Source organism: Micromonospora sp. WMMD1155, from assembly GCF_029581275.1.
Lineage (GTDB): Bacteria > Actinomycetota > Actinomycetes > Mycobacteriales > Micromonosporaceae > Micromonospora.
The window spans coordinates 3,816,920-3,873,380 of the sequence record NZ_CP120742.1 but is presented as its reverse complement, the minus strand read 5'-3'; the positions used below and the strand labels follow the sequence as shown (position 1 = coordinate 3,873,380).

General features: G+C 71.8%; 52 protein-coding genes, 1 tRNA gene and 1 pseudogene (2 of these 54 cut by a window edge). 23 read left to right on the top strand and 31 right to left on the bottom strand.

All coding sequences use genetic code 11. The features are described from left to right. From thrC to argS, 4 genes are all read right to left on the bottom strand, one after another. Window positions 1-294, bottom strand: the start of a protein-coding gene (thrC, locus tag O7617_RS17780) for a threonine synthase (protein WP_282256902.1). The gene continues 756 nt to the left of window position 1, outside the view; only the first 294 of its 1,050 coding nucleotides appear in the window; the start codon lies at window positions 292-294; the stop codon falls past the left edge of the window. A gap of 137 nt (window positions 295-431) precedes the next feature. Beyond that, complete coding sequence (locus tag O7617_RS17775) at window positions 432-1,742, bottom strand: homoserine dehydrogenase (RefSeq protein ID WP_282264774.1); 1,311 nt, start codon at window positions 1,740-1,742, stop codon at window positions 432-434. Between the two features lie 8 nt (window positions 1,743-1,750). After that, complete coding sequence (gene lysA / locus O7617_RS17770) at window positions 1,751-3,136, bottom strand: diaminopimelate decarboxylase (protein WP_282256901.1); 1,386 nt, start codon at window positions 3,134-3,136, stop codon at window positions 1,751-1,753. A gap of 60 nt (window positions 3,137-3,196) precedes the next feature. After that, complete coding sequence (argS, locus tag O7617_RS17765) at window positions 3,197-4,864, bottom strand: arginine--tRNA ligase (protein ID WP_282256900.1); 1,668 nt, start codon at window positions 4,862-4,864, stop codon at window positions 3,197-3,199. 97 nt (window positions 4,865-4,961) lie between these two features. Between argS and O7617_RS17760 the strand changes: the two genes are divergently transcribed. The 5 genes from O7617_RS17760 to O7617_RS17740 all read left to right on the top strand — a co-directional run bounded on the left by O7617_RS17760 (window position 4,962) and on the right by O7617_RS17740 (window position 8,514). Next, window positions 4,962-5,771, top strand: a complete 810-nt coding sequence (locus tag O7617_RS17760; protein ID WP_282256899.1) for a DUF3105 domain-containing protein — start codon at window positions 4,962-4,964, stop codon at window positions 5,769-5,771. 8 nt (window positions 5,772-5,779) lie between these two features. Continuing rightward, window positions 5,780-6,451, top strand: coding sequence for a DUF305 domain-containing protein (locus O7617_RS17755; RefSeq protein WP_282256898.1), 672 nt, complete (start codon window positions 5,780-5,782; stop codon window positions 6,449-6,451). A gap of 561 nt (window positions 6,452-7,012) precedes the next feature. Then, window positions 7,013-7,705 (top strand): winged helix-turn-helix domain-containing protein, encoded by a 693-nt coding sequence (locus O7617_RS17750; protein ID WP_282256897.1) that lies wholly within the window; start codon window positions 7,013-7,015, stop codon window positions 7,703-7,705. A 115-nt stretch (window positions 7,706-7,820) separates the two neighbouring features. After that, window positions 7,821-7,892: transfer RNA gene (locus O7617_RS17745), tRNA-Arg, on the top strand. 169 nt (window positions 7,893-8,061) lie between these two features. After that, a complete protein-coding gene (locus O7617_RS17740) occupies window positions 8,062-8,514 on the top strand; it encodes a hypothetical protein (protein WP_282256896.1) in 453 nt (150 codons plus the stop codon). 54 nt (window positions 8,515-8,568) lie between these two features. Here the strand turns inward: O7617_RS17740 and O7617_RS17735 are convergent, their stop codons facing one another. The 5 genes from O7617_RS17735 to O7617_RS17715 form a co-directional block, all read right to left on the bottom strand. Beyond that, entirely contained in the window at window positions 8,569-10,950 is a 2,382-nt protein-coding gene (locus O7617_RS17735; RefSeq protein WP_282256895.1) for an excinuclease ABC subunit UvrA, read from the bottom strand. Between the two features lie 29 nt (window positions 10,951-10,979). Next, window positions 10,980-11,390, bottom strand: coding sequence for a VOC family protein (locus O7617_RS17730; protein WP_282256894.1), 411 nt, complete (start codon window positions 11,388-11,390; stop codon window positions 10,980-10,982). A gap of 5 nt (window positions 11,391-11,395) precedes the next feature. Next, window positions 11,396-11,845, bottom strand: coding sequence for a helix-turn-helix transcriptional regulator (locus O7617_RS17725; protein ID WP_282256893.1), 450 nt, complete (start codon window positions 11,843-11,845; stop codon window positions 11,396-11,398). 138 nt (window positions 11,846-11,983) lie between these two features. Next, window positions 11,984-12,943 carry an ATP-dependent DNA ligase gene (locus O7617_RS17720; protein ID WP_282256892.1) on the bottom strand — a complete coding sequence of 320 codons (960 nt, stop codon included), beginning with the start codon at window positions 12,941-12,943 and terminating at the stop codon, window positions 11,984-11,986. Further along, window positions 12,940-14,484, bottom strand: a complete 1,545-nt coding sequence (locus tag O7617_RS17715) for an MFS transporter (protein ID WP_282256891.1) — start codon at window positions 14,482-14,484, stop codon at window positions 12,940-12,942. Before O7617_RS17715 ends, O7617_RS17720 begins: the two co-directional genes overlap by 4 nt. 123 nt (window positions 14,485-14,607) lie before the next feature. Between O7617_RS17715 and O7617_RS17710 the strand changes: the two genes are divergently transcribed. The 3 genes from O7617_RS17710 to O7617_RS17700 all read left to right on the top strand — a co-directional run bounded on the left by O7617_RS17710 (window position 14,608) and on the right by O7617_RS17700 (window position 17,908). Further along, complete coding sequence (locus O7617_RS17710; RefSeq protein WP_282264773.1) at window positions 14,608-14,994, top strand: helix-turn-helix domain-containing protein; 387 nt, start codon at window positions 14,608-14,610, stop codon at window positions 14,992-14,994. A 101-nt stretch (window positions 14,995-15,095) separates the two neighbouring features. Continuing rightward, entirely contained in the window at window positions 15,096-15,683 is a 588-nt protein-coding gene (locus O7617_RS17705) for a TetR/AcrR family transcriptional regulator (RefSeq protein WP_282256890.1), read from the top strand. Continuing rightward, entirely contained in the window at window positions 15,683-17,908 is a 2,226-nt protein-coding gene (locus tag O7617_RS17700) for an MMPL family transporter (protein WP_282256889.1), read from the top strand. Before O7617_RS17705 ends, O7617_RS17700 begins: the two co-directional genes overlap by 1 nt. A gap of 90 nt (window positions 17,909-17,998) precedes the next feature. Here O7617_RS17700 and O7617_RS17695 read toward each other — a convergent pair whose 3' ends face one another. Continuing rightward, entirely contained in the window at window positions 17,999-19,255 is a 1,257-nt protein-coding gene (locus O7617_RS17695; protein ID WP_282256888.1) for an erythromycin esterase family protein, read from the bottom strand. Between the two features lie 435 nt (window positions 19,256-19,690). After that, window positions 19,691-20,596 (bottom strand): Gfo/Idh/MocA family oxidoreductase, encoded by a 906-nt coding sequence (locus tag O7617_RS17690; protein WP_282256887.1) that lies wholly within the window; start codon window positions 20,594-20,596, stop codon window positions 19,691-19,693. Between the two features lie 194 nt (window positions 20,597-20,790). Between O7617_RS17690 and O7617_RS17685 the strand changes: the two genes are divergently transcribed. The 3 genes and pseudogenes from O7617_RS17685 (at window position 20,791) to O7617_RS17675 (ending at window position 22,064) form a co-directional block, all read left to right on the top strand. Continuing rightward, window positions 20,791-21,153 carry a cupin domain-containing protein gene (locus O7617_RS17685; RefSeq protein ID WP_282256886.1) on the top strand — a complete coding sequence of 121 codons (363 nt, stop codon included), beginning with the start codon at window positions 20,791-20,793 and terminating at the stop codon, window positions 21,151-21,153. Between the two features lie 74 nt (window positions 21,154-21,227). Further along, window positions 21,228-21,655, top strand: a pseudogene (locus O7617_RS17680) (hypothetical protein). Further along, window positions 21,648-22,064 carry a hypothetical protein gene (locus O7617_RS17675; RefSeq protein WP_282256884.1) on the top strand — a complete coding sequence of 139 codons (417 nt, stop codon included), beginning with the start codon at window positions 21,648-21,650 and terminating at the stop codon, window positions 22,062-22,064. The pseudogene O7617_RS17680 and the gene O7617_RS17675 overlap by 8 nt, the downstream one beginning before the upstream one ends. A gap of 79 nt (window positions 22,065-22,143) precedes the next feature. Here the strand turns inward: O7617_RS17675 and fabG are convergent, their stop codons facing one another. Together fabG and O7617_RS17665 are read right to left on the bottom strand one after the other, a co-directional pair. Next, window positions 22,144-22,902, bottom strand: a complete 759-nt coding sequence (gene fabG, locus O7617_RS17670) for a 3-oxoacyl-ACP reductase FabG (RefSeq protein ID WP_282256883.1) — start codon at window positions 22,900-22,902, stop codon at window positions 22,144-22,146. A gap of 42 nt (window positions 22,903-22,944) precedes the next feature. Further along, complete coding sequence (locus O7617_RS17665) at window positions 22,945-24,597, bottom strand: alpha-amylase family protein (protein ID WP_282256882.1); 1,653 nt, start codon at window positions 24,595-24,597, stop codon at window positions 22,945-22,947. 57 nt (window positions 24,598-24,654) lie between these two features. On the opposite strand from O7617_RS17665, the gene O7617_RS17660 reads away from it, so the two are divergent. The 3 genes from O7617_RS17660 to O7617_RS17650 all read left to right on the top strand — a co-directional run bounded on the left by O7617_RS17660 (window position 24,655) and on the right by O7617_RS17650 (window position 27,315). Continuing rightward, complete coding sequence (locus O7617_RS17660; RefSeq protein WP_282256881.1) at window positions 24,655-25,269, top strand: DUF1349 domain-containing protein; 615 nt, start codon at window positions 24,655-24,657, stop codon at window positions 25,267-25,269. A gap of 58 nt (window positions 25,270-25,327) precedes the next feature. Then, window positions 25,328-25,999 carry a DedA family protein gene (locus tag O7617_RS17655; protein ID WP_282256880.1) on the top strand — a complete coding sequence of 224 codons (672 nt, stop codon included), beginning with the start codon at window positions 25,328-25,330 and terminating at the stop codon, window positions 25,997-25,999. 74 nt (window positions 26,000-26,073) lie between these two features. Next, complete coding sequence (locus O7617_RS17650) at window positions 26,074-27,315, top strand: IS701 family transposase (RefSeq protein ID WP_282256879.1); 1,242 nt, start codon at window positions 26,074-26,076, stop codon at window positions 27,313-27,315. A 330-nt stretch (window positions 27,316-27,645) separates the two neighbouring features. On the opposite strand, the gene O7617_RS17645 is transcribed toward O7617_RS17650, so the two are convergent. The 4 genes from O7617_RS17645 to O7617_RS17630 all read right to left on the bottom strand — a co-directional run bounded on the left by O7617_RS17645 (window position 27,646) and on the right by O7617_RS17630 (window position 31,806). Next, window positions 27,646-29,031, bottom strand: a complete 1,386-nt coding sequence (locus O7617_RS17645) for a cellulose binding domain-containing protein (protein ID WP_282256878.1) — start codon at window positions 29,029-29,031, stop codon at window positions 27,646-27,648. 142 nt (window positions 29,032-29,173) lie between these two features. Continuing rightward, entirely contained in the window at window positions 29,174-30,583 is a 1,410-nt protein-coding gene (locus O7617_RS17640) for a carbohydrate-binding protein (RefSeq protein ID WP_282256877.1), read from the bottom strand. Between the two features lie 72 nt (window positions 30,584-30,655). Next, window positions 30,656-31,411 (bottom strand): membrane protein insertase YidC, encoded by a 756-nt coding sequence (gene yidC / locus O7617_RS17635; RefSeq protein ID WP_282256876.1) that lies wholly within the window; start codon window positions 31,409-31,411, stop codon window positions 30,656-30,658. A 101-nt stretch (window positions 31,412-31,512) separates the two neighbouring features. Further along, complete coding sequence (locus tag O7617_RS17630) at window positions 31,513-31,806, bottom strand: DUF6412 domain-containing protein (RefSeq protein WP_282256875.1); 294 nt, start codon at window positions 31,804-31,806, stop codon at window positions 31,513-31,515. A gap of 158 nt (window positions 31,807-31,964) precedes the next feature. Here O7617_RS17630 and O7617_RS17625 point away from each other — a divergent pair, with 158 nt between their 5' ends. From O7617_RS17625 to O7617_RS17615, 3 genes are all read left to right on the top strand, one after another. After that, window positions 31,965-33,101 (top strand): glutamate--cysteine ligase, encoded by a 1,137-nt coding sequence (locus tag O7617_RS17625; RefSeq protein ID WP_282256874.1) that lies wholly within the window; start codon window positions 31,965-31,967, stop codon window positions 33,099-33,101. 23 nt (window positions 33,102-33,124) lie between these two features. Further along, the gene (locus tag O7617_RS17620) at window positions 33,125-34,504 is read left to right on the top strand and encodes an FAD-dependent oxidoreductase (RefSeq protein WP_282256873.1); all 1,380 of its coding nucleotides are present in this window, start codon (window positions 33,125-33,127) and stop codon (window positions 34,502-34,504) included. A 72-nt stretch (window positions 34,505-34,576) separates the two neighbouring features. After that, the gene (locus O7617_RS17615) at window positions 34,577-35,545 is read left to right on the top strand and encodes a LacI family DNA-binding transcriptional regulator (protein WP_282264772.1); all 969 of its coding nucleotides are present in this window, start codon (window positions 34,577-34,579) and stop codon (window positions 35,543-35,545) included. A 167-nt stretch (window positions 35,546-35,712) separates the two neighbouring features. Here O7617_RS17615 and O7617_RS17610 read toward each other — a convergent pair whose 3' ends face one another. From O7617_RS17610 to O7617_RS17585, 6 genes are all read right to left on the bottom strand, one after another. Next, window positions 35,713-36,666, bottom strand: coding sequence for a carbohydrate kinase (locus tag O7617_RS17610; protein WP_282256872.1), 954 nt, complete (start codon window positions 36,664-36,666; stop codon window positions 35,713-35,715). Further along, the gene (locus O7617_RS17605; RefSeq protein WP_348774137.1) at window positions 36,663-37,928 is read right to left on the bottom strand and encodes an AGE family epimerase/isomerase; all 1,266 of its coding nucleotides are present in this window, start codon (window positions 37,926-37,928) and stop codon (window positions 36,663-36,665) included. The genes O7617_RS17610 and O7617_RS17605 overlap by 4 nt, the downstream gene beginning before the upstream one ends. 316 nt (window positions 37,929-38,244) lie before the next feature. Beyond that, window positions 38,245-39,126, bottom strand: coding sequence for a fructosamine kinase family protein (locus O7617_RS17600; RefSeq protein WP_282256871.1), 882 nt, complete (start codon window positions 39,124-39,126; stop codon window positions 38,245-38,247). 132 nt (window positions 39,127-39,258) lie between these two features. Next, complete coding sequence (locus tag O7617_RS17595; protein ID WP_282256870.1) at window positions 39,259-40,068, bottom strand: DNA-formamidopyrimidine glycosylase family protein; 810 nt, start codon at window positions 40,066-40,068, stop codon at window positions 39,259-39,261. Between the two features lie 46 nt (window positions 40,069-40,114). Further along, the gene (locus O7617_RS17590) at window positions 40,115-40,315 is read right to left on the bottom strand and encodes a DUF397 domain-containing protein (protein WP_282256869.1); all 201 of its coding nucleotides are present in this window, start codon (window positions 40,313-40,315) and stop codon (window positions 40,115-40,117) included. After that, a complete protein-coding gene (locus O7617_RS17585; RefSeq protein ID WP_282256868.1) occupies window positions 40,308-41,195 on the bottom strand; it encodes a helix-turn-helix transcriptional regulator in 888 nt (295 codons plus the stop codon). The genes O7617_RS17590 and O7617_RS17585 overlap by 8 nt, the downstream gene beginning before the upstream one ends. A 234-nt stretch (window positions 41,196-41,429) precedes the next feature. On the opposite strand from O7617_RS17585, the gene O7617_RS17580 reads away from it, so the two are divergent. The 5 genes from O7617_RS17580 to rocD all read left to right on the top strand — a co-directional run bounded on the left by O7617_RS17580 (window position 41,430) and on the right by rocD (window position 45,460). After that, window positions 41,430-41,600 (top strand): hypothetical protein, encoded by a 171-nt coding sequence (locus tag O7617_RS17580; RefSeq protein WP_282256867.1) that lies wholly within the window; start codon window positions 41,430-41,432, stop codon window positions 41,598-41,600. After that, window positions 41,597-41,896, top strand: coding sequence for a hypothetical protein (locus tag O7617_RS17575; RefSeq protein WP_282256866.1), 300 nt, complete (start codon window positions 41,597-41,599; stop codon window positions 41,894-41,896). The genes O7617_RS17580 and O7617_RS17575 overlap by 4 nt, the downstream gene beginning before the upstream one ends. 69 nt (window positions 41,897-41,965) lie before the next feature. After that, window positions 41,966-42,868, top strand: a complete 903-nt coding sequence (locus O7617_RS17570; RefSeq protein ID WP_282256865.1) for a DMT family transporter — start codon at window positions 41,966-41,968, stop codon at window positions 42,866-42,868. A 565-nt stretch (window positions 42,869-43,433) separates the two neighbouring features. Next, window positions 43,434-44,249: a dimethylargininase gene (gene ddaH, locus O7617_RS17565; RefSeq protein WP_282264771.1), complete on the top strand. Its 816-nt coding sequence runs from the start codon at window positions 43,434-43,436 to the stop codon at window positions 44,247-44,249. Beyond that, window positions 44,246-45,460 carry an ornithine--oxo-acid transaminase gene (gene rocD / locus O7617_RS17560; RefSeq protein ID WP_282256864.1) on the top strand — a complete coding sequence of 405 codons (1,215 nt, stop codon included), beginning with the start codon at window positions 44,246-44,248 and terminating at the stop codon, window positions 45,458-45,460. Before ddaH ends, rocD begins: the two co-directional genes overlap by 4 nt. A gap of 209 nt (window positions 45,461-45,669) precedes the next feature. Here rocD and O7617_RS17555 read toward each other — a convergent pair whose 3' ends face one another. From O7617_RS17555 to O7617_RS17525, 7 genes are all read right to left on the bottom strand, one after another. Further along, window positions 45,670-46,824: an FHA domain-containing protein gene (locus O7617_RS17555; protein WP_282256863.1), complete on the bottom strand. Its 1,155-nt coding sequence runs from the start codon at window positions 46,822-46,824 to the stop codon at window positions 45,670-45,672. After that, window positions 46,821-47,114: a 4a-hydroxytetrahydrobiopterin dehydratase gene (locus O7617_RS17550; protein WP_282256862.1), complete on the bottom strand. Its 294-nt coding sequence runs from the start codon at window positions 47,112-47,114 to the stop codon at window positions 46,821-46,823. The genes O7617_RS17555 and O7617_RS17550 overlap by 4 nt, the downstream gene beginning before the upstream one ends. 104 nt (window positions 47,115-47,218) lie before the next feature. Further along, complete coding sequence (locus O7617_RS17545) at window positions 47,219-48,271, bottom strand: acyl-CoA desaturase (RefSeq protein WP_282256861.1); 1,053 nt, start codon at window positions 48,269-48,271, stop codon at window positions 47,219-47,221. A 136-nt stretch (window positions 48,272-48,407) separates the two neighbouring features. Next, complete coding sequence (locus tag O7617_RS17540; RefSeq protein WP_282256860.1) at window positions 48,408-52,016, bottom strand: hypothetical protein; 3,609 nt, start codon at window positions 52,014-52,016, stop codon at window positions 48,408-48,410. Between the two features lie 48 nt (window positions 52,017-52,064). Further along, the gene (gene cutA, locus O7617_RS17535) at window positions 52,065-52,385 is read right to left on the bottom strand and encodes a divalent-cation tolerance protein CutA (RefSeq protein WP_282256859.1); all 321 of its coding nucleotides are present in this window, start codon (window positions 52,383-52,385) and stop codon (window positions 52,065-52,067) included. Between the two features lie 108 nt (window positions 52,386-52,493). Beyond that, window positions 52,494-53,498: a 1-acyl-sn-glycerol-3-phosphate acyltransferase gene (locus O7617_RS17530; RefSeq protein WP_282256858.1), complete on the bottom strand. Its 1,005-nt coding sequence runs from the start codon at window positions 53,496-53,498 to the stop codon at window positions 52,494-52,496. Then, window positions 53,498-54,331: a patatin-like phospholipase family protein gene (locus O7617_RS17525; protein WP_282256857.1), complete on the bottom strand. Its 834-nt coding sequence runs from the start codon at window positions 54,329-54,331 to the stop codon at window positions 53,498-53,500. Before O7617_RS17525 ends, O7617_RS17530 begins: the two co-directional genes overlap by 1 nt. A 165-nt stretch (window positions 54,332-54,496) precedes the next feature. Between O7617_RS17525 and O7617_RS17520 the strand changes: the two genes are divergently transcribed. Further along, on the top strand, window positions 54,497-55,918 hold the full coding sequence (locus O7617_RS17520) for a serine/threonine-protein kinase (protein WP_282256856.1): 1,422 nt from the start codon (window positions 54,497-54,499) through the stop codon (window positions 55,916-55,918). Between the two features lie 22 nt (window positions 55,919-55,940). Here the strand turns inward: O7617_RS17520 and O7617_RS17515 are convergent, their stop codons facing one another. Next, window positions 55,941-56,461, bottom strand: the 3' portion of a protein-coding gene (locus tag O7617_RS17515; protein WP_282264770.1) for a glycosyltransferase family 4 protein. Its footprint extends 535 nt past the window's final position; 521 of the gene's 1,056 nt are visible here — the last part of the coding sequence; its start codon lies beyond the right edge, outside the window — the gene reads right to left on this strand; its stop codon occupies window positions 55,941-55,943.

Below are 56,461 nucleotides of genomic sequence, written 5' to 3'. Positions count from 1 at the left end.
CCCGGCCCGCGCCGCGTACGCGGCGGCGGAGGCGCTGGTGTTGCCGGTGGAGGCGCAGATGATCGCCTTGTTTCCGGCCTCGACCGCCTTGGACACCGCGACGGTCATGCCGCGGTCCTTGAACGAGCCGGTCGGGTTGGCGCCCTCCACCTTCAGGTGCACGTCGCAGCCGATCCGGGCGGACAGCACCGGCGCGGGCAACAGCGGGGTGTTCCCCTCGTGCAGCGTGACGACCGGCGTGGCCGCGGTGACCGGCAGCCGATCCCGGTACGCCTCGATCAGACCCCGCCACATGTCGTTCTCCTCGCCTCTGCCACCGCGCCGACCTCGTCGGGGCCACCTTGGACCAGCCTTGCGCAGCTGTCGATGGCACACCCCGGCTTACCCACCTGGCGGGACGCCCGAGCCCATCCCGTCGACGGTCCAACGACTCAGGCGCCGCCCTCGACCCTCAGCACGCTCGTCACCGACCGGACGATGTCCAGGCCGCGCAGCTCGCCCACCGTCGCGGCGAGCGCGGCGTCCGGTGCCACGTGGGTGACGATGACCAGCTCGGCGTCGCCGTCGCGGCTCGCCGGCCCCCCCGCCGAACCCTGCCGCACGGTCGCGATCGACACGTCGTGCCGGGCGAACACGCCCGCCACCGAGGCCAGCACACCGGGGCGGTCGGCCACGTCGAGGCTGACGTGGTAGCGGGTCAGCGCCTCACCCATCGGCCGCACCGACAGGTCCGCGTACGCGCTCTCGCTGGCCGCGCGCACCCCGGCGAGGCGGTTGCGGGACACCGCGACCACGTCACCGAGCACCGCGCTGGCGGTCGGTGCGCCCCCGGCGCCCCGGCCGTAGAACATCAGTTGCCCGGCGGCGTCCGCCTCCACGAAGACCGCGTTGAACGCGTCACCGACGCTGGCCAGCGGGTGGCTGCGCGGAATCATCGCCGGGTGCACCCGCACGCTGACGGTCTCCCGGCCGGAGGTGTCGACGCCCCGGGCCGCGATGCAGAGCAGCTTGATCGTGCAGCCCATCGCCTGGGCGCTGGCCATGTCCGCGGCGGTCACCTCGGTGATGCCCTCCCGGTGCACGTCCGCCGCGCCGACCCGGGTGTGGAACGCCAGCGAGGCGAGGATGGCCGCCTTCGCCGCCGCGTCGAAGCCCTCGACGTCGGCGGTCGGGTCGGCCTCCGCGTACCCCAGTGCGGTCGCCTCCTCCAGCGCCTCGGCGAAGCCGGCGCCGGTCGCGTCCATCGCGGAGAGGATGAAGTTGGTGGTGCCGTTGACGATGCCGGTGACCCGGTTGATCCGGTCACCGTGCAGCGACTCGCGCAGCGGGCGCAGCAGCGGGATGGCCCCGGCCACCGACGCCTCGTAGTAGAGGTCGCCGCCGCCCTCGGCCGCCGCCTCGTGCAGGGCCACGCCGTCCTCGGCGAGCAGCGCCTTGTTGGCGGTGACCACGCTCTTGCCGGCGCGCAGCGCCTCGACCAGCCAGCCTCGGGCCGGCTCGATGCCGCCGACCACCTCGACCACCACGTCCACGTCGTCGCGCTTGATCAGGCCGAGCGCGTCGGTGGTGAACAGGCTCTCGTCGACCGGCAGGTCACCCCGGTCCCGACCGAGCCGTCGTACGGCGATGCCGGCGATCTCCAGCGGAGCGCCGATCCGGGCGGCCAGGTCGGCCGACTGCTCGTGCAGCAGGCGGACCACCTCCTGGCCGACCGTGCCGCAGCCGAGCAGCGCCAAGCGCACAGGTGACGTCATCCAACATCCAATGCGAGCAGGTCCTCTTCGGTTTCCCGCCGGACGATCAGGCGCGCCTGGCCGTCGCGTACCGCGATCACCGGTGGCCGCGGCACATGGTTGTAGTTGCTGGCCATGCTGCGGCAGTACGCACCGGTGCCGGGCACCGCGACAAGATCTCCGGGCTGCACGTCGGCGGGCAGGAATTCATCCTTCACCACGATGTCCCCGGACTCACAGTGCTTTCCCACCACGCGGGCGAGCAACGGCTGCGCGCCCGAGGCCCGCGAGGCCAGCGTCGCCGAGTAGGACGCGTCGTAGAGGGCCGTCCGGATGTTGTCGCTCATCCCGCCGTCGACGCTGACGTACGTCCTGATGCCGTCGAGGGTCTTGACCGTGCCGACCTCGTAGAGGGTGAACACGGCCGGCCCGACGATGGCCCGGCCCGGCTCGATCGACAGGTGCGGCACGGCCAGGTTCTCCGCCGCGCACTCCGAATCGACGATCTTGCGTAGTCGCTTGGCCAGGTCCTGCGGGGTGGCCGGGTCGTCCTGGGTGGTGTACGCGATGCCGAAGCCGCCGCCCAGGTCCAGCTCGGGCAGCTCCACCCCGCGTGCGTCGCGGATCTGCGCCTGCAGGGCGAGCACCCGGCGGGCCGAGACCTCGAAGCCGCTGGCGTCGAAGATCTGCGAGCCGATGTGCGAGTGCAGACCGCGCAGCTCCAACACGCCCTCATCGAGGATCTTGAACGCGGCGTTGGCGGCGGCACCGCCCGCGAGGGAGAAGCCGAACTTCTGGTCCTCGTGGGCGGTGGCGATGAACTCGTGGGTGTGCGCCTCGACGCCCACGGTGACCCGGACCAGCACCCGGGGCCGCACCCCGCGCTCGCGAGCCAACGCGGTGAGCCGGTCGATCTCGGTGAACGAGTCGACGATGATCCGGCCCACCCCGGCGTCCAACGCCCGGCCCAGCTCGGCGACCGACTTGTTGTTGCCGTGGAAGCCGATCCGCTCCGGTGGCATCCCGGCCGACAGCGCGGTGGCCAGCTCACCTCCGGTGCAGACGTCCAGGTGCAGGCCCTCCTCGGCGATCATCCGGACCACCGCCCGGCAGAGGAACGCCTTGCCCGCGTAGAACACGTCCTCGGTCGGGAAGGCCGCCCGGAAGTCGCGGCAGCGCGACCGCAGGTCGGCCTCGTCGAGGACGTACACCGGGGTGCCGAACTCGGCCGCGATGTCGCGGACGCTCAGGCCCGCGACGGCGAGCGCGCCGTCCGCGCCGCGCGTCACGCTGCGCGGCCACAGCGTCGGCAGCAGGGCGTTCACGTCCTCCGGGGTACGCAGCCAGGCCGGCCCCCGGTTGTTGATGTCCGCGTGCAGCGCACCGGCCTCGTGAGCGCGCATTACTTGTCTCCGCTTCGCGACTGCGGGGCTCGCAAGCTCACTCCTCGCGCTCGCACGCGATCACATCCTCTCGGGGGCGGAGACGCCGAGCAGGTGCAGCCCGTTGGCGATCACCGTGCGGGTGGCGTTGTTCAGCCAGAGCCGGGCCCGGTGCAGGTCGGTGACCTCCTCGTCGCCAAGCGGCAGCACCCGACAGTTGTCGTAGAAGCGGTGGTAGGAGGCGGCCACGCTCTCCTCCAGGTAGCGGGCCACCCGGTGCGGCTCCCGCAGCTCGGCGGCCGTGGCCACCACCGCGGGGAACTCGGCGAGCGCCTTGAGCAGCTCGTTCTCCTTCTCGTGGTCGAGCAGCTCGGGACGGAACGCGTCGGCGTCACCCGGGACCAGCCCCACCTCGGCGGCGTTGCGGGCCACGCCCGCCGTCCGGGCGGCGACGTACTGCACGTAGTAGACCGGGTTGTCGCGGGTCGCCCGGGTCCACAGCTCGATGTCGATGTCGATCGGGGAGTCGCTGGAGTAGCGGGCCAGCGCGTACCGGGCGGCGTCCACGCCGATCGCCTCGACGAAGTCCTCCAGGCTCACCACGGTGCCGAACCGCTTGCTCATCCGCATCGGGGCGCCGTCGCGCAGCAGGCTGACCAGCTGCCCGATGAGGATCTCCAGGTTGCGCTCCGGGTCGTCGCCGAAGCACGCGGCCATGGCCTTCATCCGGCCGATGTAGCCGTGGTGGTCGGCGCCCAGCATGATCACGACCCGCTCGAAGCCGCGCTCCCGCTTGTCCAGGTAGTAGGCGCAGTCCGCGGCGAAGTACGTCCACTCGCCGTTGGACTTGCGCAGCACCCGGTCCTTGTCGTCACCGAAGTCGGTGGTGCGCAGCCAGGTCGCACCCTCGGACTCGTAGAGGTGCCCCTGCGCGCGCAACCGGTTCAATGCCAGGTCGAGTTCGCCCCGGTCGTGCAGGTCCTTCTCGTTGAAGTAGGTGTCGAACTCCACCCCGAAGTCGCGCAGCGAGGAGCGGATCTCGTCGAACATCAGCGCGACACCCTCGACCCGGAAGACCTCCTGGGCGGCGTCGTCGTCCAGCGAGCGCACCTCCGGCCGCCGGGCCTGCACCTCGGTGGCGATCTCGGCGATGTACGCCCCGCCGTAGCCGTCCTCCGGCGCGGCCTCACCCTTCGCGGCGGCCAGCAGCGACCGGGCGAACCGGTCGATCTGCGAACCGGCGTCGTTGAAGTAGTACTCCGTGCCGACGTCGGCGCCGGTGGCCCGCAGCAGCCGGCTCAACGCGTCGCCGACGGCCGCCCAGCGCACCCCGCCGATGTGCACCGGGCCGGTCGGGTTGGCCGAGACGAACTCCAGGTTGATCCTCTCGCCGGCGAGCCGGTCGCTGCGCCCGTACTCGGCGCCGGCCTCGACGATCACCCGGGCGAGCTGACCGGCGGCAGCGGCGTCGAGCCGGATGTTGAGGAAGCCCGGCCCGGCGATTTCCACCGATTTGACACCCGCTGCCCGGCCCAGCTCGTCGGCCAGAGCGGTGGCCAGCTCCCGCGGCGGGACACCCACCTTCTTGCTCAACTGCAGCGCGAGCGTCGAGGCGTAGTCGCCGTGCTCAGGGTTGCGCGGTCGCTCCACCACAGTGCGCTCCGGCAACGCGGCGCGGTCGAGCCCGCGCTGGTCGAAGACGGCGTGTGCGGCGGCAAGGACGACCGAGGCTAGTTCTGCAGGAGTCACCCAACCATGTTATCGGGGGTAGACTCGGGCACTCGGCGGCTCCCCTGCGCGTCATCCGGCCCGCCACTCCCCTGACCGACCGACTTGACGAGGCACGATGAGCATCAGCACCCCGGGTGGCCCGGAGCGCCGCCCGACCGTGGTCAGCACCGGCAAGAAGCCGGCAGCGGGCCGGCCTGCGTCCGGCGCCAAGGCCGGTTCCGGCAAGCCGACGGGCAAGCCGGCAGGCTCCCCCCGAGCCGGCGGCAAGGGCCCGCGCAAGCCGGTCACTCCGGTCAAGGTGACCCAGGGCCGCGCCTGGGGCCCGATCGCGCTCTTCGTCGCGGTCGGCGTGCTGGCGGCCGGCATCATCGGGTACGGCGCCTGGGCGTCCTTCCAGGGCTCCAAGCCGTGGGACAAGCGGGCCAACGCCATCGACGGCATCGCCAACATCCGCAAGTCCGACCCCGACAGCCTCAAGTACGAGTCGCACAAGTCGGGCCCGCTGACCTGGAAGTACTCGCCGCCGGTGGGTGGGGTGCACAACGCCGCCTGGCAGAACTGCATGGGCGACGTCTACGACGCCCCGATCGCCAACGAGCACGCGGTGCACAGCCTGGAGCACGGCGCCGTCTGGATCACGTACCGGCCGGACCTGCCCCAGGACCAGGTCGACAAGCTCGCCGGCAAGGTGCGCGGCGTCGAGAAGACCTTCATGAGCCCGTACGAGGGCCTGGACAAGCCGATCTCGCTGCAGGCGTGGGGCTACCAGCTCAAGGTCGACAACGCCGACGACTCGCGGATCGACGAGTTCATCAAGGACCTGCGGGTCAACGCCTCGGTCGAGGGCCCGACGGCGCTCTGCAACACCGGCATCACCGCCACCGGCACCACGCCGCGTGAGCTCCAGCAGCAGCCCACCCAGTAAGGACCCCGATGACCGCCCCCACCACCACCGACAGCGAGTACGACGACACCCCGACCGTCCCGGATGAGGGCGGTCGGGCCCCGGCGGCGCGCTACGGCGTGTCGGCGCTCGCCATCATGGTGGTGGTGGGGCTGCTCCTCGGGTATGCGGGCGGCCTGCTCACCCCCCGGCTCACCCGACCCGGTGACTCGTCAGTCGAGGCGGGCTTCGCCCGGGACATGACGACCCACCACGCGCAGGCCGTGGAGATGAGCCTCATCGCGTACCGGTCGGCCACCCTCCCCGAGGTGCGGCAGATCGCCGTCGACATCGCCACCGGGCAGCAGGGCGAGATCGGTGCCATGCAGACCTGGCTCCGCGAGTGGGGCCTGAGCCCGACCGGCTCGCAGCCGCCGATGTCGTGGATGTCCGACGGCGCCACCCTCAAGGACGGTCTGATGCCGGGCATGGCCACCCCGGCGCAGATGACCTCCCTGCGGGACGCCCAGGGCATCGAGGTCGACAGACAGTTCCTGACCCTGATGTACGACCACCACCTGGGCGGCATCCACATGATCGACGCTGCGCTCGACGTGACGGACAACGACGAGGTGCTGCGGGTGGCGAAGACGATGAAGGCCACCCAGCAGACCGAGTTGAACAACCTCCGGCAACTCCAGGCGCAGGCAGCCAAGGGCTGATCCGACCGGCCGAGGCAGCACCGGTCTGCGTCAGCCCGAGGCCGATCTCGTCGAGGTCCGCAAGATCCACAAGATCTGCACAACGTCGCCGATGTGGCGGTGTTCCGGACATCCGGACACCGCCACATCGGCGATCCGCATCCTGGCCCCGGCCGACCCGGTGATCGACTCGGCTTCCAGGGAAACCGGGGCATCAACGCGACAGGACGCCCCGACTTTCAGGAACCCGAGTCGATCAGGTCCGACCCAACGCTCCGCGCCCACCCTGACACCAGAGCACCGGGCACCGGGCACCGGGCACCGGGCACCGGGCACCGGGCACCGACCGATGATCGACTCGCGTTTCAGGAAACCGGCCTATCACCGCGACGAGACGCCCCCGGTTCCCGGGAAAGCGAGTCGACCAAGGCGCACACCGCGCCGCCACTTGCCCCTTACGCGCCCCCTTGCACTCCTTATGCACCTTATGGGGCTTTTGGGCGGTCCAGGCGATTACGTTGCTTAGAGAGTTTTCTCCACACATATCGTGACCAGTTGCGATTCGGGCTCGTTGCCCAAGACGTGGGGGTTGCACTCAGAGACGCACGGCGTTCGGTGACCAGTTGGTGCCGACGCCACACCATCGGTGGTGACGGGGCGGTGGCAGCCGTCCGTCGCGGACAGCGGCAGGGCGAGCCGGGAATGCTCAGCCGCGAACAGGAACTCGAACTGATCGACGCGCTGCGGGGCGTCCACCCGGACGAGTTCGGGCTGGACGAGGAGCTGTGGACGAGGCAGAGCCTCACCACGCTCATCCAGCGGCGCTTCGACCTGCCGCTGGAGCCCGGCGCCGTCGGGGCGTACCTGCGGGCCTGGGGGTTGGGTCCGCGCGAGCCACGCGAGCGCGCCTGCGGGCTCTGCGTCAGTGCGGTGGAGCGCTGGGTCCGCAGCGAGTACCCGGCGATCACCCGGGCCGCCCAGGAGCACCTCGCGGAGGTCTACTGGATCGGCCGGGTCCGGCTGCGTGGCACGATGCCGGCCGCGGACGTGATCTCGGCGGTCTCGTCCCGTGGCCGGGTGCGCTTCATGATCACCACGCCGACGGTGGACCCGCCGCTCCCCCGCGACTTCGTGCTGCGGCTCAGCGGCGAGGAGCAGCGCACCGTGCACCTGATCGTGGACGGTTCCTGGCCGCGCAACGAGTGGCCGCGCCGGCTCCCACGTCGGATCGTCCTGCACCCGCTGCCCAGCTGCGGCCGGGCGGTAGCGGCCTGACCGCCGGGCGGTAGCGGCCTGACCGCCGGGGCGGGCCGGTCGTCGACACGATCGGCTCACCCGATACCGATTCGGCGTACGGAGGGGAGGTTTGCTAGTCTTCTCCAGTCGCTGAGCCCCCGTAGCTCAGGGGATAGAGCACCGCCCTCCGGAGGCGGGGGCGCAGGTTCGAATCCTGCCGGGGGCACACTTGCTAAGAAAGCTCCACCAGCACCAAAGGCCTTTGACCAGGGGAAACCCCGGTCAGGGGCCTTACTCGTATGTCCGGCCGCGTCCGGCCATGGCGGCCGCCCTCGTGAAGGGGCGTTGGTTCCCGGGTTCTTGCATCCGCGACCCGGCATGATCAAGATGTCGTCATGCTGTTTCTCGGCTTGACCCTCGCCGCACTGGCCGGAGCCGTCGCGGCGACGATCCTCGCCGTCCGTGGGCTCAGAGGGGTTTTCCGGAGGCAGTCGGGGCGACTGTGGGCCGCAGCGCTCCTCGTCGGCGCGGGGGCCGTCGCCGTGTACGCCTGGGGCCTGCTCAACCTCGGCTACGCGGTGATGCGCGCGGAGGACGGCGGAACCGGCGCCTCCCCGATCGAACCCTGCCGGGAGGTCGGGCCGCAGGTGGCGAGAATGGTCGACGGGTACGGCGTCAGCCTCTTTCCGATGCACTTCGAGTGCCACCTCACCGGCGGCGGGTCGTACGTCACCTCGTCGGTGCCCGGGTACGTCACTCCGGCCACTGTCGCCCTCGGGCTGATTGCCGTCATCTGCGCAGCCCTCGCGACCAGGACGGCAGAGAAGACCCGACCGCCTGTCGCCTGAACCGGAGACCGTCAGCCGCAAAGCCGGAGAGGCAGACGGGCCCGCACCGGATCGTCAGTCGCCGACGTACGCCGCCAGGTGTTCGCCGGTGAGGGTGGAGCGGTTGGCGACGAGGTCGGCGGGGGTGCCCTCGAAGACGATCTGGCCACCGTCGTGGCCGGCGCCGGGACCGAGGTCGATGATCCAGTCGGCGTGCGCCATGACCGCCTGGTGATGCTCGATGACGATCACCGACTTCCCCGAGTCGACCAGGCGGTCGAGGAGGCCCAGCAGTTGCTCCACGTCGGCCAGGTGCAGGCCGGTGGTCGGCTCGTCGAGGACGTAGACGCCGCCTTTCTCGGCCATGTGGGTGGCCAGCTTGAGGCGTTGCCGCTCGCCGCCGGACAGGGTGGTGAGCGGTTGGCCCAGGCTGAGGTAGCCGAGCCCGACGTCGGCGAGCCGGTCGAGGATGGCGTGCGCGGCCGGCGTACGGGCGTCACCGGCGCCGAAGAACTTCTCCGCCTCCGTCACCGACATCGCGAGCACCTCGCTGATGTCGCGACCGCCGAGGCGGTACTCCAGCACCGACGCCTGGAACCGCTTGCCCTCGCAGTCCTCGCAGGGTGCGGCGACGCCGGCCATCATCCCCAGGTCCGTGTAGATCACGCCGGCGCCGTTGCAGCTCGGGCAGGCGCCCTCGGAGTTGGCGCTGAACAGCGCCGGCTTCACACCGTTGGCCTTCGCGAACGCCTTGCGGATCGGGTCCAGCAGCCCGGTGTACGTGGCCGGGTTGCTCCGCCGCGAGCCACGGATCGCGCCCTGGTCGATCGACACCACACCCGCACCGGGAGGGATGGACCCGTGCACCAGGGAACTCTTGCCGGAGCCGGCGACCCCGGTCACCACGACGAGCACTCCGAGGGGTACGTCGACGTCGACGTCCCGGAGGTTGTTGGCGGTCGCGCCACGGATCTCCAGCTTGCCGGTGGGTGTGCGGACCTTCTCCTTGAGGGCTGCCCGGTCGTCGAGGTGGCGGCCGGTGATGGTGCCGCTGGCGCGTAGGCCCTCCAGGCTGCCCTCGTAGCAGACGGTGCCGCCGTCGGTGCCGGCGCCGGGCCCGAGGTCGACGACGTGGTCGGCGATGGCGATGGCCTCCGGCTTGTGCTCCACGACGAGCACGGTGTTGCCCTTGTCGCGCAGTTGGAGCAGCAGCTCGTTCATCCGCTGGATGTCGTGCGGGTGCAGCCCGATCGTCGGCTCGTCGAAGACGTAGGTGACATCGGTGAGCGACGAGCCGAGGTGACGGATCATCTTGGTGCGCTGCGCCTCACCGCCGGAGAGGGTGCCCGACGGCCGGTCCAGCGAGAGGTAGCCCAGCCCGATCTCCTCGAACGAGTCGAGAAGGTGTTGCAGCCCGGCCAGCAGCGGGGCCACCGACGGCTCGTCGATGCCGCGCACCCAGGCGGCGAGGTCGCTGATCTGCATCGCGCAGGCGTCGGCGATGTTCTTACCCTTGATCTTCGACGACCGGGCCTCCTGGCTGAGCCGGGTGCCGGCGCACTCGGGGCAGGTCGTGAACGTCACCGCCCGCTCGACGAAGGCGCGGATGTGCGGTTGCAACGCGTCGATGTCCTTGGAGAGGAAGGACTTCTGGATCGACGGGATGAGGCCCGCGTACGTCAGGTTGATGCCGTCGATCTTGATCTTGGTGGGCTCCCGGTGGAGCAGGTCGTGCTGCTCCCGCTTGGTGAACTTGCCGATCGGCTTGTCCGGGTCGAAGTAACCGCAGCCCCGGAAGATCCGGCCGTACCAGCCCTCCATGCTGTAACCGGGGATCGTGATCGCACCCTCGTTGAGCGAGAGCTTGTCGTCGTAGAGCGCGGTCAGGTCGATGTCGGTGACCGCGCCCATGCCCTCACACCGGGGGCACATGCCACCGAGTCGGGTGAAGGTCGCCTTCTCGGTCTTCGTCTTGCCGGCACCCCGCTCGACGGTGATCGCGCCGGTGGCCTTCACCGAGGGGACGTTGAAGGAGTACGCGTTGGGCGAGCCGATGTGCGGCTGCCCGAGCCGGCTGAACAGGATGCGCAGCATCGCGTTGGCGTCGGTGGCGGTGCCCACGGTGGACCGGGAGTTGGCGCCCATCCGCTCCTGGTCCACGATGATCGCCGTCGTCAGACCGTCCAGCAGGTCGACCTCGGGGCGTGCCAGCGTCGGCATGAAGCCCTGCACGAACGCGCTGTACGTCTCGTTGATCATCCGCTGCGACTCGGCGGCGATGGTGCCGAACACCAGCGAGCTCTTGCCGGAGCCGGAGACACCGGTGAACACCGTCAGCCGCCGCTTCGGGATCTCGACGCTGACGTCCCTGAGGTTGTTGACGCGTGCGCCCTGCACGCGGATCAGGTCGTGACTGTCGGCGACGTGTGGCGTGGACGGCTGGATGGCCGTGCTCATCGTGTCTCCATCTGTCGGGCGCGGATGACTCAGCGCACTTCCTGGATGCGGACCATGTTGCCCGCCGGGTCGCGGAAGGCACAGTCCCGCACGCCGTACGGCTGCTCGGTCGGCTCCTGAACCACCTCGGCGTCGCTGGCCTCCAGCTTGGCGAAGGTGGCGTCGAGGTCGGTGGTGGCGAGGTTGACGCCGAAGTAGCTGCCCTTGGCCATCAACTCGAGGATGGTCTGCCGCTCGTCGTCGGTGATGCCCGGGTTGGCGGCCGGCGGGTGCAGGACGATGGACGTGCTGGGCTGGCCGGCCGGCCCGACCGTGATCCAGCGCATCCCCTCGTACCCGACGTCGAGGCGGACCTCGAAGCCGAGGACGTCCCGGTAGAAGGCCAGCGAGGCCTCCGGGTCGGTGTGCGGAAGGAAGCTCGAGTGAATGGTGATGTCCATGCCGGTCACGCTAACTGCGGCTCGGCGGGCCGCGCTTCTCGATTCCTGACCGGTCTGGTCACCTGCTTCGCCACGCACGACGGCATCCCCGCCGTCGCCTGTGCCGCCTGCCGCCGGTAGACGCTCGGCGGCACACCGACCAGCTCGGTGAAGCGGGTGCTGAAGGTGCCCAGCGACGAACAACCGACGGCGAAACAGACATCGGTGACACTCTGGTCGCCACGACGCAGCAGGGCCATCGCCCGCTCGATCCGGCGAGTCATGAGGTAGCTGTAGGGGGATTCGCCATAGGCCAGCCGGAACTCGCGGCTGAGGTGCCCGGCCGACATGTGCGCACCGCGGGCGAGCGCCTCGACGTCCAGCGGAGACGCGTACTCCCTGTCGATCCGGTCGCGGACCCGACGCAGCACCGCGAGGTCGGCGAGGCGCTGGGTCGCGTCAGTCCTGCTGCTCACCTGGCAGATCGTGCCACAACCCACCGACAATCGGCCGCCAGCCGGCCGCGAGCGCGGCCGCCGAGCCTGGTCAGCCGGCCGCGAGCGCGGCCAGGGAGGCCGATTCAGCCCGGCCGCGAGCGCGGCGGTCGAGCCTGATCAGCCGGCCTCGCGCCGGGCGCGGGCGCGGCGCTTCCCCTCGTGCATGGCCTGCACCCGGGCCACCGGGATGGTCCGGCCCTCGGCGATCAGGTCGGCGGGGAGTGACTGCGGGGCCGGCATCAGCGCCGCCCACGGGTCGCCGTCGGCGAGCAGCCTCGGCGCGGTCCGGATGGTGAAGTCGGCGGGGGTCACCTCGGTCAGGTCGGCCCAGTCGACCGGGAACGAGACCGGCATCCCGGGGCGCAGCCGAGGGCTGTACGCGGCGGCGACCGTCGCACCGCCCGCGCGGGTGGCGTCCACGAACACCCGACCGCCCCGGTCCTCCTTGATGTACGCCGTGGTCGCCAGCGTCGGGTCGAGCCGCTCGGCGCGGACGGCGAGTGCCCGGGTGGCGGCGGCCAACTCCTCGGCCGTCGGCTCCTCGGTCACCGGGACGAAGACGTGCACGCCCTTGGCGCCGCTGGTCTTGACCGCACCGGCCAGACCGGCGTCGGCGAGCGCCTGACGGACCAGCAGGGCCGCGCCGACCGCCGCGCGGAACCCGTCGCCCTCGGGTGGGTCCAGGTCGAGCACCAGATGGGTCGGGCGGTGCAGGTCAGCCGTGGTCGCCAGCGTCGGGTGGTACTCCACCGCCCGCTGGTTGGCGAACCAGAGCAGGGTGCGCCGGTCGTCGCAGAGGGCGTACGAGATCTCGCGCTGCGACGCCTCCGCCCAGACCGACGTCCGACGCACCCACTCCGGGGTGTAGCGGGGCAGGTTCTTCTGCATGAACGGCGGCTGGCCGGGGCGGACCCGGATCACCGACAGCGGCCGGCCGGCCAGGTGCGGGAGGATGCGGTCGTGGACCGCGTCGAGGTAGTCGATCAGTTCACGCTTCGTCGCGTCGTCGCGGTCGGACAGCGGCTGGTCCAGATTGGTCAGGGCCACGCCGTCCCGGGTCTCGTCAGCCTTGCTCACCCGACCACCCTCCCGGCCCCGGTGCCGCCGGTCAACCGGACCTGCCGATCGTCGTCGGTGCTCGTCGTGGCCGGGCCCGACGGTTCGGCGTCCGGCCACGACCCGCCCGGGCCCGACGGTTCGGCGTCCGGCGACGACCCGGCCGAGCGTCGGGGCAGTGTCGTCACCGCCACCAGCAGTGCGGTGACCACCAGCCCGGCGGCCACGGCGAACGCGGTCCGGTAGCCGCCGGCGAGCGCGGCGGTCTCGGCCCAGCCGGCGGCCCGTAGGCCGTCGCTGCGACTGGCGGCCAGGGTGGCCAGCACGGCCAGGCCGACAGCTCCGCCGACCTGCTGGGTGGTGTTGGCGAGGCCGGAGGCGAGCCCGGCGTCCGCGTCGGTCGCGCCGGCCATGGCCAGTGTGGTGACCGCCGGCAGGGTCAGACCGCCGGCCAAACCGAAGATCAACATCGCCGGGAGTACGTCCACCGCGTAGACGCCGTCGTCGGGGAGCCGCGCGAGCAGCAGGAAACCGACAGTCGCCAGGCCGAGCCCGGCGAGGAGCACGCTCCGGGCACCCCAGCGGGCGATCAGCCGACCGGCCAACCCGAGCGAGACCACGGCGATCGTCACCGGGGTGGGTAGGAAGGCCCAGCCGGTGGCCGACGCGCCCAGCCCGAGCACCACCTGCAGCTCCACGGCGAGCAGGAACTGGAAGCCGAAGTACGCGCAGACCATGAGGAACTGCACCGCGTTCGCCGCCACCAGTCCCGGGACGCGCAGCACCCGGGGCGGCAACAGCGGGGTGGCCGCCGTCCGCTGACGTACCGCGAACCCACCGAGCAGCAGCGCCGCGAGCACCGCCGTGGCGAGGGTGCGGGTGCTGGTCCAGCCGTGCTCGGCGGTGCCGACGATGCCCAGCACGGCGGCCATCAGACCGGCGGTGGCGAGCAGCGCGCCGGGCACGTCCAACCCGGCTCGCAGACCGATCCCCCGTTCGGCGGGGAGCCGGCGGACGGCGGCGAGCAGGATGACCGCACCGATCGGCAGGTTGACCAGGAAGATCGACCGCCAGCCGGCCACGTCGGTGAGTACCCCTCCGGCGACAGTGCCCACCGACGCGCCGGCGGCCCCGGTGAAGCTGAACACGGCGATGGCACGGGCCCGTCCGGCCGGTTCGGGATAGAGCCGCACGATCATGCCGAGGCTGACCGCCATCGCCAGGGCTCCGCCCACGCCCTGCCCGAAACGTGCGCCGACCAGCACCGCCGGTCCGGTGGCGACCGCGCACGCGAGCGAGGACGCCGTGAACAGCGCGACGCCGGCCAGGAACACCGCCCGTCGGCCGAGCAGGTCACCGAGGCGCCCGGCGAGCAGCAGCAGCCCGCCGAACGCGACCAGGTAGGCGTTGACCACCCAGGCCAGACCGGCGGCGGTGAAACCCAGATCCCGTTGTACGGCGGGCAGCGCCACCGCGACGACCGTGCCATCCAGAATGATCATCAGGCTGCCGGCGCAGAGAACCAGCAGGGCAGGCCAGCGGGATGGGACGACACTCTGCACGACACTCCTCCTAGGTGCACGGTTTGTTACCGAGGTCATCGTCTGTGACCATGAGCCGGAGCGGAAGGAGGCACTGTTGTGTCCCAGAGGAACAGCGATGTGTCCGCGCAGGTCGCAGGCGAGGTGGCCTGCACGGCCGACAACGTGCCGTTCAGCCCGGGCCAGGCACGGGCGTGCACCGTCCGCGAGGTGCTCGACCGGGTCGGAGGGAAATGGAGCATCAGCATCCTGGTGTCCGCCTCCCACGGCCCGGTCCGCTTCAGCGAGTTGGAGCGGCACGTCGAGGGGATCAGTCGCCGGATGCTCACGCTGACCCTGCGCAACCTGGAACGGGACGGCCTGCTGCGCCGCACGGTCTATCCGACCGTCCCGCCCAAGGTCGAGTACACGGCGACTCCGATGGCGTTGGAGCTCTACGAGTCACTGGTGGCGCTGACCAACTGGGCCGAGCGGCATCGCCGGGCCATCGCCGAGGCGCGGACCAGGTACGACGCCGAGCACGCCGAGTGAGACGCACCCGGGGTGTGGCGAACGCCACCACTTCGTTCTGACCGATCGGTCAGGGTCTGACCGATCGGTCAGGCATGCTGGTCTGCGGAGGTGGACCGGTGATGGCCAGAGCGGTGTCCGAGACGCACGGCGAGATCCTCGCCGCGGCGGCGCGGCGGTTCGCGGTGAGCGGCTACCGGGGCACCTCGCTGCAGGACATCGCCCGTGAGGTGGGCTGCTCCAAGGCCACCGTCCTCTACCACTTCGCCAACAAGGAAGCCCTGCTCGCCGAGCTGATGGCCCCGGCGATCGGCGTGCTGCGGGACCTCGACGACCGGCTCACCGGCCTGACCGGAGCGGCGGCCCAGGAGGTCGCCGCGCAGGGTTTCGTCGACCTCGCGGTCCGGTTCCGGCGAGAGATCGCGGTGCTCCGCGGCGAGTTCCCCGAACTGCTGTGCCAGCCGGCCTTCGCACACATCCAGCAGATCTCCGACCGGCTGCGCGACGCGTTGGCCGGTCACTCCGACCGGCCGGGCGCCCGGATCGCCGCGTTGGTGCTGCTCGCCGGAATCTCCGAGGCGTGCGCCGAGTTCGCGGACATCCCCGACGACGAACTGCGCCCCGCCCTGCTCACCCTCGTCCGACGGGCCGTCGAGCCCGTCGCCGTTCCCCTGCCCCAACCACCCACGACCGAGGACAAGGACTCCTGATGGCCACCCTGCTCTACCGGCTCGGCCGGGGCGCGTTGCGCCGGCGACGGCTCGTCGTCGCGCTCTGGCTCGTCGTACTCGTCGTCGCCGGCCTGGCCGCGGCGACCCTGCGCGGCCCGACGGCGAGCAACTTCACCATGCCCGGAACCGAGAGCCAACGTGCGCTCGACCTGCTCGCCGAGCAGTTCCCCGCCGCCAGCGGCGCCACCGGCACCATCACGGTCAAGGCGCCGGCCGACGGCCGACTGGCCACCCCGGAGGGCCAGACCGTGGTCCGGGAGCTGGTCCAGCAGGCGTCCACACTGCCCGGCGTGGTCGGCGCCGTCGACCCGTTCCAGGTCGGCGCGGTCACCCCCAACGGCCGGTACGCGCTGGTCCAGGTCCAGTTCGCGACCGGCGGGGACGAGGTGACCGACGAGCAGCGCACCGCGTACGAGCAGGTGGGTGCGGCGGCGAAGGCCCAGGGATGGCAGGTCGCCCCGGGCGGCGAGGTGCTCGGCGGCGAGCCCGAGATCGGCTCCACCGAGGCGCTCGGCGTCCTGGTCGCCGCGATCGTCCTGATCATCACGTTCGGCTCCCTGGTCGCGGCCGGCATGACCATGCTCAACGCGCTGATCGGTGTGGGCGTCGGGATGGCGGGCCTGTTCGCGCTCAGCGGCGCGATCCAACTGACCAGCACCGCACCGATCCTGGCGCTGATGCTCGGCCTCGCGGTCGGCATCGACTACTCACTGTTCATCACCTCCCGGCACCGGCAGAACCTGCTCGACGGCCTGTCCCCGGAGGAGGCGGTCGGCCGTGCCGTGGGCACCGCCGGCTCCGCGGTGGTCTTCGCCGGTGCCACTGTCGTCATCGCGCTGGCCGGGCTCGCCGTGGTGAACATCCCGTTCCTCACCGTGATGGGTCTCGCCGCCGCCGGAACGGTCACCGTCGCGGTCCTCGTCGCGATCACCCTCCAGCCGGCACTGCTCGGCTTCGCCGGCCGTCGGGTGCTCCCCCGTCGGCTGCGGACGGTCGCCACCGACGGCACCACGGCCACCGACGACACGTCGGACACCCAGTCGGACGTCACCGACCGACCGGCCGCCGTCGAGGACCGCTCCGCGTTCGGCTTCCGCTGGGCACGGATGGTCACGCGGTTCCGCGTACCCGTCATCCTGGTCGGTCTGCTCGGCCTCGGCCTGCTCGCGCTGCCCACGCCGGACATGCGGCTGGCCCTGCCGGGCGCCGCGACGGCCGCCGTCGGCTCACCCGCCCGGGTGGCGAACGACCTGACCGTCGAGGGCTTCGGACCGGGCTTCACCGGCCGACTCGCGGTGGTCGTCGCCGGTGACACGCCCGAGGCCACCTCGGGCGCCGTGCCGCAGGTGACCGCGCTGCTGCAACGCACCGAGAACGTCCTCGCGGTGGCCCCGCCGCAGCTCAGCCCGGACGGTCGGACGGCGCTGCTCGGCGTGGTGCCCAAGACCGGCCCGACCGACGAGGCCACCGAGACCCTGGTGCACGACATCCGTGAGTCGGTGAGCGGAATCCGCGACGCGGACGTGCTGCTCACCGGCGTCACGGCGATCGGCATCGACGTCTCCGAGAAGCTCTCCGACGCGCTACCGGTCTACCTGTTGCTGGTGGTCGGGCTCTCGGTGCTGCTGCTCATGCTGGTGTTCCGCTCGCTGCTGGTGCCGGTCAAGGCCGCGCTGGGCTTCCTGCTCACCGTCGCCGCCACGTTCGGCATCACGGTGGCGGTCTTCCAGCAGGGACACCTCGCCGACCTGGTCGGCCTGGACACCCCGGGCCCCCTGATCAGCTTCCTGCCGATCCTGCTCATCGGCATCCTGTTCGGGCTCGCGATGGACTACGAGGTCTTCCTGGTGTCCCGGATGCGGGAGGACTTCGTCCACGGTGAGTCGGCCCGCCAGGCCACCATCAGTGGCATGGGGCACGGCGCGCGGGTCGTGACCGCCGCCGCACTGATCATGATCTCGGTCTTCGGGGGCTTCGTCTTCCTGGAGGACCCGGTGATCAAGTCGATGGGCTTCGCTCTCGCCATCGGCGTCGCCATCGACGCGTTCGTGGTCCGGATGACCATCGTCCCGGCGGTCATGTCACTGCTCGGCGACCGCGCCTGGTGGCTGCCGCGCTGGCTCAACCGCGCCCTGCCGAACGTCGACATCGAGGGCGAGGGCCTGCGCACCCAGCTCAAGGAGCGCACCCCGACCTCCGTCTGATCGCGCTTCGAACGATCATGGAGTTGTGGTGCCCGTCGCGCCCCGGTCCGGGGCCTTCGTCCAGCACCACAACTCCATGATCGACGCGACTCAGACGCCCGCGGGGTAGGTTTCCATCTCGCCGGGGGCAGCCGGGACCGGCAGCGGGTGCAGGGCTGTCGTCTCGTCGCACCAGATGAAGGCGTCGTAGCGGTCACCCAGGCGGGTCGGGACGTAGTTGCCCCAGGACTCGAACGACGGGTCGTAGACGACACCGATCGCCCGATGGTCAGTGGTGTCGGTGACCCAACCCGGTTGGTCGTCACCACCGAAGATCAGCACCGCCCGCTCCGGCATCAGCTCGTGCAACCGCCGCTCGATCGACCCCTCGCGGGCCGGAGGCACCACCATCGCCTCGGCCGGCGAACCCCAGCGGGGTGCGGCGATCGCCGTGCCCCGGTACGTACCGAAGCCGATCAGGGCGACGGCGTCCTCGCCGTGCCGTTCCCTGGCCAACTGACCGATGTTGACCATCCCGTCGGCGGCCATGTCGGTGGCCCGGGCATCCCCGACGTGCGTGTTGTGCGCCCAGACGATCCCTCGGGCGTCCGGCCCGTACCGGTCCAGCAGCCGGTCCAGGGTGTCCTGCATGTGGGTGTCGCGGATGTTCCACGAATCCGGCCCGCCGGCCACCATCGCCCGGTAGTAGCGCTCCGCGCCGGCCACCACCTCCGCGTTCTGCCAGGCCGAGAAGCTGTCCGGGCCGTCGGAGAGAGCGTGTTCGCGGGTCCGGGCCAGCAGCCGGACCACCTCCTCCTCGCACCGGGCGGAGACGAACCTGGAGGCTGCGCCGTACTCCTCGACCCTCTTGCCGTACGGCTCGAAGCACCGGTACGCGTCCTGCGCCGCCTCCAGCGACTTCGGGTCCTCCTCCCCCAGGTAGTCGAAGATCGCTTGCATCGACTCCCAGAGGCTGTACACGTCGAGCCCGTGGAACCCGGCCCGTTGGTCCTCCGGCCGCTCCACGTTCCAGGCGCGCAACCAACTGGTGAATCGGGCCACCTCGGCGTTGGCCCACATCCAGGTCGGCCATCGCTCGAACTGGTCGAGTGCGAGCTGCGGTTCGAGCGCGCCGCCCGGCGCGGCGGTCACCGCCCGGTGCACCCGATCACAGTCCGGCCAGTCACCCTCCACGGAGACGAAGGAGAAGCCGCACTCCGCGATCAAGCGACGGGTGAGCTGCTCACGCAACCGGTAGTAGTCGTAACTGCCGTGGGTGGACTCGCCGATCATCACCACCCGGGCGTCCCGGACGCGCTCCAGCAACGGGTCGAAATCGCTCGGCGCGCCGAGCCGCTGAACCAGCATGCCAGCGGCTACCCGACCGCCCCACCGACAAACCGCAACCCGCCCCCCGGCGGCCGAGTGGCCAAGATCCGCACAAGTTCGGGGATGTTGCTGCCTCGGACGTCTTGGAGGCAGCAACATCCCGGAAAGTGCGCGGATCTTGGCGCGATCCGGGCGCCTGACCCCGGGAAATGTGCGGCCCGCCCCTCGCCGGTGCCGCGCGTGCCGGGGTGGGGGCGGCACGACCCAGCGGGTGGGCGGTTTTCGTCCTGCGACACGGCGTGTCGTGACGCAAACCTCTTGATCACCGAGGGAAGAGGATGTGCGCGCCAAGATCGTGCTCGAACCAGGAAGTAGTGGCCTCACGGGCGCGCCGACACCACTACGTCAATGATCGAGCACGATCTTGGCGTGGGCCTGGGGTGATCACCAGGGCGTTGGGGCGGGGGGGTGGGCTTAGGCGGGGAGGGGGACGGTGCGGGATTCGGCGCGGGCGGTCTCGGCGGCGGCGATGATCTCGACGACCTCACGGCCGAAGCGGACGTCGCAGCGGTGGTCCCGCGTACCGGCCCGCACCTGCTCGATCAACTGGTCGATGGCGACGCCGAACGCGGTGGCGGCGTCGTTCTCGCCGGACGGGACGTTCTCGATGCCGTTCTCGCCGTAGAACACGAACTCCCGGGTCATCGACTCGGTCGGGGCGTCCAGGGAGAGCGAGGCGCTGCTCGTGGCACCGCCCTCGTGGGTGAGCAGCAGGTGCACCATGCCGCTCGGCCCGTCCATCGCCGCCACCTGCGTCACCCGACCCAGCACGGGCAGGAGGATGGAGAGCGCGTGCGGGGCGATGTCCCAGAGCGCGCCGTGCTCCCGACGCCACAACGAACCACCGTACGGGCTGCCCTCCTGGAAGATCGAGGCGAACGCGGTGGTCCGGCCGTGCTGCCAACCCCCGGCGGCCGAGGTCGCGGCGAGGAACGCTGTCACGTTCGGCTGGAAGCGCTGGGTGAAGAAGACGACCGAGGCGACCCCGGACTCCTCGGCGGCGGCCACCACCCGGTCGGCGTCGGCCACGCTGAGCGCCAGCGGCTTGTCCAACAGCAGGTGCCGCCCGGCGGAGGCGGCCCGGACCGCGATGTCGGCCTGGACGTCCGGCGGTAGGGCGACGGCGACCGCCTCGCACTGCTCGATCAGCGCGTCGACGTCGGCGTAGGCGGGCACCCCGTACCGCTCGGCCAGCGCGGCGGCGCGCTCCGGGTTGCGACCCCACACCCCGACCAACTCCGCGTCCGGGTGGGCGTGCAACGCCTTCCCGTGCGTCTCGATCGCCCAGTGACCGGTGCCGAACAAACCGAACCGCAGCACGTGTACCTCCGCTTTTCCCCCCGCCGTGGCGACGCCACGGACGTGATCCACGCTAGTCGCCCGACCAGCCACGACGGCGGCGGGTTCGACCAATCGAAGCGGCCCACTCCCCCGCTTTCCAGCGCCCCTTCTCCGGCAACGCCAGGTCCGTTCGCCGCCAGACACACCGGGTTCCGGGCGGCAGCCTCGACGGCATGCCGAACACGAACTCACCGTCGACCAGCGGCCCGGTCGCCTTCGCCCACTGGTACGACTTCGCCGAGGGCGGGCCCGTGCACCAGGGTCTGCTGCCGTTCCCGGCGAGCGCGCCCGCACCGTTCGAGGTTGCTCGCTGGTCGGTCGCGCCGAACACCTCCAACGACCTCGATGTCCACCGCTCCCGCGAAATGTGGATCATCGTGTCGGGCACCGGAACCCTGACCTTCGGCGACCAGACGAGCGTGCTGCGGGCCGGGGACGTCGCGGCGTTCGACAGCAGGGTGCCGCACCAGATCCGCAACGACGGACCGGACCCGCTCCTCGCCGTCTCCGTGTACTGGTTGCCGGGCAGCGACTGACTGCCGTCCGAGGCACCGCTCGGCGGACCCGAGCCGAGGCGGGTTCAGCCGTTTACTACGACGGTTAGTAGGCTGTGCCGGTGACCGAGGCAACGACCGGGTGGGGCCGGTGACCAGCGTGGGCGTCGACTCACCGGTGGACGGGATCGTCGCGACGGTGCCGATCGTGCTGTCGCTGCTCGTCGCGGTGTGGGCGCTGGTCGTGGCGGTGCGCCGACGACCGCCGGACCGGGTGCAGTTCGTCGGCCTGGCCGTACTCGAGGTGTCGTTGCTCGTGCTGGGCGTGCCGGCGCTCGTCGCGGTGGGCGGCGGGGACCGGCCCGGCGAGCCCGGAGCCTTCTTCGGTTACCTGGTCACGCTCGTGTGCCTGCCACCGCTGGCCTGGGTGCTGGCCCGGATGGAGCCGACCCGGTGGGGTTCGGCCATCGTGTGCGCGGTCTGCTTGGTGACCCCGGTGGTGGTGGTCCGGTTGCAGCAGACCTGGGAGGTGCTCGGTGGTTGAGACCGCGTCGGCTCGACGCCGCACGAACTCCGGTCCCGGTCGGCTGCTGATCGCGGTCTACCTGCTCTTCGCCATCGCCGCGACCAGCCGGGCGGGTTTGCAGATCGCGACGAAGTTCGACGAGGCCCCGGTCGCGTACCTGCTGTCCGCGCTGGCCGCGCTCATCTACATCGTGGCGGCCGTGGGGCTGGCCCGGGCCGGGCACACCGGCCGACGGGTGGCGTTGGCCTGCTGCTCCGTGGAGCTGGTCGGCGTGGTCGCGGTCGGCGGCCTGAGCCTCGTCGACAAGGAGCTGTTCCCGGACGAGACGGTCTGGTCGCAGTTCGGCAGCGGCTACGGCTACATCCCGCTGGTGTTGCCGGTGCTCGGCCTGATCTGGCTCTGGCGCACCCGCCGCGACCCCGCCTGACCCGGCGACAGCGCGCGGCCGCCTGACGCGGCGACGGGGCCACCCCTTCGCGAAGGAGCGACCCCGTCGGGAGTACGGGTCAGTCCCGTGGGCCGCCGGCCACGTAGATGACCTGGCCGGACACGAATCCGGCGCCCTCGCTCGCCAGGAACGAGATGGTGTGCGCGACGTCCTCCGGCCGCCCCGGACGGCGCACCGGGATCTCGGCGGCGGCGTGCTTCTGGAAGTCGTCGAAGTCGACCTTGATCCGCGCGGCGGTGGCCGCGGTCATGTCCGTGACGATGAAGCCGGGCGCGACCGCGTTGACCGTCACCCCGAACGGCCCCAGCTCGATGGCGAGCGTCTTGGTGAAGCCCTGGAGGCCGGCCTTGGCGGCGGCGTAGTTCGCCTGGCCCCGGTTGCCCAGCGCCGAGGTGCTGGAGAGGTTGACGATCCGGCCCCACTTGCGCTCCACCATGTGCTTCTGCGCGGCCTGGCTGAACAGGAACGCGCCCCGCAGGTGTACGCCCATCACGGTGTCCCAGTCGGCGCTGGTCATCTTGAAGAGCAGGTTGTCCCGCAGCACACCGGCGTTGTTGACCAGGACGGTGGGCGCGCCCAACTCGGCGGCGATCCGTTCCACGGCCGCCTCCACCTGCTCCCGGTCGGACACGTCGGCGCCCACGCCGAGCGACCGGCCACCGGCGGCGGCGATGGCGTCCACCGTCTCCTTGGTGGCCGCCTCCTCGATGTCGACCACGGCGACAGCCATCCCGTCGGCGGCCAACCGCCGGGCGGTGGCCGCGCCGATACCGCGCGCGGCTCCGGTGACGATGGCGACGCGGGGCTCCTCCGACATGACTACCTCCGAGTAACTTGGGGTGATCGGAGGAGCTTAGCGTCAGAACCCCCGGCCCCGGCATAGGCGAATCCACCGGTATCCGTGCCCGGAGACCTTCACCGCGCCGAGCTTGCCCAACTCGCCGTAGCCCCGGTCGGTGAGCACGTCGATCGGCAGGTCGGCCTCCGGTTCGAGGCTGCTCAGGTCCACCTCGACGTCGTCGGTGCCCAGGTTGTGCAGGAACACCATGGTCCCGGTCGGCCCGTCCGCCCGGTGCGCGAGCACGCCGGCCGGCATCGCCACGTCGATGTGGGTGGTCGAGCCGGAGCCGATCTCGGGGGCCTCGCGCAGCGTACGGATCATCCGCTCGAACCAGGCGAGCAGCGACTTCGGGTCGCTGCGCTGGGCGGTGACGTTGACGTTCTGGTAGCCGAACTCACCCTTGTCGATCACCGGGCGGACCAGCTTCTCCGGGTCCGCCGTGGAGAAGCCGGCGTTCGGCTGGTACGACCACTGCATCGGGGTACGGATCGCCTCCCGACCGGGCAGCGACAGGTTCTCGCCCATCCCGATCTCCTCGCCGTAGCGCAACACCGGCGTGCCGCGCATCGAGAACTGCAGGGCGTACGCCAGCTCGATGCGCCGCCGGTCGTTACCGAGCATCGGGGCGAACCGGCGACGGATGCCCCGGTCGTAGATGCGCATGTTCTCGTCCGGGCCGAACTGCGCGTACACCTGGTTGCGTTGTTCGGTGGTGAGCCGGGACAGGTCGATCTCGTCGTGGTTACGCAGGAAGGTGGCCCACTGCCCGCCGACCGGCAGCGTCGGGGTGTCGCGCAGCGCGTCGATCAACGACTCCGGGTCCTCCCGGGCCAGGGCGAGCATGAGCCGACCGTTGAGCATGAAGTCGAAGAGCATGTGGATCCGGTTGCCGGAGCCGCTGGAGTCGCCGAAGAACGTGGGTAGCTGGTCCGGCTCGACGTTCGCCTCGGCCAGCAGGACGGCGTCGCCCCGGCGCCACTGCACGTGCTGGCGCATCTCGGTGAGGAACTCGAAGTCCTTCGGGGAGTTCGGGTTGCCCGGCTCAGTCAGCTCGATGATGAACGGCACCGCGTCCATCCGGAAGCCGGAGACGCCGAGCTGGAGCCAGAACGACATGATCTTCTTGACCTCGGCCCGGACCTCCGGGTTGGCGAAGTTCAGGTCCGGCTGGAACTTGTAGAACCGGTGGTAGAACCACGCCTTGGCGGTCCGGTCGTAGCTCCAGGTCTCGTTCTGCTCGCCGGGGAAGACCATGCCCTGGTGCCGGTCGTCCGGCTCGGTGTCGGACCAGACGTACCAGTCCCGGTACGGCGAGTCCGGCGAGGAGCGGGCGGACTGGAACCACGGGTGCTCGTCGGAGGTGTGGTTGACGACCAGGTCGATGATCACGCGGATGCCCCGGTTCTGCGCCTGGTGCAGCAGTTCGGCGAAGTCCCCCAGGGTGCCGAAACGTGGGTCCACGTTGTAGAAGTCGGTGACGTCGTAGCCGTCGTCACGGTTGGGCGACGGGTGGATCGGGTGCAGCCACAGGCAGGTCACCCCGAGACGGGCCAGATAGTCCAGTCTCCCGATCAGCCCCCGGATGTCACCGACCCCGTCGCCGTCGGAGTCGGCGTACGTGTCGATGTCGAGGCAGTAGACGACGGCTTCGGAATACCAACGGTCACCCATGCCGGAGGAACATCTCCGAACGATCAGCTCGGCAAACCCTTGGTTATCGTGCCCGTCATGGGAGACGACCTCGTACCACCGAGCGAACCGTTGGACTGGTCCCGGGGGCGGTGGCTGCACCCGCCGGTACGCGTCGACGAGCGGCCGACCGGTGAGCTGGTCGTCGAACCGGCGGCCGGAAGCGACCTGTGGCGGCGGACCAGCTACGGATTCGTCCACGACGACGCTCCGGCCCTGCTGGCGCCCCTTCCCGTGGGCACGGCCATGGAGGTGGGCTTCCGGCTCGACTTCTCGGCGCAGTTCGACCAGGCGGGTGTGCTCGTCCGGGTCGACGAACGGACCTGGACCAAGGCCGGTGTCGAGATGAGTGACGGCGAGTCGCAGCTCGGCGCGGTGGTGACCCGGGAGTTCTCCGACTGGTCGGTGGCGCCGGTGCCGCAGTGGTCGGGCCGGGAGGTGACAGTGCGGGTCAGCCGCGCCGGCGACGCGCTGACCGTCCGCGCCCGGGCCGACGACGAGCCGTGGCGACTGGTCCGGCTCACCCCGCTGGATCCGACGGCGGAGGCGGTGGCCGGTCCGTTCTGCTGCGCGCCGTCCCGCGCCGGCCTGACCGTGGTGTTCACTGGTTGGCGGCAGGGGCCGGCGGACGCCGCGCTGCACCCGGAGGTGTAACGACCGGCCCGTTGGGTATGACCACCCGATCCCCCGGAGCCGACGCGGAAGGACGACCATGGCGTACGCCCGGAGTGGCGACCCGTCCGAGTTCACCGGGCTGACCGGGTGGGTGGCCACCGTGATCGAGGCCATGGGCCCGGTCGGCGTGGCGCTGCTGGTGGCGTTGGAGAGCATCGTCCCACCCATCCCCAGCGAGATCGTCTTGGCGATGGCCGGCTTCCTGGCTCACCAGGGCCGGTTCAACGTGGTGGTCGTGGTGGTGGCCGCGACCGTCGGTTCGCTCGTCGGCGCGCTGGTGCTCTACTGGCTCGGTGCCGCGCTCGGCGAGGACCGGCTCAAGCGGTGGCTGGACCGCATCCCGCTGGTGGACAGCGACGACCTGGAGAGGGCCGACCGCTGGTTCGAGCGGCACGGCCGGTGGGCGGTGCTGATCGGCCGGGTGGTGCCGGTGGTCCGGAGTCTGGTCTCCGTGCCGGCCGGGGCCAATCGGATGCCGCTCGGAGAGTTCATCCTGTTCACCACGATCGGCAGCGGGGTGTGGAACGGTCTGATCGTGGGGGCCGGCTACGCGCTGGGCAGCCGGTGGCAGGACGTCGAGCGCTACAGCGACTGGTTCAACTACGCGATCGGCGCGGTCTTCGTGGTGATGGTGGTCGCCTGGGTGGTCCGCAAGCTTCGGCGACGCCGGGACCGCGACGACCGGCGGCCGGTGACCGCCGGTCGCTGATCCGCGCTAGTAGTGCTTTGTTAGGTCGGCGTGTCGTGGGGTCATCGGGGCGGTCTGAGTAGTTCGATGTTGCGGTGACTCCTGACGAGCTTTTGGTTGTGCGGCAACGGCTTGAGGCGTTCGCCGTGGATGTGTTCACCCCTTTGGTGCGCTCGGATCAGCGGGCCAAGGGTGAGACGTATCTGCGAGGGCTGTTGCTGGACGGGCGGCGTAAGTCGATGCAGCCGATGGCGGATCGGCTTGGGGTGGATCATCAGGGGCTGCAACAGTTCGTGACGACCTCGACGTGGGACACCGAGGCGGTGCGGATGCGGTTGGCCCGTCGGGCGGTCGAGGTGGTCGCTCCGGTGGTGTGGGTGGTCGACGACACCGGTTTCCCGAAAGACGGCAAGGGCTCGCCGGGCGTGGCCAGGCAGTACTCCGGCACGTTGGGCAAGGTCGCGAACTGCCAGATCGGGGTGAGTGTCCACGCCGTCACTGACGCCGCGTCGTGTCCGCTGGATTGGCGGTTGTTCTTGCCGACGTCGTGGGACGACCAGGCTGTTGACGAGGCTGACCGCCCTGAGGTGATCGCTCGCCGGTCCCGGTGCGGGATACCTGCCGATGAGCATCACCGGCCGAAGTGGTCGATGGTCGTGGAGATGCTCGATGAGCTGGCCGAGCAAAATTTACGCCCGCCGTTGCTGGCAGCCGACGCCGGCTACGGCGATAACAGCCAGTTCCGCGGCGCTTTGGACGAGCGGTCCGTCGACTACATCATGCAGGTCAAAGGCGATGCCCTCGCCCACACATCAGACGTGCAGCCGGTGACGCGGGTGTGGTCCGGGCGGGGTCGCCCACCGACGCGCACCGACCCGCGCTACTCGAAGACTGCGGTCAGCCTGGTCGAGCACATTCGCGCCGCTGGACGAGCGGCCACGGAAACGATCACCTGGCGGGAAGGCTCGAAAGGCACGATGAGCTCCCAGTTCATCTTCCTACGAGTCCGCCCGGCCGGACACCGCGTCGCCCGTGACCCCAACGGGCTCCTGCCGCAGCGGTGGCTGATCGCCCAGTGGCCCGACGACCAGGCCGAACCGGTGAAGTACTGGCTGTCCAGCCTCCCTGCCACCACCAGCCACACCGACCTGATCCGCTACGGCAAGATCCGCTGGCGCATCGAACATGACTACCGCGAACTCAAGACCGGCCTCGGCCTGGACCACTTCGAAGGCCGCTCCTGGATCGGCTGGCACCGCCACGTCACCCTGGCCACCGCCGCGCACCTGTTCATCACCGAACTGCGCCTCGACCCAAAAGCGGATGCGCCGGCCTGACCCTTTATGCGGTCATCCGCGAGCTGCAACGACTCCTCGCGACCTGGACCGGCGCCTGCCTCACCTGCCACCAACCCGTGAAACCCTTACACCGCAACAAACGCCACAGAACCTAACAAAGCACTACTAGGGCGTGTATCAAAGTCCTCGGTCGAGCCGAGGCGGAGTCCAGGCGGCGATCCGGCAAGGCGGAGATGGGCTCGGATACCGGTGTTGTATCCGAGCCCATCTCCAACGCAGCCGGGCGTCGTCTGGGCCCGCCGCAGGCCGGCCAGGGGCTTTGACACACGCCCTAACGGTTGCCGCTGGCACAGACGCCAGCCAGGACTGTCAGGGCAGGGTGTCCAGGTGCGGGGCCACCGTGCGGGCGAAGGTGTTGCCGTTGCTGACGTCCCAGTTCACCGACCAGGTCATCGCACCGCGGATGCCGGGATAGGTGCGCGGCGGGCGGAAGCTGCCGCAGTTGGTGCCCCGGGCCAGGCAGTCGAGCGCCGCGTTGACCACGCTGGGCGCGACGATGCCGCCACCGGCCGCCCCCGGTCCGGCGGGCAGACCGAGGCCGACCTGGTCGGGGCGGAGCCCGGCTTCCAGTTGGATGCAGGCCAACGCGACGATGAAGTTCACCGTGCCCTGGCCGTACGCGGCGTTCTGGTCGCAGCCGAGCATCGCCCCGGAGTTGTAGAACTGGGTGTTGACGACGGTGAGGATGTCCTTGATGTCGAGCGCCAGCTTGAAATAACCGCCGGCCGGGTTCTGCATGTCGATCGTCTGCGGGGCCATCGCGATGATCAGGCTCGACCCGACTTTGGCCCGGAGCGCGCGCAGCGCCTGCGCCATGTACGTCGGGTTGAGGCCGTTCTCCAGGTCGATGTCGATACCGTCGAAGCCGTACCGGGCGATCAGCGCGGCGGCCGTGTCGGCGAACGCGGTGGCCGACGCGGCGTCGTTCACGGTGACCCGGCCGGTCTCACCGCCCACCGAGAGGATCACCTTCTTGCCCCGGCTGTGCAGGGTGCGTACGTCGTTGGTGAAGTCCGTGTCGGTGTAGCCGCCGAGCGACGCGGCGAGACCGGGGTCGACGCCGAAGGTGAGCGCGCCGGGTGTCGAGGTGGCCTCGGCGAAGGCCACCGCCACCAGGTCGTACTCGGTGGGGACGTCACGCAGCCGCAGCTCGACGGCTGGGTTGTCGAAGTTGTGCCAGTAGCCGGTGAGCAGATGCTCGGGCAGGCCACCGGTGGGCGGGTTCGTCGGCGGTGGGGTGGTGGGCGGTGGCGTGGTCGGCGGCGGAGTCGTGGGCGGTGGTGTGGTGGGCGGGGTGCCGCCGCCGCACGACGCGCCGTTGAGCTGGCAGCCGCTGGGCGAGCCGGAGCCGCTGGCCAGGAAGCCGAAGGAGACCGAGGCGCCCGGGGCGATGGTGCCGTTCCAGGACCGGTTGGTGAAGGTGTGCCGCTGGCCCGCGGAGGTGAGCAGCGCGTCCCAGTAGCTGCCGAGCGTGGTGCCGGACGGCAGGTCGAAGGCGAGGCTCCAGCCGTTGATGGTCGAGGTGCCACCGTTGGTGATGGTGTACTTCCCCTCCCAACCGGAACCCCAGTCGGCGGTCTTGACGAAGCTGGCGGTGGCCCCCGCGGCGTACGCGGGCAGTGCCACCCAGGCCGCGCCGAGGGTCGCGGCGAGCACGGTGACCAGGGACAGGACAAATGACCTGGAGCGTTTCATGCGGCCCTCCGCGCCCGGCTCGGGCATCTATGGACGTCGACGTTCCGCTTATTATTAAGACAGTTAACTGTTCCTGTCCAGAGGCACGGGTGACCGGCCTCCCGCCGCGCGCCGACGCGACGGGAGAACCGGGAAGGCCCGCTCAGCGGCGGAAGGTGAACCAGTTGACGTTGACGAAGTCGTTCGGCTGGCCACTGGTGAAGGTCAGGTACACGGAGTGCCGACCGGTCACCGCCCCCACGTTGCCGGGCACCGAGCGCCAGCTCTGCCAACCGCCGGTGTTGCCGATCGCGAAGCTGCCGATCGGCGTCGCGGTCGGGCTGCCCAACCGCACCTCGACGAGGCCACTCGCACCGCCACCCGCGCCGGAGGCGACCCGGGCCAGGAAGTCCCGGGGCGAGGCGGAGCCGAACTCGACATTGTCGTAGCGCACCCAGTCACCGTTGCGCAGCGCGGCGATGTTCTGCCCACCCTCCGAGCACGCCTCGACGAGCACGCCGTTCTGACCGTTGAACGACTCGGCCTGGATCTGCGCGTACGCGTCCCTCGTGCCGGAGGGTGGCGGTGTGGTCGGCGGCGGGGTGGTGCCACTTCCGCGCTGGTACACCGCCACGTAGTCGACGAGCATCGGCCGACCCGGGACGGTGGCCGAGGTCGGCGTGCCGCTGCCGGCGACACCGTTCGGGAAGGCCCCGCCGATCGCGACGTTGAGCAGCAGGAAGTAGCCCTGGTGCGAGGTCATCTGCGACCAGGCGGACGCACCGACCTGACTGGACGTGACGGTGTGGTAGAGCTGCCCGTCGACGTACCAGCGCAGTTGTTGCGGGCTGATCGAGGCGTCCCACTCGAACCGGTACGTGTGGAACGCGGACTGGCAGCTCGACCCCGGACAGGCCCGGGACGCGCCGAGGCCGTTGGACTCGTTGCACGGCCCGCCCGGCGCGACGCCGCAATGCAGCACGCCCCAGACCGAGTTGATGCCGTTGACGTTCTCCATCACGTCGAACTCACCGATGCCCGGCCAGTTCTGGTAGTTGCCCCGGTAGGGCGCCCCGAGCGCCCAGAACGCGGGCCAGTAGCCGGCCGCCGCGGCGCCGGTGACGTTCGGCATCTGGATGCGACCCTCGATGGCGAGCACGCCGCCGGACGGGGCCTTGAAGTTGCTGCGCACGGTCTCGATCCGGGCGGAGGTCCAACCGCCTCCGCTGTCGCGCAGCGGCGTGATCCGCAGGTTGCCACCACCGTCGTGGCTGACGTTGGCGGTGCTGGCGGTGTAGTTCTGGATCTCGCCGGTGCCCCAGTTGCCCGGACCACCGGGATAGCTGTGACCGGTGTCGATGATCCAGTTGGCGGACGAGGGCAGGGTGCCGGCGGCACCGGTGAAGTCGTCGCTCCAGACCGTGCTCCAGCCGGTCGGTGGTGGCGGCACGGCCGCTTGCGCGGTGACGGTGACGCCGGCCAGGACGGTGGTGGTGGCGACGAGCAGGACGGAGGCCAGCCGCAGCCGGCGTCGGACGAGCGGGGCGGCGGGGGCCGCCGAAGGAGGTGTCATGGACGTGCCTCTCTACGGAGACGGGTCGAGAGAGCGCTCTCTCAGGGTTGTACGCCTCGGTCATGACATTTGTCAACGTCGATCTGCGTCGGCGTTCGTCGACACCGCCTGCGGCCGACGGAGCACCGCCTGCTCGGCCGCCGACCACAGACTCGTGGTCACCAGGTAGATCACTGCGGCGAGCGGCAGCACCAGCGCCACCAGCACGGTCGTGAACGGCAGCAGGGGCAGCAGCCGCCCGAGCACCGCCGCCCCCGGCCCCTCGGTGGGCGTACCGGCCACCGTGCCGACCGCCGCCGAGGCCCGACGAGCCCGCCGCGACGACCACCAGGCCACCGCCACCAGCACCGCCAGCAGCACGGCGAACAGCGGACCCGCCGCGCCGGTCAGCCCGTCGGTGAGATGGTGGCCCAGGGGCACCCCGGCGAGCCGCTCCTCCAGCAGGCCGGTGCCGCCCTCACTCGTGGTGAACAGCCGGTACAGGACCAGCAGGAACGGCGCCTGGAGCAGCAACGGCAGGCAGCCGGCGATCGGGTTCGCGCCGGCCTCGGAGTACAACGCGAACACCTCGCGCTGAAGGGTGGCCGGGTCGTCGGCGTACCGCCGCTGAAGCTCACGCACCTGCGGGGCGAGGGCCGCGCGGCGTCGCTCGCCGCGGACCTGCACGACGGTGAGCGGCGAGATCAGCAGTCTGATGGCGATGGTGAAGAGCACGATGGCGGCGGCGGTCGCCATGCCGCCGGCCAGCGGTTCGAGCAGATCGGTGAGCCAGGACAACGCGGTGCCGGCAGCGCCGACAACGCCGTGCAGTGGTGCGAAGGCGAGCATGGGAAACCCCTCGGTCCGATTCCGGTGCGGTCTCCCCTCCGGCGGCGTGCGCTCGGCAGGGGGACCGGTGACGGCGGGATCGGCCGCGCGGCGGCGTGGCGCTACGCGGCCGAGGGGTGCCCGGGAGCGCGGGGACGGGGTCGACCGGCGGCGTCCGGGTCGATCTGGCGGGGCATCCGTCGACCCCGGGAACGGGCCCGCAGGCCGGCCCAACGGGGCCCGACGCCGGGTGCACCCGAGCGGTCGCGCAGCCGCGCCAGCAGCACCACGGCGAGCAACACCAGTGCGGTCAGCGCGGCACCCGCGAGCAGGTCGACCGGCCGGTCGGCGAGCACTGTGAGCTGGGCGAACGCGGACAACCACGCGAACCCGAGGAATCCCAGCGGCACCGGCACGGGCTCAGCATAGGACTCCGTGTCACGTCGTCCGGCCGATCACCGGCAAGCCGGTCACGAGGTGCCGTCGCCACGTTTCCCGGCCTCGCCACGTTGGGTAACCAAACGGCGGACCGACGCGGACGGACCGCGAACGGTAGGAACGGACGGTGGTGTCGATGACCGGCCAGGTGGCGGAGGCGCCCAGCGGAACGGCTGCGGCGACCGGATTGCTCACCGTGGGTGTCGAGGAGGAGTTCCTCCTCGTCGATCCGCACACCGGGGCTGCGGTCCCGGCCGTCGACCTGGTCATGGAGCAGGTGCCGGCCGAGTTGCGCGGGCAGGTCGAGCGGGAGTTCCAGACCAGTCAGATCGAGATCGGCAGCCCACCCGGGTTGGAGCTCTCGTCGATCCGCCACTCCCTCGGCGTGCTGCGCGGGGCGCTCGCCGACGCCGCCGAGCGGGCCGGCGTACGCCTGCTCGCCATCGGCACCGGTCCGGTGGACGGCCCGGTGCCGCCGGTGGTGGACAAGCCCCGGTTCGACCGGATGATCGAGCGGTTCCAGCTGCTCGTCCCCGGCCCGGGCAACAACGGCATGCACGTGCACGTCGGCGTGCCCGACCCGGAGACCGGCGTGCAGGTGCTCAACCACGTGCGGCCGTGGCTGCCGCTGCTGCACGCGATGACCACCAACTCGCCCTTCGCCCGTGGCGCGGACACCGGCTACGCCAGTTGGCGGTCGGTGGAGTGGGAGCGCTGGCCGTCGGTGGCCCCGACGCCGTGGCTGGAGTCGCACGAGCACTACCAGCGGCTGATCCGCCAGTTGATCTCCAGCGGGGTGATGCTCGACGAGGGGATGCTCTACTGGTACGCCCGCCTGTCGGCGAAGTACCCGACGGTGGAGCTGCGGATCGGCGACGTCTGCCCGTCGGTGGACGACGCGGTGCTGGTCGCCGCGCTGGTCCGGGCCCTGGTGTCCACCGCGATGGCGGACGTCGAGGCCGGCCGACCGGCGTTGCGGACCGACCATCACCTGCTGGTCGGGGCGCACTGGCGGGCCGCCCACGACGGCCTGGAGGGCCAGGCCGTCGACGTCACCACCGGCGAGCTGGCCACCGCCTGGGAACTGTTGGACCGGTTCGTGGACCGGATGCGACCGGCGCTGGAGCAGCACGGCGACTGGGCCGAGGTGACCGACCTGCTGGGTGGGTTGCGCCGGCACGGCAGCGGGGCGGCGCGGCAACGCGCGGTGTACGCGCGCACCGGCCGACTCACCGACGTGGTGCAGGACGTCGCGCGACAGACCCGCGGTTGAACACCTCGTGACAGGATGATCCCGTGGCCCAACGGTTGATCGTCATCGGCGGGGACGCCGCCGGCATGTCGGCGGCGTCCCAGGCCCGTCGCCGCCGCGGCCGCGACGACCTGGAGATCATGGTCTTCGAGCGCGGTCACTTCACCTCCTACTCGGCCTGCGGCATCCCGTACTGGATCAGCGGCCTGGTGCCCGGCCCGGAGGCGCTGATCGCCCGGGATCCGGAGACGTTCCGCACCGAGTACGCGATGGACGTGCGGATGCGGCACGAGGTCACGGCCATCGACCTGGAGCGCCGCGAGGTGGTGGCCCGGGACCTGGAGGGCGGCGGCGAGGTCCGCGAGCGCTTCGACGAGCTGATGTACGCCACCGGCGCGGTGCCGGTGAAGCCACCGTGGGCGGCCACCGACGCGGGTGGCGTGTTCGGCATGCAGACCCTGGACGACGGGGCGGCGCTGCGCGAGTGGCTGGACGCCGAGCCGCGACCGCGCCGGGCCGTGGTGGTCGGTGGCGGCTACATCGGCGTCGAGATCGCCGAGGCCCTGATCCAGCGCGGCCTCTCGGTGACCCTGGTCGAGGCGGGCACGCAGCCCATGTCGACGGTGGACCCCGACATGGGCGAGTTGGTGGCCGAGGCCATGCGCGGCCTCGGCATCACGATCCGCGCCGGCCTGCCGGTGACCGGCCTGGAACAGCGGGACGGCCGGGTGTCCGCGGTGGTCACGGCCGAGGGGCCGATGCCCACCGACGTCGTGGTCCTGGGTCTCGGTGTACGCCCCAACGCCGCGCTCGCCGCGGCTGCCGGGCTGCCGATCGGCACGACCGGTGGGGTCCGGGTGGACCGCCGGATGCGGGTGCCCGGGATGCCCGGCATCTGGGCGGCCGGCGACTGTGTGGAGACGCTGCACCGGGTCAGCGGGATGCCGGTGCACGTGCCGCTGGGCACGCACGCCAACAAGCAGGGCCGGGTGGCGGGGATCAACATCGGCGGCGGGTACGCCACGTTCGCCGGGGTGATCGGCACGGCGGTGACCAAGGTCTGTGACCTGGAGGTGGGTCGGACGGGCCTGCGCGAGGGCGAGGCCGAGGCGGCCGGCTTCGACTTCGTCTCGGTGATCGCCGAGTCGACCAACCGGGCCGGCTACTACCCGGGTGCCCGCCCGATGACAGTGAAGCTGATCGCCGAGCGTCCCAACGGTCGGCTGCTCGGCGCGCAGATCGTCGGCTGGTCGGAGGCGGCTAAACGGATCGACGCACTTGCCGTGGCACTCTGGAACGGCATGACGGTGGACGATATGACAGCACTGGACCTGGGCTACGCTCCGCCGTACGCGCCGGTGTGGGACCCGGTGCTCATCGCCGCCCGAAAAGCGGTCGATGCGCTCGCCGCGCTCGACCGCTGACCCGCGTTCGCCGTGGAGGACCACCCCGTGACCCAGACCCCGACCCGGCCGACAGTGCGCCGACGCCCGACGATGGTCGACGTGGCCCGCCGTGCCGACGTCAGCCTGAAGACGGTCTCCCGGGTGGTCAACGACGAGCCCGTGGGGCAGGAGCTGGTCAGCCGGGTGCTGGCCGCCATCGCCGAGCTGGGCTTCCGGCGCAACGACATCGCCCGCAACCTGCGCTCCCGGCAGCTCAACGCCACCGTCGGGTTGCTCATCGAGGAGATCGCCAACCCGTTCTACGCGACGATCGCCAGTGTCGCCGCCGAGATCGCCGCCGCCCACGGCACCATGCTGATCACCGCCTCCTCGGAGGAGGACCCGGAGCGGGAACGCGCCCTGCTCCAGGACTTCACCCAACGTCGGGTGGACGGGCTCCTGGTGGTGCCGGCGGGCCTGGACCACTCGTTCCTGCGCCGCGAGGTCGAGCTGGGAATGCCCGTGGTGTTCCTGGACCGGCCGCCGCAGGAGCTGCAGGCCGACGCGGTGCTGCTGGACAACCGGGGCGGCAGCCACGCCGGGGTGGGCGCGCTGCTCGACGAGGGGCACCGCCGGGTGGGCCTGCTGCTCGGCGCACCGAGCGTGCCCACGATGCGCGAGCGGCTGGCCGGTGCGCGGGCGGCGTTGGTCGCCGCCGGTGTCGAGCCGGACGACTCGCTGCTCCGCGAGAGGCTGATCGCCCCGGAGGAGGCGGGGCGGGCGGTCGGCGAACTGCTCGACCTTCCGGATCCGCCCACCGCGTTCTTCTGCGCCAACAACCGGCTCACCGTGGGTGCGCTCCAGGAGCTGCACCGCCGGGGCGACGACGCGGCACTGGTCGGCTTCGACGACTTCGAACTGGCCCACCTGATGCCCCGACCGCTGACCGTCGTCGCGTACGACACCCGGGAGCTGGCCCGGGTCGCCACCGAGCGGCTGTTCAGCCGGATCGCCGGCGACGACTCCCCACCCGCCACCACAGTGCTCCCCACACACCTGATGCCTCGCGGCCTGTCCTGATCCACTCCCCCGCCCGCGTCGCCCAGGGTGAGGGCGGGTGATCCACTCCGGATCGGCGATGTGGCGATGCCCGGGCACTCGGACACCCCCACATCGGCGACGTGGAGTGGATCACCGGTGCCGCGTCCCGGCAGTCCGGCGCGCCACGGCGCCGACCCGCGTCCGGGTCAGGTCTGCAGGGTCAGCAGGGCGTTGAGCTCGGTGAGACGGGGTGGGTCGGCGCCTCGGCGGCCACAGGTCAGCGCGGCCACCGTGGCAGCCTGCCGGAGCACGGCGTCCCACTGCTGCTCGGTCACCGCGGCGAGGCGGTCGGCCGGTCGGTCGCCGAGCGCGTCGAGGTCGGCCAACGCGGCGAGCAGGCCACCGGTGAAGGAGTCGCCGGCACCGACGGTGTCGACGACAGTGGTGCGTACCGCCGCCGCCTCGTGCAGCGTACCGTTCGGGGCCAGCAGCCAGGCGCCCTCACCACCCCGGGTCACCACCGCGCAGGACACCCCGACCTCACGCCACTCGGCCATGACGTCGGCCACCGACCGGTCCGGATACAGCCAGGCCAGGTCCTCGTCACTGGCCTTGATCAGGTGCGCGAGGGGCACCTGCCGGCGTACGCGCTGCTGCTCGGCCTCCCGGTCAGTGACGATGCTCGGCCGCAGGTTGAGGTCGATGGAGAGGGTGAGCCCGTCCCGGTGGCGTTCGCGGGCGAGCAGGTCCTCGAACACCTGCCCGCCGGGGGCCAGCGCGAGCGCGAGCGACCCGGTGTGGAACGCGACCGCCGAGGACCCGGCCAGCTCGGGCAGCTCCTGCGGCGTCCACTGCCAGTCCGCCGCGCCGGCCAGCCGGAACTCGTAGCTCGCCTGCCCGGTCGCGTTCAACGTGGCCACCGCCACCGAGGTTGGCTCCTCGGCGCGGACCGCCCAGTCCAGGTCGACCTGGTTGGCCCTCAGGTGCTCGGCGACCTGCCGGCCGTAGTCGTCGGTGCCGAGCCGGGCCAGCAGTCGTACCGGCTGGTCGAGCCGCGCCAGAGTGACCGCCACGTTCGCCGGGGAGCCCCCCGGCACGGCCCGCTCTCCGTCGGCGGTGACCACCAGGTCGATCAGCGCCTCACCCGCGACCACGATCACGCGGTCACCTCCCCCGGTGCGAGTGGGCCGGTGCCGCCGAGACCGTCGGCCGCGCGGGACAGCAGCACCGCCTGGTACGCGTGGTAGACGTCCGGTCGGCCGTGCCAGACCGTGTCCGAGGGCAGATTCTGCGCGTCCAGCTCGTGCCGCCACCCGGTGCCGTCGATCAGGTTGCGACGGGCGTACGCCCAGAACACCCGGTACCAGTCGGCGTAGACCTCGTCACCGGTGCGCCGGTGCAGGGTGATCGCCGCACCGACCGCCTCGGCGAGGACCCAGTGCATCCGGGAGCGGACCACCGGCCGGTCGTCCCAGTCGATCGTGTAGACGAAGCCGTCGGCGCCGTCGACCGCCCACCCACGCCGTACGGAGGCGGCGAACAGGGCACGGGCGTCGCTGAGCAGCCAGCGCGGTGGCTGCGGAAGGACGGCCTCCAACTCCAGCAGCAGGCGGGCCCATTCGAGCCAGTGGCCGATGGTGGAGCCGTACGGCCGGAACGGGTCGGCGGGCTGATCCCGGTTGTAGTCGGGCAGCGGCGTCCAGTCAGCGGTGAAGTGCTCGGGGAGCCGCCAGTCGTGCCGTGCGGCCTCACCGTGCACCAGGTGGGTGGCGATCCGCAGGGCCCGGTCCGCCCAGCTCGCGTCGCCGGTCGCGGCGGTGGCCGCGAGGAATGCCTCGACCATGTGCATGCTGCTGTTGGCGCCCCGGTAGTCCTCGGTGACCGTCCAGTCCCGGTTCCACGACTCGCGGACCGCGCCGACCTCGTCGTCCCAGAACCGGTCCCGCACCACTGCCAGCACGTCGGCGAGCAGTTGCTCCGCGCCCGGCCGGCCGGCGCGTACGGCGCTGGACGCAGCGAGCAGCACGAACGCGTGGTCGTAGCCGGCCTTCCGGTCGTCCACGGGTGCGCCCTGCTGGTCGACAGCGCTGAACCAGCCGCCGTACCGGTCGTCGCGCAGCAGTGTGCTGAGCGCGGCGACGCCGTGGTCGACGAGGGCGGCGGCGTCCGGGTCACCACCGCGATGGGCAAGGGCGGCCACGTGGGTCATCCGGCAGGTGATCCAGGTGAAGACCGGCTCGTCCCGGTCCGGGGTGCGGTCGTCGGTGAGCCACCAGAAGCCGCCCTCGGGGCGGACCGACCGACCAGCCGTGTCGAGCAGTGTGCGGGTCTGGTCGGCGAGGAACTCGTCCAGGTCGGGTAGTTCGGGTGACCCGGCCGGAGCGGGGGTCGGGGCGGCGTCGGATCGGGGCAGGTCGGTCATCTCAGCTGGTCACCGTCGGGTAGGAAAGGGACATACGGCCAGGATCGGCGGGCGGACCGGGTCCGCGCCGGAGAACCGTCAACAGGACCCCACGAACCGGCTGGCCGTACCGGTCGCGCGGGCGGAGGGATCATCCGTGCGATTCCTCCCTCTCTGTCCGTTGACATCGTTGTCACTCTGCAACCCTGCTCCGGCGGCAGGTCAACTGTCAATTCCGGTTGCGTCACACCGCGCCGGGCAGGCACGTCCGCGTCGGGCGGGTCGCCGGCGTCCCCGACGGCGAGACGGCGAGCCGCCCCTACCGTCTGCCCTCCGGTCAGGATCGCGTCCGGAACGGGGCGAGCGTGGCTCGGATCTGGTCAGCCGCGCCCCAGTCGTCGTCGAACTGGGCCAGCACGGCGAGATGTTGTCGCAGTTGGACGATCGGCATCCGGGCCCGCCAGTCGCTGTCGAGGGAGGTCAGCTCCGCGTAGACCGCGAAGAACCGTTGCGCCTCGGGCGGAGGCGCGGTCGACCACACGTGGGCGAGGTCGACCTCGGCCCACCCGTAGGACACCGCCGGGTCGATCAGCGCGGGCCGCCCGTCCGGGGTGGCCAGGACGTTCTGCGCCCACAGGTCGCCGTGCGTCAGACACGCCGGCCGATCCGGCAGCAGGTCGGGCAGCCGGTGGCACAGCCTCTCCAGCGCCACCCGATCGGCTCGGTCGAGTGCCGCCTCGACGCGGGGCTCCCTCAGCCACCGGAGCAGTCGGTGCTGGGCGAAGAACACGAAGCCGTCGTCGTTCCAGTCGTTCGTCTGCCGGCGGCGGCCCAGCCAGTTGTCCCGGTGCCAGCCGAAGCGCGGATGCGTCGTGCTCAGGTGCAGACGAGCGAGCATGTGCGCCAAGCGCTCCCAGAAAGCCTCGCTGCGCGGTCTCGGTCGCAGCACCGACAACACGAGCAGCTCCCGGTCCACCAGGACCACCTCGGGTGTCACCACGCCGCCCAACTCCCGCAGGGCGGCCAGCCCCTCGGCCTCCGCGACGAAGACGTCGTCGTCAGGCGCTTCGGCGAAGGCCTTGACGAACACCGACGGCGCCTCCCCGCGGGTGGCTATGCCCGCGAGCGCCGCGAGCCCACCCGTCGCCGGTTCGATCGTGACGACATCGCTCATCCCGGCTCGGCGCAGGCAGTCCAAGAGGAACGGTGCCGATTGCATCAGCACAGGATCCTTCATGTCCGGGCGCGTGTTCAAGCCCGCCGATGATCGACTCCACATCGGCGAGGTGGTGCCATCCTGGGGCGACGACACCGCCACATCGCCGACCTGGAGTCGATCAAGCGCGCAGGGTCAGCCCGGCTGGCAGGTACGACACCAGTAGAGGTTCCGCCCGGCCAACTCGCCGCGACTGACCTCGGTGCCGCAGATGTGGCAGGGCGCGCCGGGGCGGCGGTAGACGTACACCTCGCCGCCGTGGCGGTCCACCCGCGCCGGCCGCCCCATCGCCTCCGGCAGGTGCGCGTCGCGCACGGTGTCGATCCGGCCGTGCTCGACCGCGAGCCGCATCAGATCGACCAGGTCGGCCCAGAGCGCGTCCCAGCCGGCGCGGCTCAGCCCTCGACCGGGCATCGTCGGCGGCAGTCCGGCCCGGAACAGCGCCTCGGTCACGAAGATGAGCCCGGTGCCGGCCACCACCGACTGGTCCAGCAGCAGCGCGGCCAGCGGCGTCGGGCTGCGCGAGATCCGGGCGTACGCCCGCTCGGGGTCGGCGTCGACGCGCAGCGGGTCGGGCCCGAGGCGGTCCCGCAGGGCGGCCACCTCGGGCGGGGTGAGCAGTTCGCAGGCGGTGGGCCCGCGCAGGTCCAGCCAGTGCCGGTCGCTGGCCAGCCGCAGCCGCACCTGACCGACCGGCTCGGGCGGCTCTCCCGGCCCGTCGCTGAACTTGCCGTACAGACCGAGGTGTACGTGCAGCGTCAGCTCGTCGGCGTAGTGGTGCAGCAGGTGCTTGCCGTACGCCTCGGCGCTCTCCAGCACCGTCCCGGAGAGCCGGGCGGCGCCCTCGGCGAAGCGGCCCTGGGGGCTGGCGGCGTGCAGTTTGTCCCCGGCGAACAGCTCGGCGTGCCGGGCCGCCAGGCGGTGGATCGTGTGTCCCTCTGGCACGGGTACCAAGGATAGCCAGGCGCGCGGCCCCGATGATCGACTCGCGTCAGCCCTGGCGCTGCTCCTTCACACAGTCGACGAACGCGGCCCAGGTGGCGGTGGCGAAGACCAGCGCCGCCCCGGCCGGGTCCTTGCTGTCCCGTACGCCCACGACGCCGGGCAGGTTGTCGGCCACCTCGACACAGTTGCCGCCACTCCCGCCGCTGCGGGTGCTCTTGCGCCAGGTGGCACCGGCAAGGTCAGTCATGATGCTCCTCGATGATCGAAGTGATCAGCTTCTCTGATTCTGCCTCACCCGGGGCGAGCGCCTCCAGGTCCGACCAGACGTGTTCGAAGGCGGCGACCTCGGTCGGTTTGTCCAGGTAGAGCGCGCCGGTGATGTTCTCCAGGTAGACGGTGGTCGGCTCGGTCGACGCCCGACCGACCGCCTGCGGGAAATCCAACAGGACGAAGGTGCCGGTCTCGCTGGCCAGCGGCGGGCCCGCCGCGAGCGGCAACACCCGCAGACTCACCGTCGGCAGCGCGGCCACGTCCAGCAGGTGTCGCAGTTGTCGGGCCATCGCCCGGTGGTCGGGGATCGTGCGCCGCAGCACCGCCTCGCTGAGGACCACCCGCAGTGTGGGCGCGGCGGGTAACCGGCGGACGAGGATGCCCTGCCGCTGCAACCGCACCTGAACCAAATCCTCCCGCTCGTCGGCGGTCAGGGTCGGATTCTTCCGGCGGAACAACTCGGTGGCGTACTCGCGGGTCTGCAGAAGTCCGGGGATCAGCTCGGCGTCGTATTGGCGCAACCCGCACGCCGACGATTCCAGGCCGACATACAGCGAGAACCACGACGGGACCACATCGCCGTACGAATGCCACCAACCCCTGGCGCGAGTCTCCTTCGCGAGACCGGCGACGATGTCCCCCATCGTCTCGGGCACTTGATAGAGAGCGCACATCGCGCGGGCGTCCACCACCCGCACCGGAACCAGCCCCTTCTCGATGCGCCACACCTTCTGCCGCGAACAGTCCAGCGCTTCGGCTGCGGCGTCCAGCGTCACCGAGGCTTCCTCCCTGAGCTGGGTGAGCAGCCTCCCGAGCTGCCGCCGAGGAACCGTGGACCCGCTTGTTTCATCCGTCATGCAACATCACCGCTCTCCTCGTGCAACATGGAATGTTTCAACCCGTACGCATTTCCATTCCATTCCTCGTGCGTCATTTCGGCCTGAGGCTAGGGCGGGGCGGGAGATTGCACAAGGTGGCCAGCATGGAACACGCTGTCACCCGTCGAGGAAGCCCAGAAGTGACGCCGTTAATGGCGTCGGCAATAGCGCGCCCTCGGCGGAGCGCCCGCTATTCCTCGGAGGGACGCCACCATGCGTGTGTCGTACAACGAATATCTTTTGGTCACCGCACTGACCCTCGCCCGTCGGCACCGGCCCGTCTGGAGTTGGGCGCGCTGGCGCACGGTGTGCCGGTGCGGCGCGGACCTGCCCTGCCGGGCCCGGCACCGCATCCCGATCAACCGTGCGCACTGGCCCACATGACCGACCTGAAGCCCGGCGATCTGCTGCTGATCGGCGCGGCGTGCTCGGTGCAGTTCACCGGTGACCGGGCGCTGCGCCTCCGGCTGGTGAGCGTCGATGAGCGCCCGACGTACGAGGGGTGGGTCTGGCTGACGGGCTACGTCCTGAACGACAAGGGCCTGGCCGTCGACAAGCGCGAGGTGTTCGTCCAGCAGGCCGGGCTGCGGGTACTGCACGCCGCACCCGCAGAGAGCCGGTCGAGGCCGACCTCGGCGGCCGTACCCGGAATTGGTGTCAGGAAACGTGCAACGGGGTAGTTCAGGGGTCGTACCGCGTGGGTGCCACCCTCTTCCGACGGCCACCACGCATTCAACAGGAGGTGTGTAGTGGTCAGGATTCCTTTGCTGTCCCGCCGGTCCGAGCCGGCACCGACGCGGGACGAGAACCTCGACGGCCGCGAGACCGCGGCGACCGACCGGGGCGCTGAGCAGACGACGTACGGCAGCGGCGCCGGCCAGGTCGGCGAGGCCGAGCGGCGGGCCAACGAGCGTGCGGCGGTGGCCCGGGCCGCCACCGCGCGACCCGTCGACACCGATACCCGGACTGGGACCGCCCGCCCGGCGGACACCGACACCCGGTCCGCCACCGCGCGACCCGTCGACAGCGACACCCGGGCCGCCACCGCGCGACCCGTCGACACCGACACCCGGACTGGGACCGCCCGCCCGGCGGACACCGACACCCGGTCCGCCACCGCGCGACCCGTCGACAGCGACACCCGGGCCGCCACCGGCGGGGCGACGGCTACCGCGACGCGTACCGCCGAGCGGGACGCGGACCTCGACGGCACGACCCGGCGTCCCGACACCACCGACCGGGTCACCACCGACCGGGTCACCACCGACCGCCCGGCCGACCCGACTCCGGACCGGACCGCACCCGAACCGCCGGTGACGCGTGGCCCGAAGCCGCGAGCCAGCCTGCTGGCCACCCTCGGCCTGATCGTCTCCGTCGCCGGTGCGCTGTTCGTACTGACCGGGACGCTGGCCGGGTACGGCATCGGGCTCGGCGCGTTCGGCGCGGTGCTCGCGGTGTTCGGCCTGATGGCCACCCGCCGTCGGCACGTCGCCGGCACCACCGACGCGCTGTTCGGCGTGCTCATCGGCCTGGCCGCGGTGGTGATCGGGGTGCTCGCGATGACCGGCCAGTTCGACTGGCCGACCACCGACGGCGACTGGGTGCAGCGCTTCCGCGAGTGGCTTGACTCACAGTTTGTCGATCGATTCTAGCGGGCACTGTTCCGCTCGCCGGTGATGCACCGGCGAACGCCGGCGGTTCGCCGGCAGCCCGAACGACCCGGTGGTTCACCGGCCGGGCAGACACCCTTTCAGGGGCGGCGGTTCGCCGCCCCTGAAGTGTTTTCCGGCCCCCGCCCCGCCCGCGATCCCCGCAACGCCCAAGATCCGCACAACATCGGGGACATTGCTGCCTCCCGCACGTCCGAGGCAGCAACATCTGGGAAGTCGTGCGGATCTTGGGGCCGCGCACCCCGCCCCACGGCCACGCCCCCTGACCACGGCCATGCCCCACCGCAGGGTCGCGCACCCCGATCACGCGCCACGGTCGCGCGCCCGATCACGGGCCGTGAACCCCGGCCAGGACCCCTCCCACCGGCGCGGGACACGCTGGCGCAACGAATCACTCCTAGGCTTCGCCTAGACGCAACGAATCTTCGGGCTGCGCAACTCTCAGCGGTGGATCCTGCCGGTGGCGGCGCATAACGTTGAGCAACGGCGCCAGCCCGTGGGCCACGGTGGCCGGGCGCGCCCGACCCCTGGGAGCAGGACAATGACGATGGACGCCACCAGCCAGCACTTCCTGATGTGCCGGCCGACGTACTTCGCCGTCGACTACGCGATCAACCCCTGGATGGACCCGGCCGCGCCGGTCGACGGCGCGCTGGCCGTCCGGCAGTGGGAGCAGCTGCGCCAGACGTACCGCGACCTGGGCCACACCGTCGAGGAGATCACTCCGGTGCCCGGCCTGCCCGACATGGTCTTCGCCGCCAACGGCGGCACGGTGATCGACGGCAAGGCGATGGCCGTGCAGTTCCGCGACCCGCAGCGCGCCGACGAGGCACCGGCCTACCGGGCCTGGTTCGAGGACGCCGGTTTCGAGATGTACGACCCGAAGCACGTCAACGAGGGTGAGGGCGACGTCCTGCTCGCCGGCGACCACCTGCTGGCCGGCACCGGCTTCCGCACGGCGCACGCCTCGCACGCCCAGTTGCAGGAGGTCTTCGGCTACCCGGTGATCACCATGCAGCTCGTCGACCCGCGCTTCTACCACCTGGACACGGCGCTGACCGTGCTCGACGAGCAGACCGTGGCGTACCTGCCGGAGGCGTTCTCCCCCGGCAGCCAGGCGGTGCTGCGCCGACTCTTCCCCGACGCCGTGCACGCCACCATGTCCGACGCCGAGGTGCTGGGCCTGAACGCGGTGAGCGACGGCCGGCACGTGGTGCTGCCGGCCCAGGCCACCGACCTCGCCGCCAAGCTGCGCGACCGGGGCTACGAGACCATCGGTGTCGACCTGTCCGAACTCCGTAAGGCCGGCGGCGGACCGAAGTGCTGCACGCTGCGACTCCGTCAGGGAAAGGCAAGCAAGTGATCGATGACATGCTGCGTACGCCGGGAGCGGTCCGGGACGCCGAGCGCTGGACGGCGCACAACTACCACCCGTTGCCGGTGGTCATCTCGTCCGCCGAGGGAGCCTGGCTCACCGATGTGGACGGCAAGCGCTACCTGGACTGCCTGGCCGGCTACTCGGCGCTGAACTTCGGCCACCGGAACCCGCAGCTGATCGCCGCCGCGCACGCCCAACTGGACCGGCTCACGCTGACCAGCCGCGCGTTCATCCACGACCAGTTCGCCGACTTCTGCCGGGAGCTGGCCGAGCTGTGCGGCAAGGACCTGGTGCTGCCCATGAACACCGGCGCCGAGGCGGTGGAGACCGGAATCAAGGTGGCCCGCAAGTGGGGTTACCAGGTCAAGGGCGTACCCGCCGGGCAGGCCAACATCGTGGTCGCCGAGGGCAACTTCCACGGCCGGACCACCACCATCGTCAGCTTCTCCACCGACGAGGACGCCCGCGCCGACTTCGGGCCGTACACCCCGGGGTTCACTGTCGTGCCCTACGGCGACCTGGACGCGCTGACCGCCGCGATCGACGAGAACACCGTGGCCGTTCTCCTGGAGCCGATCCAGGGCGAGCAGGGCGTGGTGGTGCCGCCGGAGGGTTACCTGTCGGGCGTGCGGCGGGTCTGCACCGAGCGCGAGGTGCTCTTCATCGCCGACGAGATCCAGTCGGGTCTGGGGCGTACCGGTGCGACCTTCGCCTGTGACCACGAGGGCGTCGTGCCCGACATGTACCTGCTCGGCAAGGCGCTCGGCGGCGGCATCGTGCCGGTCTCCGCGGTGGCCGCCAACGCCGACGTGCTCGGCGTGCTCAAGCCCGGCCAGCACGGCTCCACCTTCGGCGGCAACCCGCTCGCCTGCGCGGTGGCCGTCGAGGTGGTCCGGCTGCTGGCCACCGGCGAGTTCCAGCGCCGTTCGGCGGAGTTGGGTGAGCGGCTGCGAGCCGGCTTGGAGGGGCTGGTCGGCAAGGGCCTGGTGGGGGTACGCGTTCGCGGCCTGTGGGCCGGTCTGGACATCGACCCGACGCTGATGAGCGGACGGGAGGCGTGTGAGCGGCTGATGGAGCGCGGCATCCTCGCCAAGGACACCCACGGCTCCACCATCCGGCTAGCCCCGCCGCTGGTGATCACCGAGGACGAGATCGACCTGGCGGTGACCGCACTCGCCGAGGTGCTTGCCGCCTGACGGACCGCACCGGCCAACGTGCTCGCCGCCTGACGGACCGCACCGGCCAAGATCTGCTCAACTACAGGGAAAGTGCTGCCTCAGAGGACGTCGAGGCAGCACTTTCCCTGTTCTTGTGCGGATCTTGCCGCGTCCCGCGCCGCGCCTGCCCCGCGGCGGTGCGCAGCGGGCGGGGCGGGGCGCAGCGGGCGGGGCGGGGCGCGGGCGGGTCAGGGGCGGGGTAGGCGCATCGCCATCGTCGGGGCCTCGGCCATCACCGAGGTGGGCGTGAACGGGGCACCGGCGGGCAACTCCTCCGCCCGGCCGATCTGCACCCCCGGGTACAGCTCGACCATGTCGTTCTCGCCGAGCACCCGGGACTGCTGCGGCGCCAGGGGGATGCGGTCCGACTCGGCCATCGAACCGGCCGGACGGATGCCGGAGCCGTTGGTGCTGACGTCGGTCACGATGACCTCGCCGACCCGCAACTCGAAGCGGACGTGACCACGGCTGATCCACCGCCGGGCCTCGTCGTTGAGCCACTGCCCGAGCATGATCCCGCCGTCCTGCTCGGGGGCCCGGCCGGCCACCAACGGCTGCTCCTCGCTGAGCACGAACCGCCGCCGGACCAGGCCACCGATGCGGACCGCGAGCACCTCCGTACGCGGACGCGGCCCCCCGTCGCCGAGTCGGACGCCGTGCCGGGGGCAGGTCGGAACGCCGTTGCGCAGCGCGGGCGGCGGCTGCGCCGCGGGGCTGCGATCCGCACCCCCGGCCAGGTCGGCGAACGCGCCACCTCCACCACCGCCGCCGAACAGCGCGCAACCCGACTCCGGGCAGCGCCACTGGCGGGTCAGCAGCTTCACCCCGGCCGGCGAGCGCTTGCCGGCGACTGGTGCGTGGCCGCCGCCGACGTGCGCGATGAAGACCGGGCCGCCGGCGCCCGGTACCGGGGCGACGACCCGACCCGGCTGCTCGACCAGCCACGGGAACCGACCGCGCAGCCCGTCGAAGCGAACCCGGCTGAGCACCGGCAGCCCGAGCAGGTCGGCCACCTCCAGCATCCGGTCGCCCGGGTTGTCGAGCACCTCCACGAGCCCGTCGTCGGCCCAGCGGCGGACGACCATCCGCTCGTTCGAGGTGAGGTCGGCGTCGGAGAGCAGGGCCCGGTGCACCACCGCGTAGACCTGGACGCTGTCCTCCTCCAACTCGCGGGACAGCGCGTCGATGACCATGCCGAGCCGCAGCAGGCTCGCCGGCCGACCACCGTCGATGTCCTGGTAACGGATCACCTCGGCCAGGTCGACCACGGCCCGGGCCAGCGACGGGTCGGTGCAGACGCGCCCCTCGATGGCGTCCAGCACCTTGCTGATCTCGAATCTCATGCCGCACTCCGGATGATCTCGTCGATCCGCCGGGCCAGCGCGATGTCGCGGTGGGTGACCCCACCGTCCGAGTACGTGACGCAGCGGAAGGTCAGGGTCCGCCATCGGATGTCGATGTCGGGATGGTGGTCGATCTGTTCGGCCACCGTCGCGACCCGGTTCACCACGGCGATGACGTCCGGGAAACTGCCGAGCTGGACCGTACGACCGATCCCGGTCGGGTCACCCGACCAGTCGGTCAACCCGCTCAGCTCTTCTCGCACCGCGTCCGCGGTGAGCAGGTCTGCCATGACCAGACCCTACCGGTGGCGTGTCCGGCAGGACGGACACGCCACCGCTCGGCCGCGCTGCGGTCACACCGCTCGGTCGCGCTGCGGTCACACCGCTCGGCCGCTCAGCCGCGCAGCGGCCGACCCACCTCGTGCAGGTGGCCGAGCGCCTGCCGGTACGACTCGATCAGCCCGGTCTCCGCGTACGGGATGCCCTGCTCGACGCAGTAGGCGCGGACGATCGGCTGAGCCCGGCGCAGGTTGGCGCGGGGCATGTTCGGGAAGAGGTGGTGCTCGATCTGGTAATTGAGCCCGCCCAGCGCGGTGTCCACGAACCGGCCGCCCCGCACGTTGCGCGAGGTCAGCACCTGCTTACGCAGGAAGTCCAGCTCGTCCTCGGCGCTCGGCATGGGCATGCCCTTGTGGTTCGGCGCGAACGAGCAGCCCATGTAGAGGCCCCACAGCGCCTGGTGCACGACGGCGAACAGCAGCGCCTTGACCGGCGACATGACCGCCGAGAGCAGTGCCACGTAGCCGACTGTGTGCGCGACGAGCAGCGCCGCCTCGACCGCCCGGTGTCGCATCGGGGTGCGGTACCGACCGTCCGGCTCCCGCCCGACGATCGCCCGGATGCTCGACACGTGCAGGTTGAGACCCTCCAGCAGGAGCATCGGGAAGAAGAGGTACGCCTGCCGCTTCGCCAACCACCTGCCGAAACCACGGGTCGCCAGTGCCTGCTCGGGCGTCCACACCAGGGCGCCCGCGCCGACGTCCGGGTCCTCGTCCTCGTGGTTGGGGTTGGCGTGGTGGCGGTTGTGCTTGTCGACCCACCAGCCGTAGCTGAGCCCCACCGCAAGGTTGCCGGCGAACAACCCCACCAGCTCGCTGGGCCCGCGCCGACGGAACATCTGCCGGTGCCCGGCGTCGTGACCGAGGAACGCGACCTGGGTGGTGGCCACCGCCATCAGCGCCGCGAGCGGCAGCTGCCACCAGGAGTCGCCGAGCAGGAACACGGCCACCCAACCGGCCACGAACGCGCCGAGGGTCAGCACGATGCGAGCCAGGTACCAGCCGGGGCGGCGCTCCAGCAGACCGGCCTGACTGATCCGTCGCGACAACTGTGCGTAGTCACTGCCTCGTCGCCGTACCGGCGGTTCCGCCACCGCTCCGAGCGCCATTCGTGCCCCCGATCAGCTTGCGCCCGCTCCAGGGTGGCTCGGGCTCACTGGCAAGTCTTCCGACCGAGGTAGCGCTGAGTAACCCCGACAGCCCCCGAATGGGAGGTAGGGCAGGCCCTACCCCTACGGGTTCGGCTCAGCCCAGCCGGCCCACCGCGGCGCGCAGCCGCGCCAGGTCGCGTCGCCGCCGCTCGTAGGTGGCGGCCAGCCCGACCAGGGCGAGCCCGCCGACCCCCAGATAGATCCACCGGGGCAGCAGATCCCAACCTCGGGCGACCTCGTGCAGCGCCGACAACGTCAACACCCCGCCGCCGAGCAGCACCGGCGCCTGCCAGCGACGGGTCGCTCCGGCCAGCACCGCGCCGAGCGCCGCCGCACCGAGGAGCAGTCGCCGCCACGGCTGCGGGTCCGGGCCGATCAACACCGACACGAGGCTCGGCGCTAGCGCCGCGACCAGGCCCGGGCCGAGGGCCGGCCAGCTGGTCAGTCCGGGCCGGGTCCGCAGCGCCAGCAGGCCCGCGCCGAGGGCGAGGCCCGCAGCCGGCAGGGTGTACGCCTCCAGCACCGTCACCCCGCCGGCGGCCAACAGCACCCACGCACCGAGCAGCTCGCTGCCGGCGGCGACACCGGCGAACGCCCACCGTCGGCCGGCCGGCTCACCCCGGCGCAACAGCCGCACCGCGACGGCGACACCCCAGAGCACGCAGATCGTGGCGAGGTGTCGCGCCACCTCGACGGCGAGGACCGCCGCCATCAGCGCCACCGCCTGCGCGGCAGCGTCCAGCACCCGACCCACCAGCGCCCGCGTCGGCGTCACTGCGGCGGCGACGGCCAGCACCAGCACGGCCACCGCCAACAGGGGGTACGCGGCCGCCCGTACCGTCAGCCCGGCGACCAGCGGAGCCGTCACCGCCAGCGCCGACGCCGCACCCACCGCCGCGAGGCAACCGGTGACACGCACCTCGACAGTGCGTCCCCCGGCGGCGACGACGACAGCCGCGACCAGCAGCGCTCCCTCGGCGGCGAGCGACAGCGGCCGGGTGGCCAGCAGCCCCACCATCCCGGACGCGGTCAGGACCACACCCAGGGGTACGGCGACCGGTGCGAGCATCGGCCGGGGCACGGCCAGCGCGGCGAGCAGCAACGCGGCCAACCCGGTGAGCAGGACCGCAGTCGGCAGCACCGGCCACGGCACGCCGACCGAAACGAGCAGCACCGGCAGCGCCGCAGCGGCGAACGGCAGCGCGGGCAGCGCTGCGGTGGCGAACGGCAGCGCGGGCAGCGCCGACCCGCGGATCCCCCGGACGGTGAGCACGGCGGCCACCGCCAGCACGGCCATCGCCAACCCGACGGGCAACGCCGCCGGATCGGCGACGACGGTGGGCACCCCGGACCAGACCCCTTCCCAGGAGCCGTACGGCCGTACGAGCGCGGTGAACACCCTCGGCAGGGCCGCCAGGACAGCGACGACCGCGAGCGCACCACCCACCACCAGCGCCGGGCCCGACCGGGCGGTCGCCGGCGGCCCCCCGACCGCCGACGACCCCCCGTCCACCGGCCCCCCGACCGGCAGCCCCCCGACCGGCGACGCCCCAGCCGCCAGCCCCCCGACCGGCAGCCCCCCGACCGGCGACGCCCCGACCGGCGCCTCCTCGACCGCCGGCTCGCTGATCCGGACCGGCTGGTCGGCGACCCCCTCCGGTCGGGCGAAGAGGACGACGAGCGCCACGCCCAACGCCGCCAGCGCGGCGTACAGCGCGACCGGCTCGTCGCCCGCCACGACCAGCGGCGCGAGGCCGGGCACGGTCACGGCGACCACCGCGCCGGTCACCGCGTACCCGGTCAGCTCCACCCGGTGACGACGCACCGCGAGCACCGCGACCAGCGCGAGCCCGGCGGCCACCAGCGCGATCCGTGCCTGCCACCACGGCGGCGTGCCACCGGCGAACAGCGCCACCACCGCGATCCCGGGCAGCGCGAGCTGCGCGACCAGCAGACCCACGCCGGCCACCCGCCGGTACGCCCCGGTGCCCCGCCGGACGACGAGCGCCAGCCCGACCACGACGATGGCGCCGAGTGCCACCAGCGCACCGGTCGGCCCGGCCAGGGCGACCAGCAGCCCGTGCCCGAGCAGGACGGCACCGCCCAGCGCGCAGGTGAGCAGGACGGCCGGACGGGTCGCCGGACGGATCAGCACGGCGATCAGCAGCGCAACCCCTCCGACCAGGTCGACGGCCACCACCGTCGGCCAGGAGACCGCCCAACCGGCGGGCAGGGCGAGCAGCACCGCCACCGCGCCGGCCGTGGCGAGCACCGTTTGCGCCTTCCGGGGCAGCAGCAGCGCCGTCGCGGCGACAGCCGACGCCACGGCGGGCGCCAACTGCCAGCCCCAGCTCAGATCCGGTCCCGTCCCGGCCCCGCCCCACGGCGGCAACGAACGGCCCACGGCGGCGACCGCCAACACGGCGGTGGCCAGCACGGCCACCTGCGCCGTACCCGCCGAGACCAGCAACGCCCCGGCGCGGGGGCCGGTCCGCCAACCCCCGGCTGCCTCCCCTTCGGTACCGACCGGGAGGCTCCGCACCGCGACGGCCAGCCCCAGCGCCACCGTCGCCGCCGCGAGCAGCAGCATCGACGGCCGCAGCTCGGCCACCGGGCGCAGCAGGGCGAGGGCGAGCACCGGCACCAGCAACCCGCCGGCCACCCCCCGCAGCGCCCGCCCGCCGACCAGCCAGGCCGTACCGAGACCGGTCAACGCGACCAGCAGTAGCGGCACCCCGGCCAGCAGCGGCGAACCGCCCGCCCGTCCGACGGCCAGCGGCACCAGCGCGGATGCAGCGGCGGCGACGAGCGCGCTGGCGTGTCCAATCCCCGCCAGCACCCGGCCGACGACTGGCACCGCCCCGTCCCGGCCGCGCAGCCCGACCAGCACCACCAGGTTCCCCAGCGCCACCCCGAGCAGGACCAGCGTCCAACCGGCCGGGCCGGGTTCGACTCCGACGGCGAGCAGCGGCAGCACCGGCTGCGCGGCGACCAGCGCGGCGAACCACGGCCCGGTCAGACCGCTCCACCGGCCGTACGCTGCGGCGACCGCCGCGCTGGCCCCCCCGACCAGCGCGGCGTACCGGCTACCCGGCCAACCGGCCACCCCGGCCAGGTTCACCGACCAGGCCGCGTATCCGTCCAGCACCACCAGCAGCAACCCCACCGCGGCGAAGGTCTCCGCCGTGCCGCGCAACCCCCGGCGAACCGCCGGCAACGGAACGGCGAGAGCCAGAGCGGTGAACGCCGCCAGGATCAACGCTCGCCCGGCCACCCCCACCGCCGCCCAGGCCACGGCGGTGAACACGATGGCCGCGGTGCCCAGCAGGAGTCCACCCAGGACGAACAGCACCCCCTGGACCGTCCGGGTCGACGTCTCGGCCGCACCCGGCGTCGAACCCGCCGGGGCAACCGGTGCCGGGCCGCGAGCCGGCACCGGACCTGCCACGGCGGAGGCCGCCAACCCCGCCCGGACGACCGCCGCCACCTCGGCGCGCCGTCGCGACAGGGCCGACAGGCGACCGGCCAGTTCGGTGTACGCGCGGCGAGCCTGATCCACCTCGGGCTCCAACCGGGCGATCTCCCGGCCCAGCCGGATCACCTCGGCGGCGGCCGGGTCGGGCGCACGCAGGCAACGTGTGCAACCGGCGCTCAGATCGGCCGGCGCACCGCACGCGGGGCAGGGATAACGGGTGTCTTCCACCCGGCCATCATCGAGAACCCACCCGGCGGCGGCCCAGAGTGCGCGTACTCAGAGCCGGGTGTGCTCGTGCACCCAGGTGGCGTACGCCGGGTCTCCGCTCTGCACAGTGGACACCAGGATCTCCGGCACCTCGTACGGGTGGCTGACCCGGATCTGGTCCACCAACGCGGTGAGCCGGTCCGGAGCGGTCTTGAACTGCACCGACCACTCGGTGCTGGTCTCCACTCCGGACCTCCACCAGTAGGTGCTGTCCACCTGACCACCCACCTGGGCGCAGGCGGCTAGCCTGCCGGCGACGGCCGCAGCCGCCAGCACGTCCGCGACCGAACGCGCATCCACCACAGTCGTCACGACGCAGATCTGGTCCACGACCGCACCCTACGCGGCACGACGCCACCGAGCCCGCCTTTCGTCCGCGACCGCTACGCTCCGCGTCACCACACTCACCGAAAGCGCCTGTCGCTCGGGACAGCGGGCCTAACGGTTGGCGGCGACCCAGGTGTCGATCTGCGCCCACCAGTCGAAGAGCCAGTCGATGCGTTGCTGCCGCCCGGCCGGGATGTCCTCCGGCGGCACGGACCAGAACCGCATCACGATCCGCTTGTCCATCGGCAGTTCCCGCCAGACGTCGGCCACGGTGAGCATCCGGTCCAACCCGGTGTGGGCGACGAAGATGACCCCGGCGTCCGGGGCTGCGTCCAGCGCGGCCAGCATCCCGCCGGGCTGCGGGGCGAGCACGTGACGCATCCGCTCGGCGCGCAGTGCCATCCGTTCCAGCCCGAGGGAACGCAGCCGGGCGATGGCACGCAGCCGTCGCTTGGGGGTGAAGTTGCCGCCCTCCGGGAAGATCACGAACGCGTCGTTGTCGTCCAGGCCCGCAGCCAGGTGCCCGATCTGGCGTACCGTTTCCTCGCCGCGCTCCGGCGTCGGCGCGATGAACCGGTTGGGCAGCCTGTTGAGCAGCACATCGATCGCGGGGTCCCACTGGAGGCTGTCCTTCAGGACGATCCGTGGCTCCCGCTTGAACCAGTTGACCAACCCGTGGATCAGGATGAACGAGTCGCCCGGCCCGGCGTGCCGGCAGAGCACCACCTCGGGGCGGCCGGGCAGCGCGGTGTCCGGGTCGGTGCCCACCACGTCGATGCGCAACCGCAGGGTCCAGTGTGCCTGCCAGAACAGCACCCGCAGGAACCAGCCGGCCAGCACGTAGTGCGCGCGTTGGAACGCCGGGGACCGGGTCCGCCAGCCGAAGCCGGAGACGACCCAGAGCAGGAAGAGCGCGATCAGCGCGGCGGCGTCCCAGACCAGGTAGACGCAGCCGATCCAGAGCAGCCGCAGCGGCCGTAACCGACCCGGTACCAGCGGAGACGCGGCCGCGGCGAGCAACGCCCAGATCGGCAGGGTGGTGACCACGACGAACGCCAGTGCCACCACGGCGGGGGCGAACAGCAACCGGCGCAGCCACCTGGGAGGCAGCGGCATCATCGCTCCTGGTGGGTGGCGAGGTAGCGCCGGGAGGCGGTGTACGCCCGGCTGATCCGCCGCCCCACGGCCGCCATGTCCCGGTACGCCCAGGGCGTGTCGTCGCGGGGGTTCAGCCCGCCGGTCGGCAGGACGTGCACCTCCACCCCCTCTGGTAGCGCCGCCAACTCGCGGAAGAACCGGTGCCGGCGGGAGATCTCGAACGCGACCTGCGCGATCTCCCACGGCCGTCGGGGCGGGGTCAACTCCCGTTCGATCCGGCCCACCTGGAGGACGTAGATCCGGCGCGCGCCGACCGCCACCGCCTCGCCGATCGGGATGGAGTTGACGATGCCCCCGTCCACGTAGTGCGCGCCGTCGATCTCCATGGGTGGGAGCAGGCCGGGCACCGAGGCCGACGCCAGCACCGCCGGCACCACCGGGCCGCTGTCGAACCAGTGCTCGGCCGCCCGTTCGATGTGCGCGGCGCAGCACCGGAACGGCACCTTCAGGTCGGCGAAGGTGGTGTCCACGCCCAACTCGGTCTCCAGCAGCCGGCGCAGCGGGCGAGGCGAGTGCAGGTGGGTACGGGCGGCGAAGCGACGCAACTGCCGAGCGACCGAGTCCCCGTACACCTCGCTCGCCTCCGGCGAGGCCCAGAGCCGGACCAGCCGGTCGGTCACCGCCTCCGACGGGTCGGCGGCGACCAGCGCGCCGTTCACCGCGCCGATCGAGGTGCCGAGCACCATGTCGGGTTTGATGCCGGCACGGAACAACGCGCGCAACATGCCCACCTCGACCGCGCCGAGCACGCCCCCGCCGCCGAGCACGAATGCCACCGGTCCCCCCGCCATGCCCCTCATCCTGGCACGGACGCGCAGCCGACCAGCCGGCCGCCGTCGCCGGGCGGTCGGCGCAGCCCAGGCACCGCCCGGCGACCGGCGGGCGCGACGGCGTTGACAGCCAGGACACATTCGCGCAACCTGATACCGCTCCCACCCCTGAGGCAGGTGCGATCCGTGAAGGCAGCACTGCATCCGGGCCGGTTGCTGGCTCGCAGATACCGACTTCTCGACCAGATCGGCGCCGGCGGCATGTCGGTTATCTGGCGTGCCCGGGACGAGGTGCTGGACCGGCTGGTCGCGCTCAAGGTCCTCGCTCCTTCGCTGGCCGCCGACGCACGATTCCGGGGAATGGTGCGCGACGAGGCCCGGGCCGCCGCCCAGTTGGTGCACCCGCACCTGACCTCGGTGCACGACTACGGCGAGACGGTCGATCCGGACGGCTCGATCACCTCGTTCGTGGTGATGGAACTGCTCGACGGCGAGGAGTTGGAGCTGCGCCTCACCGAGGGGCCGTTGCCGTGGGCCGAGGCCGTGCAGGTGGGCGCGCAGGTCGCGGAGGCCCTGGCCGCCGCGCACCGGCTCGGCATCGTGCACCGCGACATCACGCCGGCCAACGTGATGATGACCGGGACGGGCGTCAAGGTGCTCGACTTCGGCATCGCCACCCGGATCGGGGCACCGGACGAGGACGAGGACGGCGAGACCTTCGGCACCCCGGCGTACGTCGCACCGGAACGCCTCGACGGCGCGCCGGCCCAGCCGTCCACCGACGTGTACTCACTCGGCGTGCTGCTCTACGAGGCGCTCACCGGCCGGGTTCCGTACCCGGCCGACACCTGGGAGCAACTCAGCGCCGCACTGACCGACGGCCCGCCGCCGACGCTCGCCGCGGTGCCGGGGCTGCCCCCGCCGGTGGCCCGGATCTGCCTGCGCAGCCTGGCCCGGGACCCGGCCGAACGGCCGACCGCCCGGCAGGTCGCCACCGTGCTGCGCGGGCATCTGCTGCCGCCCGATCCCCCGGCCGCGACCATCCGGGTCCCCACCCGACCCCTGCCCCCGCCGCCGATCGGGGTCGCACCGGCGTCCGGGGAGGCGACGGCCGACCCGGGTCGGTCCCGACGACGGCTGGCGCTGCTGCTCATCCTGGCCGTCGGTCTGGCACTGGCCGGCGTGGCCCTGCTGCCCGAGCAGCGGTCGACGCCCCGCACGCAGCCGTCGGTGGGCCCGACGACGACCCCGCCGAGCGACCCGCCCGTCCCGGCGTCGTCCGAGCCGACCACGCCCTCGCCGACGACGCCGAGCACCGGTGTGCCCCCGTCGCGTCCGGGCAGCCTGGTCGAGGCCGCCAGCCGGGTCGAAGGGCTGATCACCGCCGGCGTGGGCGCCGGGGAGATCCGTGACGACGTGGGTCTGGACCTGCGCAACGAGCTGCGCAACCTGACCGCCGCGGTCAGCTCCGGCCGCGACGAGCTGGCACCACCGGTGGCCCGGCTGCGGGAGAAGGTCGCGGTGCGCCTCGGCGAGGGTGGCATCAGCTCGGGGTACGCCTCTCAGCTCGACGCCGCCATCGCCGACCTGGGGGCCGCCCAGGTCTGACGCGGGGCGACGCCGGAACAGGTCAGCGGGCCGACACCCGAGCCGATTCGTGGACGTCGTACCGCCCGGCGGCGAAGCGTCGGTAGACCTCGACGTAGTCCTCCGCCATCCGCGCGACCGAGAAGTTCTCCGCGACGTGCGCCACGCAGTCCTGCGGGTCGAGCTGCTCGGCCGCGAGCACCGCGGCGGGTAGCTCCTCCGCCCGTTCACACACCAGCCCGGTCAGTCCCGGCCGCACCAGCTCCGGCACCGCACCCCGGTTGAGCGCGACCACCGGCGTGCCGGTCGCCATCGCTTCCAGCATCACCATGCCGAACGGCTCGTCCCACTGGATCGGCATGACCAGACACCGCGCGTCGACGAGCATCCGCAGCGTCTCCGCGCGGTCGGCGTTGAGGACCACTGTCACGTTCTCGTCGACCAGCGGTGCGACGACCTGCTCGTAGTAGCGGCGCTCGGCCGGCTCGTTGCACTTGCCGGCCAGCAGCAGGGGCAACCCGGCCTCCCGGCACGCCCGGATGGCGACCTCCGGGCCCTTGTCCG

What these genes read in the sequence shown, in the direction of transcription:
- O7617_RS17645 (WP_282256878.1), bottom strand. Translation starts at nt 29,031, where the DNA reads ATGAAACGCTCCAGGTCATTTGTCCTGTCCCTGGTCACCGTGCTCGCC.
- O7617_RS17695 (WP_282256888.1), bottom strand. Translation starts at nt 19,255, where the DNA reads ATGCTGGTTCAGCGGCTCGGCGCGCCGAGCGATTTCGACCCGTTGCTG.
- O7617_RS17545 (WP_282256861.1), bottom strand. Translation starts at nt 48,271, where the DNA reads ATGGCGCTCGGAGCGGTGGCGGAACCGCCGGTACGGCGACGAGGCAGT.
- O7617_RS17555 (WP_282256863.1), bottom strand. Translation starts at nt 46,824, where the DNA reads ATGAGATTCGAGATCAGCAAGGTGCTGGACGCCATCGAGGGGCGCGTC.
- O7617_RS17580 (WP_282256867.1), top strand. Translation starts at nt 41,430, where the DNA reads ATGCGTGTGTCGTACAACGAATATCTTTTGGTCACCGCACTGACCCTC.
- lysA (WP_282256901.1), bottom strand. Translation starts at nt 3,136, where the DNA reads ATGCGCGCTCACGAGGCCGGTGCGCTGCACGCGGACATCAACAACCGG.
- O7617_RS17685 (WP_282256886.1), top strand. Translation starts at nt 20,791, where the DNA reads ATGCCGAACACGAACTCACCGTCGACCAGCGGCCCGGTCGCCTTCGCC.
- O7617_RS17525 (WP_282256857.1), bottom strand. Translation starts at nt 54,331, where the DNA reads ATGGCGGGGGGACCGGTGGCATTCGTGCTCGGCGGCGGGGGCGTGCTC.
- O7617_RS17700 (WP_282256889.1), top strand. Translation starts at nt 15,683, where the DNA reads ATGGCCACCCTGCTCTACCGGCTCGGCCGGGGCGCGTTGCGCCGGCGA.
- O7617_RS17625 (WP_282256874.1), top strand. Translation starts at nt 31,965, where the DNA reads ATGACCGGCCAGGTGGCGGAGGCGCCCAGCGGAACGGCTGCGGCGACC.
- O7617_RS17550 (WP_282256862.1), bottom strand. Translation starts at nt 47,114, where the DNA reads ATGGCAGACCTGCTCACCGCGGACGCGGTGCGAGAAGAGCTGAGCGGG.
- O7617_RS17735 (WP_282256895.1), bottom strand. Translation starts at nt 10,950, where the DNA reads ATGAGCACGGCCATCCAGCCGTCCACGCCACACGTCGCCGACAGTCAC.
- O7617_RS17600 (WP_282256871.1), bottom strand. Translation starts at nt 39,126, where the DNA reads ATGCAATCGGCACCGTTCCTCTTGGACTGCCTGCGCCGAGCCGGGATG.
- O7617_RS17730 (WP_282256894.1), bottom strand. Translation starts at nt 11,390, where the DNA reads ATGGACATCACCATTCACTCGAGCTTCCTTCCGCACACCGACCCGGAG.
- O7617_RS17755 (WP_282256898.1), top strand. Translation starts at nt 5,780, where the DNA reads ATGACCGCCCCCACCACCACCGACAGCGAGTACGACGACACCCCGACC.
- O7617_RS17660 (WP_282256881.1), top strand. Translation starts at nt 24,655, where the DNA reads ATGGGAGACGACCTCGTACCACCGAGCGAACCGTTGGACTGGTCCCGG.
- O7617_RS17575 (WP_282256866.1), top strand. Translation starts at nt 41,597, where the DNA reads ATGACCGACCTGAAGCCCGGCGATCTGCTGCTGATCGGCGCGGCGTGC.
- O7617_RS17760 (WP_282256899.1), top strand. Translation starts at nt 4,962, where the DNA reads ATGAGCATCAGCACCCCGGGTGGCCCGGAGCGCCGCCCGACCGTGGTC.
- O7617_RS17705 (WP_282256890.1), top strand. Translation starts at nt 15,096, where the DNA reads ATGGCCAGAGCGGTGTCCGAGACGCACGGCGAGATCCTCGCCGCGGCG.
- O7617_RS17640 (WP_282256877.1), bottom strand. Translation starts at nt 30,583, where the DNA reads ATGACACCTCCTTCGGCGGCCCCCGCCGCCCCGCTCGTCCGACGCCGG.
- O7617_RS17615 (WP_282264772.1), top strand. Translation starts at nt 34,577, where the DNA reads ATGGTCGACGTGGCCCGCCGTGCCGACGTCAGCCTGAAGACGGTCTCC.
- O7617_RS17655 (WP_282256880.1), top strand. Translation starts at nt 25,328, where the DNA reads ATGGCGTACGCCCGGAGTGGCGACCCGTCCGAGTTCACCGGGCTGACC.
- O7617_RS17590 (WP_282256869.1), bottom strand. Translation starts at nt 40,315, where the DNA reads ATGACTGACCTTGCCGGTGCCACCTGGCGCAAGAGCACCCGCAGCGGC.
- O7617_RS17530 (WP_282256858.1), bottom strand. Translation starts at nt 53,498, where the DNA reads ATGCCGCTGCCTCCCAGGTGGCTGCGCCGGTTGCTGTTCGCCCCCGCC.
- yidC (WP_282256876.1), bottom strand. Translation starts at nt 31,411, where the DNA reads ATGCTCGCCTTCGCACCACTGCACGGCGTTGTCGGCGCTGCCGGCACC.
- ddaH (WP_282264771.1), top strand. Translation starts at nt 43,434, where the DNA reads ATGGACGCCACCAGCCAGCACTTCCTGATGTGCCGGCCGACGTACTTC.
- fabG (WP_282256883.1), bottom strand. Translation starts at nt 22,902, where the DNA reads ATGTCGGAGGAGCCCCGCGTCGCCATCGTCACCGGAGCCGCGCGCGGT.
- O7617_RS17740 (WP_282256896.1), top strand. Translation starts at nt 8,062, where the DNA reads ATGCTGTTTCTCGGCTTGACCCTCGCCGCACTGGCCGGAGCCGTCGCG.
- O7617_RS17585 (WP_282256868.1), bottom strand. Translation starts at nt 41,195, where the DNA reads ATGACGGATGAAACAAGCGGGTCCACGGTTCCTCGGCGGCAGCTCGGG.
- O7617_RS17665 (WP_282256882.1), bottom strand. Translation starts at nt 24,597, where the DNA reads ATGGGTGACCGTTGGTATTCCGAAGCCGTCGTCTACTGCCTCGACATC.
- O7617_RS17605 (WP_348774137.1), bottom strand. Translation starts at nt 37,928, where the DNA reads ATGACCGACCTGCCCCGATCCGACGCCGCCCCGACCCCCGCTCCGGCC.